General features: G+C 64.3%; 54 protein-coding genes (1 of these 54 cut by a window edge). 26 read left to right on the forward strand and 28 right to left on the reverse strand.

What is annotated here, in order from left to right; all coding sequences use genetic code 11:
• The 10 genes from RN01_RS01415 to RN01_RS01455 all read right to left on the reverse strand — a co-directional run.
• Positions 1–1,442, reverse strand: a 1,442-nt coding sequence (locus tag RN01_RS01415; RefSeq protein ID WP_039016596.1) for a circularly permuted type 2 ATP-grasp protein, incomplete at its 3' end; no start/stop codon positions are given.
• A gap of 104 nt (positions 1,443–1,546) precedes the next feature.
• Complete coding sequence (locus tag RN01_RS01420) at positions 1,547–2,257, reverse strand: tetratricopeptide repeat protein (protein ID WP_017512895.1); 711 nt, start codon at positions 2,255–2,257, stop codon at positions 1,547–1,549.
• A gap of 138 nt (positions 2,258–2,395) precedes the next feature.
• Positions 2,396–3,091 (reverse strand): two-component system response regulator KdpE, encoded by a 696-nt coding sequence (gene kdpE, locus RN01_RS01425; protein ID WP_011514969.1) that lies wholly within the window; start codon positions 3,089–3,091, stop codon positions 2,396–2,398.
• A 1-nt stretch (position 3,092) separates the two neighbouring features.
• Positions 3,093–5,996 (reverse strand): sensor histidine kinase KdpD, encoded by a 2,904-nt coding sequence (locus tag RN01_RS01430; protein WP_024569257.1) that lies wholly within the window; start codon positions 5,994–5,996, stop codon positions 3,093–3,095.
• A gap of 148 nt (positions 5,997–6,144) precedes the next feature.
• Positions 6,145–6,756 (reverse strand): potassium-transporting ATPase subunit KdpC, encoded by a 612-nt coding sequence (gene kdpC, locus RN01_RS01435; RefSeq protein ID WP_024569256.1) that lies wholly within the window; start codon positions 6,754–6,756, stop codon positions 6,145–6,147.
• A gap of 21 nt (positions 6,757–6,777) precedes the next feature.
• Positions 6,778–9,018, reverse strand: a complete 2,241-nt coding sequence (kdpB, locus tag RN01_RS01440) for a potassium-transporting ATPase subunit KdpB (RefSeq protein ID WP_017513652.1) — start codon at positions 9,016–9,018, stop codon at positions 6,778–6,780.
• Positions 9,019–9,036: 18 nt separating this feature from the next.
• Entirely contained in the window at positions 9,037–10,869 is a 1,833-nt protein-coding gene (gene kdpA / locus RN01_RS01445; RefSeq protein ID WP_017513651.1) for a potassium-transporting ATPase subunit KdpA, read from the reverse strand.
• On the reverse strand, positions 10,869–10,958 hold the full coding sequence (gene kdpF / locus RN01_RS01450) for a K(+)-transporting ATPase subunit F (RefSeq protein WP_017513650.1): 90 nt from the start codon (positions 10,956–10,958) through the stop codon (positions 10,869–10,871). The genes kdpA and kdpF overlap by 1 nt, the downstream gene beginning before the upstream one ends.
• Positions 10,958–11,119, reverse strand: a complete 162-nt coding sequence (locus tag RN01_RS34230; RefSeq protein WP_008651794.1) for a hypothetical protein — start codon at positions 11,117–11,119, stop codon at positions 10,958–10,960. The genes kdpF and RN01_RS34230 overlap by 1 nt, the downstream gene beginning before the upstream one ends.
• Positions 11,120–11,342: 223 nt before the next feature.
• Positions 11,343–12,314 (reverse strand): magnesium and cobalt transport protein CorA, encoded by a 972-nt coding sequence (locus tag RN01_RS01455; RefSeq protein WP_017513649.1) that lies wholly within the window; start codon positions 12,312–12,314, stop codon positions 11,343–11,345.
• A gap of 198 nt (positions 12,315–12,512) precedes the next feature.
• Here RN01_RS01455 and minC point away from each other — a divergent pair, with 198 nt between their 5' ends.
• From minC to minE, 3 genes are read left to right on the forward strand one after another with little or no spacing between them, the layout of a single operon-like run.
• Complete coding sequence (minC, locus tag RN01_RS01460) at positions 12,513–13,361, forward strand: septum site-determining protein MinC (protein WP_024569255.1); 849 nt, start codon at positions 12,513–12,515, stop codon at positions 13,359–13,361.
• A gap of 48 nt (positions 13,362–13,409) precedes the next feature.
• Positions 13,410–14,222 carry a septum site-determining protein MinD gene (gene minD / locus RN01_RS01465; RefSeq protein WP_008645118.1) on the forward strand — a complete coding sequence of 271 codons (813 nt, stop codon included), beginning with the start codon at positions 13,410–13,412 and terminating at the stop codon, positions 14,220–14,222.
• A 15-nt stretch (positions 14,223–14,237) separates the two neighbouring features.
• Complete coding sequence (gene minE / locus RN01_RS01470; RefSeq protein WP_008645119.1) at positions 14,238–14,492, forward strand: cell division topological specificity factor MinE; 255 nt, start codon at positions 14,238–14,240, stop codon at positions 14,490–14,492.
• On the opposite strand, the gene RN01_RS33705 is transcribed toward minE, so the two are convergent.
• Positions 14,467–14,859, reverse strand: coding sequence for a hypothetical protein (locus tag RN01_RS33705; protein ID WP_128646699.1), 393 nt, complete (start codon positions 14,857–14,859; stop codon positions 14,467–14,469). The two genes, minE and RN01_RS33705, sit on opposite strands and share 26 nt — an antisense overlap.
• A 53-nt stretch (positions 14,860–14,912) precedes the next feature.
• Between RN01_RS33705 and RN01_RS01475 the strand changes: the two genes are divergently transcribed.
• A complete protein-coding gene (locus RN01_RS01475; protein ID WP_017515436.1) occupies positions 14,913–16,037 on the forward strand; it encodes a porin in 1,125 nt (374 codons plus the stop codon).
• A 12-nt stretch (positions 16,038–16,049) separates the two neighbouring features.
• Here the strand turns inward: RN01_RS01475 and RN01_RS01480 are convergent, their stop codons facing one another.
• Positions 16,050–16,868 carry a response regulator transcription factor gene (locus tag RN01_RS01480; protein WP_024569254.1) on the reverse strand — a complete coding sequence of 273 codons (819 nt, stop codon included), beginning with the start codon at positions 16,866–16,868 and terminating at the stop codon, positions 16,050–16,052.
• 185 nt (positions 16,869–17,053) lie between these two features.
• On the opposite strand from RN01_RS01480, the gene RN01_RS01485 reads away from it, so the two are divergent.
• Positions 17,054–17,821, forward strand: a complete 768-nt coding sequence (locus RN01_RS01485; RefSeq protein WP_017514558.1) for a response regulator transcription factor — start codon at positions 17,054–17,056, stop codon at positions 17,819–17,821.
• A 58-nt stretch (positions 17,822–17,879) separates the two neighbouring features.
• On the opposite strand, the gene RN01_RS01490 is transcribed toward RN01_RS01485, so the two are convergent.
• Both RN01_RS01490 and RN01_RS01495 read right to left on the reverse strand, forming a co-directional pair.
• Positions 17,880–18,872 carry a tripartite tricarboxylate transporter substrate binding protein gene (locus RN01_RS01490; RefSeq protein WP_017514557.1) on the reverse strand — a complete coding sequence of 331 codons (993 nt, stop codon included), beginning with the start codon at positions 18,870–18,872 and terminating at the stop codon, positions 17,880–17,882.
• Positions 18,873–19,000: 128 nt separating this feature from the next.
• Positions 19,001–19,264: a hypothetical protein gene (locus RN01_RS01495; protein ID WP_017514556.1), complete on the reverse strand. Its 264-nt coding sequence runs from the start codon at positions 19,262–19,264 to the stop codon at positions 19,001–19,003.
• Between the two features lie 220 nt (positions 19,265–19,484).
• Between RN01_RS01495 and RN01_RS01500 the strand changes: the two genes are divergently transcribed.
• Positions 19,485–20,801, forward strand: a complete 1,317-nt coding sequence (locus RN01_RS01500) for a M20/M25/M40 family metallo-hydrolase (RefSeq protein WP_024569252.1) — start codon at positions 19,485–19,487, stop codon at positions 20,799–20,801.
• Between the two features lie 62 nt (positions 20,802–20,863).
• Here RN01_RS01500 and RN01_RS01505 read toward each other — a convergent pair whose 3' ends face one another.
• On the reverse strand, positions 20,864–22,078 hold the full coding sequence (locus tag RN01_RS01505) for an MFS transporter (protein WP_024569251.1): 1,215 nt from the start codon (positions 22,076–22,078) through the stop codon (positions 20,864–20,866).
• A gap of 140 nt (positions 22,079–22,218) precedes the next feature.
• Here RN01_RS01505 and RN01_RS01510 point away from each other — a divergent pair, with 140 nt between their 5' ends.
• Positions 22,219–23,037: a helix-turn-helix domain-containing protein gene (locus RN01_RS01510; RefSeq protein WP_008645135.1), complete on the forward strand. Its 819-nt coding sequence runs from the start codon at positions 22,219–22,221 to the stop codon at positions 23,035–23,037.
• A gap of 15 nt (positions 23,038–23,052) precedes the next feature.
• On the opposite strand, the gene RN01_RS01515 is transcribed toward RN01_RS01510, so the two are convergent.
• The 9 genes from RN01_RS01515 to RN01_RS01555 all read right to left on the reverse strand — a co-directional run bounded on the left by RN01_RS01515 (position 23,053) and on the right by RN01_RS01555 (position 31,693).
• Positions 23,053–24,330, reverse strand: coding sequence for a M20 aminoacylase family protein (locus tag RN01_RS01515; protein WP_024569250.1), 1,278 nt, complete (start codon positions 24,328–24,330; stop codon positions 23,053–23,055).
• Positions 24,331–24,562: 232 nt separating this feature from the next.
• Entirely contained in the window at positions 24,563–25,429 is an 867-nt protein-coding gene (locus tag RN01_RS01520; RefSeq protein ID WP_011514954.1) for a fumarylacetoacetate hydrolase family protein, read from the reverse strand.
• Positions 25,430–25,494: 65 nt separating this feature from the next.
• Positions 25,495–26,277, reverse strand: a complete 783-nt coding sequence (locus tag RN01_RS01525) for an MBL fold metallo-hydrolase (RefSeq protein ID WP_017514029.1) — start codon at positions 26,275–26,277, stop codon at positions 25,495–25,497.
• Between the two features lie 152 nt (positions 26,278–26,429).
• The gene (locus RN01_RS01530; RefSeq protein ID WP_008645142.1) at positions 26,430–27,056 is read right to left on the reverse strand and encodes a glutathione peroxidase; all 627 of its coding nucleotides are present in this window, start codon (positions 27,054–27,056) and stop codon (positions 26,430–26,432) included.
• Between the two features lie 110 nt (positions 27,057–27,166).
• Entirely contained in the window at positions 27,167–28,753 is a 1,587-nt protein-coding gene (locus tag RN01_RS01535; RefSeq protein WP_080672723.1) for an MDR family MFS transporter, read from the reverse strand.
• A 206-nt stretch (positions 28,754–28,959) separates the two neighbouring features.
• Positions 28,960–29,400 (reverse strand): CBS domain-containing protein, encoded by a 441-nt coding sequence (locus RN01_RS01540; protein ID WP_008645806.1) that lies wholly within the window; start codon positions 29,398–29,400, stop codon positions 28,960–28,962.
• 190 nt (positions 29,401–29,590) lie between these two features.
• Complete coding sequence (locus tag RN01_RS01545; protein WP_017516039.1) at positions 29,591–30,274, reverse strand: DEAD/DEAH box helicase; 684 nt, start codon at positions 30,272–30,274, stop codon at positions 29,591–29,593.
• A 13-nt stretch (positions 30,275–30,287) separates the two neighbouring features.
• Positions 30,288–31,238, reverse strand: coding sequence for a DUF72 domain-containing protein (locus RN01_RS01550; protein WP_024569249.1), 951 nt, complete (start codon positions 31,236–31,238; stop codon positions 30,288–30,290).
• Positions 31,239–31,369: 131 nt separating this feature from the next.
• The gene (locus tag RN01_RS01555) at positions 31,370–31,693 is read right to left on the reverse strand and encodes a nucleotide pyrophosphohydrolase (protein WP_008645810.1); all 324 of its coding nucleotides are present in this window, start codon (positions 31,691–31,693) and stop codon (positions 31,370–31,372) included.
• Between the two features lie 151 nt (positions 31,694–31,844).
• On the opposite strand from RN01_RS01555, the gene RN01_RS01560 reads away from it, so the two are divergent.
• From RN01_RS01560 to RN01_RS01595, 8 genes are all read left to right on the forward strand, one after another.
• Positions 31,845–32,504 carry an isoprenylcysteine carboxylmethyltransferase family protein gene (locus RN01_RS01560; RefSeq protein ID WP_024569248.1) on the forward strand — a complete coding sequence of 220 codons (660 nt, stop codon included), beginning with the start codon at positions 31,845–31,847 and terminating at the stop codon, positions 32,502–32,504.
• Between the two features lie 199 nt (positions 32,505–32,703).
• A complete protein-coding gene (locus RN01_RS01565) occupies positions 32,704–34,098 on the forward strand; it encodes an ABC transporter substrate-binding protein (RefSeq protein ID WP_017511512.1) in 1,395 nt (464 codons plus the stop codon).
• Positions 34,099–34,117: 19 nt separating this feature from the next.
• Positions 34,118–35,155 (forward strand): ABC transporter ATP-binding protein, encoded by a 1,038-nt coding sequence (locus RN01_RS01570; RefSeq protein ID WP_017511513.1) that lies wholly within the window; start codon positions 34,118–34,120, stop codon positions 35,153–35,155.
• Positions 35,152–36,084 (forward strand): carbohydrate ABC transporter permease, encoded by a 933-nt coding sequence (locus RN01_RS01575; RefSeq protein ID WP_017511514.1) that lies wholly within the window; start codon positions 35,152–35,154, stop codon positions 36,082–36,084. The genes RN01_RS01570 and RN01_RS01575 overlap by 4 nt, the downstream gene beginning before the upstream one ends.
• Before the next feature lies 1 nt (position 36,085).
• Positions 36,086–36,973 carry a carbohydrate ABC transporter permease gene (locus RN01_RS01580; protein WP_017511515.1) on the forward strand — a complete coding sequence of 296 codons (888 nt, stop codon included), beginning with the start codon at positions 36,086–36,088 and terminating at the stop codon, positions 36,971–36,973.
• Positions 36,974–37,010: 37 nt separating this feature from the next.
• Complete coding sequence (locus RN01_RS01585; protein ID WP_017511516.1) at positions 37,011–37,829, forward strand: AraC family transcriptional regulator; 819 nt, start codon at positions 37,011–37,013, stop codon at positions 37,827–37,829.
• A 105-nt stretch (positions 37,830–37,934) separates the two neighbouring features.
• Positions 37,935–38,864, forward strand: coding sequence for a DMT family transporter (locus RN01_RS01590; RefSeq protein ID WP_024569247.1), 930 nt, complete (start codon positions 37,935–37,937; stop codon positions 38,862–38,864).
• Between the two features lie 138 nt (positions 38,865–39,002).
• Positions 39,003–40,757: an amidohydrolase gene (locus RN01_RS01595; protein ID WP_017511518.1), complete on the forward strand. Its 1,755-nt coding sequence runs from the start codon at positions 39,003–39,005 to the stop codon at positions 40,755–40,757.
• 158 nt (positions 40,758–40,915) lie between these two features.
• On the opposite strand, the gene RN01_RS01600 is transcribed toward RN01_RS01595, so the two are convergent.
• The 4 genes from RN01_RS01600 to dnaA form a co-directional block, all read right to left on the reverse strand.
• Positions 40,916–41,821, reverse strand: a complete 906-nt coding sequence (locus tag RN01_RS01600) for a DUF6216 family protein (RefSeq protein ID WP_017511519.1) — start codon at positions 41,819–41,821, stop codon at positions 40,916–40,918.
• 133 nt (positions 41,822–41,954) lie between these two features.
• The gene (gyrB, locus tag RN01_RS01605; RefSeq protein WP_017511520.1) at positions 41,955–44,480 is read right to left on the reverse strand and encodes a DNA topoisomerase (ATP-hydrolyzing) subunit B; all 2,526 of its coding nucleotides are present in this window, start codon (positions 44,478–44,480) and stop codon (positions 41,955–41,957) included.
• 185 nt (positions 44,481–44,665) lie between these two features.
• Positions 44,666–45,781 (reverse strand): DNA polymerase III subunit beta, encoded by a 1,116-nt coding sequence (gene dnaN, locus RN01_RS01610; RefSeq protein WP_008650852.1) that lies wholly within the window; start codon positions 45,779–45,781, stop codon positions 44,666–44,668.
• Positions 45,782–46,156: 375 nt separating this feature from the next.
• On the reverse strand, positions 46,157–47,908 hold the full coding sequence (dnaA, locus tag RN01_RS01615; RefSeq protein ID WP_017511521.1) for a chromosomal replication initiator protein DnaA: 1,752 nt from the start codon (positions 47,906–47,908) through the stop codon (positions 46,157–46,159).
• A gap of 843 nt (positions 47,909–48,751) precedes the next feature.
• Between dnaA and rpmH the strand changes: the two genes are divergently transcribed.
• The 11 genes from rpmH to RN01_RS01665 form a co-directional block, all read left to right on the forward strand.
• Positions 48,752–48,886, forward strand: a complete 135-nt coding sequence (gene rpmH / locus RN01_RS01620; protein ID WP_008650850.1) for a 50S ribosomal protein L34 — start codon at positions 48,752–48,754, stop codon at positions 48,884–48,886.
• Positions 48,887–49,032: 146 nt separating this feature from the next.
• Positions 49,033–49,479, forward strand: a complete 447-nt coding sequence (gene rnpA, locus RN01_RS01625) for a ribonuclease P protein component (RefSeq protein ID WP_104670249.1) — start codon at positions 49,033–49,035, stop codon at positions 49,477–49,479.
• An 8-nt stretch (positions 49,480–49,487) separates the two neighbouring features.
• A complete protein-coding gene (yidD, locus tag RN01_RS32720) occupies positions 49,488–49,778 on the forward strand; it encodes a membrane protein insertion efficiency factor YidD (RefSeq protein WP_008650848.1) in 291 nt (96 codons plus the stop codon).
• A 22-nt stretch (positions 49,779–49,800) separates the two neighbouring features.
• The gene (gene yidC / locus RN01_RS01630) at positions 49,801–51,468 is read left to right on the forward strand and encodes a membrane protein insertase YidC (protein ID WP_024569245.1); all 1,668 of its coding nucleotides are present in this window, start codon (positions 49,801–49,803) and stop codon (positions 51,466–51,468) included.
• Between the two features lie 133 nt (positions 51,469–51,601).
• On the forward strand, positions 51,602–52,372 hold the full coding sequence (gene tam / locus RN01_RS01635; protein ID WP_017511655.1) for a trans-aconitate 2-methyltransferase: 771 nt from the start codon (positions 51,602–51,604) through the stop codon (positions 52,370–52,372).
• Between the two features lie 106 nt (positions 52,373–52,478).
• Positions 52,479–53,240, forward strand: a complete 762-nt coding sequence (locus RN01_RS01640) for a CHAD domain-containing protein (RefSeq protein ID WP_017511654.1) — start codon at positions 52,479–52,481, stop codon at positions 53,238–53,240.
• Positions 53,241–53,292: 52 nt separating this feature from the next.
• The gene (gene mnmE, locus RN01_RS01645) at positions 53,293–54,720 is read left to right on the forward strand and encodes a tRNA uridine-5-carboxymethylaminomethyl(34) synthesis GTPase MnmE (RefSeq protein ID WP_017511653.1); all 1,428 of its coding nucleotides are present in this window, start codon (positions 53,293–53,295) and stop codon (positions 54,718–54,720) included.
• Positions 54,721–54,766: 46 nt separating this feature from the next.
• Positions 54,767–55,357 (forward strand): hypothetical protein, encoded by a 591-nt coding sequence (locus tag RN01_RS01650; RefSeq protein WP_017511652.1) that lies wholly within the window; start codon positions 54,767–54,769, stop codon positions 55,355–55,357.
• A gap of 12 nt (positions 55,358–55,369) precedes the next feature.
• Positions 55,370–55,966 carry a TetR/AcrR family transcriptional regulator gene (locus RN01_RS01655; protein ID WP_017511651.1) on the forward strand — a complete coding sequence of 199 codons (597 nt, stop codon included), beginning with the start codon at positions 55,370–55,372 and terminating at the stop codon, positions 55,964–55,966.
• A gap of 59 nt (positions 55,967–56,025) precedes the next feature.
• Complete coding sequence (locus tag RN01_RS01660) at positions 56,026–56,592, forward strand: OB-fold putative lipoprotein (RefSeq protein ID WP_008650831.1); 567 nt, start codon at positions 56,026–56,028, stop codon at positions 56,590–56,592.
• A gap of 180 nt (positions 56,593–56,772) precedes the next feature.
• Positions 56,773–57,211 carry the 5' portion of an Sbal_3080 family lipoprotein gene (locus RN01_RS01665; RefSeq protein WP_024569244.1) on the forward strand. The gene runs 161 nt beyond the window's last position, so 439 of the gene's 600 nt are visible here — the first part of the coding sequence; it begins with the start codon at positions 56,773–56,775; its stop codon lies off the right edge, out of view.

A 57,211-nucleotide genomic window follows, 5' to 3' on the forward strand; every position in this document is an offset into this window, starting at 1 on the left:
TTGCCATCGGCAATCGCAAAACCCCGCAGCATGGCGGGGCGCGAGCCAATGCGCCCGCCGCCAAGACCGTCGGGTTCCCAGCACGGCATATGCGAGAGCGGCAGCGGCGCCTGCACGGTATAGCGATCGGGCGACGCGTCGATGCGCGCGCGCCAGTCCGCCAGTTTCTGCAACCCCTGCTCCATGCCAAGCGGCGCGTCTGCAGGCGTGCGCGGATAGGTGGGCATCACGAACGCTTCGTCGAGCAGACCCAGTGCCTCCTGCCACGCCGGCGCCTCGCCGCACCACCAGCTCGACACCGCCGGCAGGACCAGCGGTTCGCCGAGCAACGCCTGCGCCACGCCGGGCAGGAAACCGTGGATCGCGGGCGACTCGAGAAAGCCGGAACCCGGCACGTTCGACACCATCACATTGCCCGCACGCATCGCTTCGAGCAGGCCCGGCACGCCGATCATCGAGTCGCCGCGCAGTTCGAGGGGGTCGCAGAAAACATCGTCGAGGCGACGCAGGATCACGTCCACGCGCTCCAGACCGCCGAACGTCTTCAGATAGACCACGTCATTGCGCACGGTCAGGTCCTTGCCTTCGACCAGCGTGATGCCGAGATAGCGCGCCAGGAACGTGTGCTCGAAGAACGTCTCGTTGTATGGCCCCGGCGATAGCAGCACGATCTGCCGCCCCGCCTGCAAGGGTCTGGGGCTGCCGGGCTCGCCCGTCTGCGGCGTCAACGGCGTCTGCGGCATCTGCGGCGCCAGCGCGAGTGTGGAGATCAACTGGGCGAACGCCTGCGGGAGCCGCCGCACACGCATCTCGCGGAACGCCTCGGCGAACTGGCCCGAGACGATCAGGCGATTTTCGAGCGCATAGCCCATGCCGGACGGCGTCTCCGTCCGATGCGCAATCACAGTCCAGCCATTCGCGGTATGGACGAGGTCGACTGCCACGGTCTGCAGGTAGCTGCCACCCGGCGGCCGGTATCCCTTTAGCGGCCGCATGTAGCCGGGATGCCCGTAGACGAGCCCCGGTGGCAGCAGGCCGCGCTTGAGCAGCAGCTGTGGGCCGTAGATGTCGGCCATGATCGCGTTGGCCAACGTCGCGCGCTGCGCCACGCCCGCTTCGATAATGGCCCAGTCCTGCTCCGGCACCAGAAGCGGAAACACTTCGAGTTGCCACGCGCGCGCGCCATCGCCCTGGTCGGCACGGATGTTGTACGTGACGCCGTTCTGGCGAATCTGCCGCGCCACGGCAGACGCGTGGGCATTCAGTGCGTCTGGCGGTGGATCGCCGAGTACCGAGAAGAAGCGGGCCCAGCATTCGCGCAACGCGCCATCGGGCAAGCGCAACTCGTCGAGGTGGCCGTCCGGCACGGGCAGCGCCAGTTGGCCAGCCATCAGGGCAGGCGCATCGGGTCCTTCAAGAGGCAGTGACGACTGCGAGGGCAAGGGTTACGGTCTCCGGGATGCATCGGCGCAATGCGCTACGAGTATGACAGGATCGGCGCTCGCGTCGCTCACGCCGCGCATGTCACGCTTGTCGCGCATAGCGCTCACATCGGGCCCTTCGCGGGCTGCGCGCCCTCGTCCTGCAGCGAACGCAGCTTGGCCAGCGCGCCCGGGTCGCCATGCGCGGCGGCGCGGGCGTACCAGAGCTTGGCCTGTTCGATATCGCGATCCACCACGCCCGGATACCCACGCTCGTAATAGCTGGCGACGATGTACTGCGCGCCTTCGTCGCCGGCTGCGGCGGCCTTGCTGTACCAGTGGAACGCGCGACCGTAGTCGAGGGGCACGCCCCGGCCGGTGAAGTAATTGGTGGCCAGCGCCACCTGCGCCTGCACATGGCCCCCCTGCGCCGCGAGTTCATACCAGCGGTTGGCCTCGGGCAGCGACTTTGGCACCACGTCACCGCGTTCGTACAGATCGCCGAATGTGAACTGCGCGTGGGTCATCTGGTTGTCCGCCGCGCGGCGCAGCCAGACCAGCGCCTCCTGCGGCTTCGCCGGCGTGCCTTCGCCACGCAGCAACATCATCGCGTAGTCGAACTGGGCCAGCCGGTTACCTTTCTGCGCGGCCGCGGCAAAGCCCTGGATCGCCACATCGAAATTGCCAGCCTGGTAGGCGGCCACCGCCGCCTGGGTCTGTTCCTGCGCCGGTTGCGGTCGCTCGGTTGCTGCGTAAGCACTCAATCCGGACAGGGCGCAGGCCAACGCCAGTGCAACGACGGACTGGCGGATCGTTGGGGCGGCAAGTTGCGACATGGCTGGCTCCGATCCGGCTAGGCGCGTCTGGGGGTGTTTGATTCAGTGTAGTGGGCGATCCGATGGAATTGATATGTCGATGACAGATTATCAACTCAACTTACTCTTCGTTATTATTCGTCGTGCTTATAATCTGGCTCAGCCGGCGAACCGATATCCAACGCCCACCTCTGTCAGCAGATGCGCGGGCTGGGCCGGATCGACCTCGAGCTTGTGGCGCAGGTGGCCCATATAGACCCGCAGGTAGTGGCTGCTCTCCGAGTGCGAGGGGCCCCAGACCTCGCGCAGGAGTTCCCGGTGCGTCATGACCTTGCCACGATTGGCGATCAGCACGGCCAGCAGGCGGTATTCGATCGGCGTCAGATGCACCTGATCTTCGCCGCGCGTGACGAGCCGGTTGGCCAGGTCCACGCGCACGTCGCCGAACGTGATCTGGGGCGTGCCTTGTGGATTCGCCTTGGCGTGCCGGCGCAGCAGCACGCGCACGCGCGCCACCAGTTCACCGACGCCGAACGGCTTGGTCAGGTAGTCGTCCGCGCCCGCATCGAGCGCGGCGATCTTGTCGGCTTCGCCGGTGCGTGCCGATAGCACCAGCACAGGCACCTCGGTCCAGGTGCGCATCTCGCGGATCAGTGTCATGCCATCGCCATCAGGCAGGCCGAGGTCCAGGATCACCACATCCGGCTGGCGCGTGCCGGCGTCGATCAGGCCGCGCTTGAGCGTATCAGCCTCGTGCACCGTGCAGCCCTCGGACTGCAGCGATTCACGCACGAAGCGACGGATGTGGGGTTCGTCCTCGACCAGCAACACGGTCGGCGAATAATCGAAAGGCATGTCAGTGATGATCCGGAATGGGTTCGTCCAGCGACTCTGGCTCGATAGCCGGTGGATTGCCGCGCGGCAGCGCCAGCGTGAATCGCGAACCATGTGGGTGGGCGGCCTCCACCCAGATGCGACCGCCATGGGCCTGCATGATCGCCTCGCAGACAGCCAGGCCGAGCCCGACGCCCGAGGTGGCCGATTCGCGCTCGCCACGCGTGAATTTCTCGAAAATGTAGCGCTCCTGGCCCGACTGCACGCCCGGTCCTTCGTCTTCCACGGACAGTTGCACCTCGTCGCCCACCACCGCGCCGCGGATGCGGATGGCAGTGCCTGCCGGCGTGTACTTCGCCGCGTTCTCCAGCAGGTTGCACAGCACACGCTCCATCAGCACATCGTCGCACTCCACCAGCGGCAACTCCGCGAGATTCATCACCTCCACATGGTGCCGACCGAGCACGTCCCGCATCGACGCCAGCGCCGCGCCAATCAGTTCCTCAAGCGATTGCCAGCCGCGCTTGAGCGCCAGGTCGTGATGCTGCAGGCGCGCCATGTCGAGCAGGTTGACGACCATCGTGCGCATCCGTTGCGCCTGAACGCGCATTGCCTCGACCGTCTCCGCAACACTGGCCGGTAGCGGCATCTCAGCGCGCTGCAGCGTTTCGGCCATGCCGATCAGCCCGGTCAGCGGCGTGCGCAGATCATGTGACACCGCCGCCAGCAGCGAACTGCGCAGCCGTTCCGACTCGATCGACACCAGCGCGCGCTGCGCCACGTCGACGTAATGGATACGCTCGATCGCGATCGCGATCAGCGTGGCAAAGACATCGGCCTGACGACGCAATGCCGGGTCCGCCAGCGCCCGCCACGCGCGCGGCTCCACGGCCAGCACGCCGCGCGTCTGCATCGGCGCCTTCAGCGGCAGATACAGCACCGTGCTGCCGGGTAGCGTGTGCGTGCCCGTGCCGGCAGGCTGACCGTGATCGAACACCCACTGCGCCAACACCTTGTCGATGGCATCGCCTTTGCCTGTCCTCGGCTCCGGTGTCTTTTCCCCGCTGGCCATCGGCGTGAGCCGTCCGTTCTCCGCGACGAGGAAGAAAGTGCCATCCGCGTCAAAGGCGGCACGCAGGAAGCGAACGCCGATCTCGACGATCTGCTGCGCCGTCAGCGCAGCGGACAACTCGCGCGCCAGCTCATAGAGCGTGCGCGCATCGGTTTCACGCCGCACGGACACCTGAGCCTGCTCGCGTAGTCCCGCCGTAAGCTGGCCGATCACCAGACCAACCGTCAGCAGTACGAAGAACGTCAACAGGTACTGCACGTCGCTGACGGCGAACGACATTCTCGGCGGCACGAAGAAGAAGTCGAACGCCGCCACCGAAATCACCGATGCCAATGCTGCCGGTCCCCGGCCATGACGCAATGCCACGCCTACCACGGCAACCAGGAACAGCATCGCGATATTGACCAGGTCGAACCAGGGTCTGGTCAACGTCGACAGGAACGTCGCCGCCATGCACCAGACCACGGCCCAGCCATAGTTAAGACGCCGCACGCGGGCCAGCTCGGCTTCAGCCTCCGCATCGTGCGCCGCGGTGGGTAGCCCTTCCTGCGCTCGCGGACGCAGGTCCGCCCGTGTGGAGTCGGCCGCCACCCGGATCACGTCGATCTCCGGGCAACCCGCCGCCAGCGCATCGGCGAACATCTGCCGGCCGAACAGCCGGTTGCCGACACCAAGCATCGGCGACAGCGCACGGGCAAGCAAGGCACGCCCCTTGTCGATCCAGTTCCCTCGCGCATACCAGTCGGCGGGCGCGCGGCCAATCAGCACTTTGGTCAGGTTGTGGCGTCGCACGTAGCCTGCCACCGCCTTGACCATGTCGTTGCCGGCGAGCGTCTCCGTGCGGGCCCCCAGTTCCTCCGCCAGTTGCATGGCGGCGCGCATGCGCGCGCGGACCTCGTTGGACGGTGGCATCAACTGGGGCGTGGCGATCGTCACCACATGCCAGTCGCAATCGAGCTGGCCCGCCAGACGCTGCGCGCTGCGCACCACCTGCTCGGCATCATCGCCGGTGCCGATGCACGCCACCAGGGCTTCCCGCGTGCGCCAGACCAGATTGATCGACTCGGCATGTCGATACGCGCGCACATCGTCGTCGACGCGGTCGGCGGTCCGCCGCAACGCGAGTTCACGCAGCGCGATCAGGTTGCCTTTGCGAAAGAAGTTGCGTGCGGCGTGGCGCGCCTGATCGGGCAGGTAGACCTTGCCCTCGCGCAGCCGGCGCAGCAGTTCATCGGCGGGCAGGTCCACCAGCACCACTTCGTCGGCGCCGTCGAACACCGCATCGGGCACGGTCTCCCAGACGCGCACACCGGTGATGCCACCCACGGCCTGATTGAGGCTGTCCAGGTGCTGCACATTGACCGTGGTCCAGACGTCGATGCCCGTGGCCTGCAGTTCCTGGATGTCCTGCCAGCGTTTCGGATGACGGCTGCCCGCGGCATTCGAATGCGCGAGCTCATCCACCAGAATCAGCGCGGGGCGTCGGGCCAGCGCGCCGTCGAGATCGAACTCCGCCAGCACGCGGTCCCGATACGGAACCTCGCGCAGCGGCAGGCGCTCGAGTCCATCGAGCAGTGTCTCGGTCTCGGCGCGGCCATGTGTCTCGACCACGCCGACCACCACGTCCACGCCCTGCTCACGCAACGCACGCGCGGCGCTCAGCATGGCAAAGGTCTTGCCAACGCCAGCCGACGCGCCAAAGTACACGCGCAGTTTGCCGCGAGCGGCACGCGCGCGCTCCGCCTGCATGCGTTGCAGCAGGGCGTCGGGGTCCGGGCGGGCGTCTGGATCGGTCATCGGCAACGGCGGTTGGTGGCGATGATTGTGCCACGCAGGCGATTGCCATGCGTACATGCGTCTGTCCCCAACTCCACACACGGGAGGGCGGGGCAAACCATCAGCGTTTCACACGCCTTCAGCGTTCCCCCCGCTCCCGCCTGCGCGGGCAGGGCAAGGGCGAGGGGAAGACGGAGGACAAACCAGGTATCAACGGCCACCAGATCTATTTCAGCCCATCCAGCGCCAGGTTCAGCGCAAGCACATTGACCGCCGGCTCGCCAAACACCGCCAGACCAGGGTCTTTGGTATTGGCGGCGATCAGCGCCTCGACCTTCTCCAATGACACGCCGCGCAACCGCGCTACGCGGGCAGCCTGGTACTGCGCCGCTGCCGGGCTGATATGCGGATCGAGACCGCTGCCCGACGCCGTCACCAGATCCACCGGAACCGGCGCCTTGTTGTCCGGGTCCGCTTCCCTGAGCGCGTCTATACGTGCTTTCGCCGCGTCCGTCAGCGCCGGATTGGTCGGCCCCAGGTTTGAGCCGCCCGACGCCGTGGCGTTGTAAGGCATCGGCGCCGTAGCCGACAGGCGGCCCCAGAAGTACTTCGGATCCGAGAACGACTGGCCGATCAGTTCGGAACCGACCGTCTTGCCATCCTTGACGATCAGCGAGCCTGCTGCCTGATGCGGAAACACCGCGCGCGCAATGCCGGTGACAACGCCGGGATAGAGCAGGCCGGTCACCACCGACAGCACGATGAAAACAGTCAGCGCCGGGCGCAACAGCCCAGTCTGACGCGGCACCTGCGCGACGGTATTGCTTTGTGTAGTCATTTGCGATTCTCCTTGCGATGCTCAGACCCAGCCGAACATCGTCAGCAACATGTCGATCAGCTTGATCCCGACGAACGGCACCACGATGCCACCCAGGCCATAGATCAGCAGGTTGCGGCGCAGCAGCACCGCCGCGCCCAGCGGGCGGTACACCACGCCACGCAACGCCAGCGGAATCAGCGCGACGATGATGAGCGCATTGAAGATCACCGCGGACATGATGGCCGAGCCCGGTGTCGACAGGCCCATCACGTTGAGCAGGTTGAGCTGCGGATAGGTGGTGGCGAACGCGGCCGGGATGATGGCGAAATACTTGGCCACGTCGTTGGCCACGCTGAACGTGGTCAACGACCCGCGCGTCATCAGCATCTGCTTGCCGATCTCTACGATCTCGATCAGCTTGGTTGGATTGCTGTCCAGGTCGACCATATTGCCGGCCTCGCGCGCGGCCTGCGTGCCGCTGTTCATCGCCACGGCCACATCGGCCTGCGCCAGCGCCGGGGCATCGTTGGTGCCATCGCCGGTCATCGCCACAAGGCGCCCTTCGCTCTGGTACTCGCGAATCAGCGCCAGCTTTGCCTCCGGCGTGGCCTCGGCGAGAAAGTCGTCGACACCGGCCTCGGCCGCGATCGACGCAGCGGTCAACCGGTTGTCGCCGGTGATCATCACCGTGCGGATGCCCATCTTGCGCAGTTCGACAAAGCGCTCGCGGATGCCGGACTTGACGATGTCCTTGAGCTCGATCACACCGAGCACTCGCACCGATTCCTCGGTGCCCTGCGCGATGGATTCCGCCACCACCAGCGGCGTGCTGCCGGCGCGCGCCACATCGTCGACGGCCTGCATCACCACATCGGGGAACTTGCCCGCGCGCTCGGTCACGTAGCGGCGCACCGCATCGGCCGCGCCCTTGCGCACGCTGCGCACGATCTGGCCATTGGCCACGTCGACACCGCTCATGCGCGTCTGCGCGGTGAACGGCACGAACACCGGCGCCGCCAGCCCCCGCTCGCCCATCTCCGGCGCGCTCACGTCGGACTGCTGGCGTGCCAGCACAACGATGCTGCGGCCTTCCGGCGTTTCATCGGCCAGCGACGACAGCCACGCGGCCTCGGCAAGCTGACGTTCGGTAACGCCGGGCGCGCAGATGAAGCGCGAAGCCTGGCGATTGCCATGTGTGATCGTGCCGGTCTTGTCGAGCAGCAGCACGTCGACATCGCCCGCCGCTTCCACCGCGCGGCCCGACGTGGCAATCACGTTCGCTTCCATCATGCGGCTCATACCGGCTACGCCGATGGCCGACAGCAGGCCACCGATCGTGGTCGGAATCAGGCAGACCAGCAGCGCCACAAGCACCGTCACCGAGACCGGCACGCCGGCCTTGGCCACCAGCACCGCGTAGAGCGAATACGGCTGCAGCGTGGCCGTGGCCAGCAGCAGCACCAGCGTGAGACCCACCAGCAGGATCGTCAGCGCGAGTTCGTTCGGTGTCTTCTGGCGCTTGGCGCCTTCGACCATGCTGATCATGCGGTCGATGAAGCTCTCGCCGGGGTTGGCCGTGATGCGCACGATGATCCAGTCCGACAGCACACGCGTGCCACCCGTGACCGACGAGAAGTCGCCACCCGACTCACGGATCACCGGCGCCGATTCGCCTGTGATGGCGCTTTCATCGACCGACGCCACGCCCTCGATGACTTCGCCATCGCCAGGGATCATGTCGCCGGCCTCGACGAGCACGACATCGCCCTTGCGCAGTTCTGTGGCCGCGCGCTGCTCGGTGGCGCCCTGCGCGCGCGCATCCCGCGCATCCCGATAACCGACGCGCACCACGCGTGCCATGGTGGTGGTCTTGAGTCCGCGCAGCGCGGCGGCCTGCTGCTTGCTGCGACCTTCAGCCAGTGCTTCGGCGAAGTTCGCGAACAGTACCGTGAACCAGAGCCATACCGTCACGGCCAGGATGAAGCCGGCCGATTCGCCACCCGGCGTTGGGTGCAGCCAGGCACGCACGCACAGGATCGACGTCAGGATGCTGCCGGCGTAGACCACGAACATCACCGGGTTGCGCAATTGATCGCGCGGATTCAGCTTGCGGAAGGCATCGACGATGGCCGGCTTCACCAGCTCGGGCGACATCATGCCGCGCGAAGGACGCGGATGGCCCGGCAGGCCGCCGCCTGTCATCACCGTGGAACCCGGTGCCGGATTGCGCGACGCCGTGCCGGCAGCGCTGGAGCGTGTCGCGGTGGATTGTTGTTGCATGTGCGATTCTCCGCAGGATTACTTAGCAGCCGCGGTCACCGCCGCGGGCTGCAGTTGCTCCGCCACGGGCCCGAGGGCCAGCGCCGGCACATAGGTCAGCGCGCCAACCAGCAGCACCGAACCCACGAGCAAAACGATAAACAGCGGGCCATGCGTCGGCATGGTGCCGGCCGTGACCGGCGTACGGCGCTTGGCGGCCAGCGAACCGGCCATCGCCAGCACCGGCACGATGATCCAGAAACGCCCGAACCACATGGCCGCAGCCAGAAGCGTGTTGTAGAAGGGTGTGTTGGCGGAAAGGCCGGCAAACGCGCTGCCGTTGTTGTTCGACGCCGACGACAACGCGTACAGGATCTCGGAGAAACCGTGCGTGCCCGGATTGAACACGCCGGCGCGACCCGGCTCCAGCATCACCGCGATGGCGGTACCCACGAGTACGAGCAGCGGCGTGACCAGGATCGCCACGGCGGTCATCTTCATCTCGTAGGCCTCGATCTTCTTGCCGAGGTACTCGGGCGTGCGCCCGATCATCAGGCCCGCGATAAACACGGCCAGCACGGCGTACACGAGCATCCCGTAGAGGCCCGATCCCACGCCGCCAAACACGACTTCACCCAGTTGCATCAGCAACATCGGCACCAGACCGCCGATGGCCGTGAACGAGTCGTGCATGGCGTTGACCGCGCCGCACGAAGCGGCGGTCGTGATCGTGGCGAACAGCGAAGTGGCCGATATGCCGAAGCGCACTTCCTTGCCTTCCATGTTGCCGCCTGCCTGCAGCGCGGACGCGGCATGGTCGATCGGCAGAGACGACAGCGCCGCCGTGATGTGCTGCTCGGAAGCCATTGCCGCCACGGCCATCACGATAAAGATCACCGTCATCGAGGCCAGCACGGCCACGCCCTGGCGCCGGTCCCGCACCATCTCGCCAAACGTGAAGCACAGGGCGGCCGGGATCAGGAAGATCGCCAGCATCTGGATGAAATTGGACAGCGGCGTCGGGTTCTCATACGGGTGCGCCGAGTTCGCGTTGAAGAAGCCGCCACCATTGGTGCCGAGCATCTTGATCGCTTCCTGCGAAGCCACGGGCCCCATCGCCAGCGTCTGCGTGGTCGTCTTCATCGCCTCTGTCACGGGCTTGCCTTGCGGGTCGAGCACGGGCTGGCCCGCCGCATCGACCTTGGGCTGCGTGTACTCGACCGCCGTGACGAGATTCGCGTCCTTGTAGCCGTCGAAGTTCTGGATCACGCCCTGGCTAACCAGCAGCAGCGCGGTGATCACCGACAGCGGCAGCAGCACGTAGAGCGTGGTGCGCGTGATATCGACCCAGAAGTTGCCAATCGTGGCCGAGGTATGGCGCGCGAAGCCACGGATCAGAGCGAAGACCACGGCAATGCCAGTGGCTGCGGAGACGAAGTTCTGGACCGTCAGCGCCAGCATCTGCGTCAGGTAGCTCATCGTCGACTCGCCACTGTAGCCTTGCCAGTTCGTATTGGTAACGAAGCTGATGGCCGTGTTGAACGACGAATCGGGCGAGACCGCGCCAAACGCCTGCGGATTCAGTGGCAGCAAACCCTGCACGCGCTGGAGCGCGTAGACGGCGATCACGCCGATCACATTGAAGACGAGCACCGCGATGGCGTATTGCTTCCAGCCCATTTCGGCATCGGCACGCACACCGGCCACGCGATACAGCACGCGCTCGATGGGCCGCCCCCAGGCGGTCAGGCTGAAGTTGCCCTCCTCGACGGCACGGCGCATATAGCGGCCCAGGAATGGGCCCACCACGAACAGGATGGCCAGAAACAGAACCAGCAGTCCAAGAAATTGAGTGAAGTGCGGTGTCGACATCAGAATTTCTCCGGCCGGAACAGCGCAATGAGCAGGTAAATGAAGAGCGCGACGGCCAGGCCGGCGCTAAGCAGGTCAGTCCATTCCATTACTGCCCCCTGTTGTCGGCGGCTGGCCTGGAATCGGCAGCGGCGGCTTCGCCGTTACCTCGACTGGCCGGCGGATTGGCGCCAAGCGCGGCGCACAGAGCCAGCAGCGCGCCCGTCAACGCGCCGAAGGCCAGCAATACAAGGAAGTAGATCCCGTCCATGACTTGTGCAGGCGATAACACCTGACTGAGTGATTTACGGATAGCAGGTTAGGGATCGGGGGGTAAAAACGGGGTAGAGAGGCGGGAGAGGGGTGTAAACGAAATATAAAAATGCAGAAGACCAGCAACTGCTGGCGCTGGAAGACGGTTCGGCCGATGTCTTCAGGAGGGGGATCCCCCCGCTCCAGCACGCGGGAGAAGGGAGATCATGGCGACGAAACCGTCAGATCCAGCCCGCGCGGTGCAGCTTGCGCCAGAGAAAGCTGCACGCGGCCGCCGTGAAGCCGATCACCACGGGATACGCGTAGTGGAACTTCAGTTCCGGCATGAAGTTGAAGTTCATGCCATAGAGCGAGAACACGACGGTGGGTACCGCCAGAATCGCGCCCCACCCGGCCAGCCGCTTGACCACCTCGTTCTGCGTCACGGTGACCAGCGCCAGGTTGACCTGGACGGCCGTCGTCAGCATCTCTCGCACCACGTCGAGTGTGCGCACAACGCGGCTGCTGTGGTCCTGGATATCGCGGAAGTACGCGCGCAGGTCCTTTGGCACAAGGTCTTCATGCAGGCGGATCAACTGGCTGCAGATGTCTTCGACCGGATAGACCACGTTGCGCAGGCGCAAGACCTGATGCTTGACCTTGTAGAGGCGCTCGATGGCCGCGCGATCGAACTCGTCGTGGAAGATGTCCTGCTCCAGCGCCTCAAAGGCTTCTTCGAGCCGGGTCACGATTGGCAGGTAGTGATCGACGATGTAGTCCATCAACGCGTAGAGCACGAACCCCGTGCCATGCGCCATGCCGCGCGGGTCTTCCTCGCAGCGTTCGCGCACCGGCGTGTAGGTGGAACTGGCGCCATGCCGCACCGAAACTACGTAGTTCGGGCCGACATACAGATGCGTCTCACCCACCACCACTTCGTCGTCGACCAGGCGCGCGGTACCCAGCACCACGAACACCGAGTCACCGTAGGCCTCGATCTTGGGGCGCTGATGTGGCTCCAGCGCGTCCTCCACGGCCAGGTCGTGCAGACCGAACGCCTGCTGCACCTTGCGTAGCAGCGGCAGGTCTGGCTCGTGCAGCCCCAGCCAGACGAAGGTGCCGGGCTCGGCCAGCGCTTTGGCAATGCCGTCGAACTCCACATCTCCGACCTTTCTGCCTTCGCGATAGGCCGCGCAGTTAACGATGGCTCCCATGGATGCTCCGTACTTGAGGACGTGCAATCGTAACAAGCCGAGGCATTCGGTGTGAACCATCCCCGCCATCACCACTTTTTGACATGCGGCTGGCGCGCCCGTGGTCCGCATCGGCCACCTGGGGCTGGCCGTCCGACATTTGTTACAGTTCCCCGGAGATACGACGTTAGAATGTGGCATTTCCACGGTCACCCGGCTATGTCTCAGAAGAAATCGCCACGCTTCGAGCTGCGCAGTGGCAACGTCGACGCCCTCCTTCTCGCTCTCAATACCGCCGATCTGGACGCGGTGCGGGACGACCTCCTCTCCCGCTTCGAGTCAACCCCCGATTTCTTTTCCGATGACGTCGTCGCGCTGGACCTGCGCCGCCTGGAAGGCGACGGGGCACTGGCGCTGGACCGTGTGATCGACACCCTGGCCACCCTCAAGGCCCGTGCCATCGGCGTGGTGGCCCGTGCCGACCAGCGCGACTGGGCCGGCGGCTTCGGCCTGCCGCTGCTGGACAGCCAGAGCCGGCGTGGCGGCAAGGACGAGGCCCCGAAAGAGAAGGCGGGCAACCCCGAATCCGCGAGGGCAGGCGGACAGGCGGACGCCGAGGCGACCCGGAACACCGGCAAGGGCAAGGACAGCGAGGGCGCCGCCGTCAACGGCAAGGCCTCGGAAATCGCCGAGATCATGGCGGCCGCGAACGCGGCTTCCGCCCCCCGCGCAATCCCCACGCTGCTGATCGACAAGCCGCTGCGCTCGGGCCAGCAGATCTACGCCCAGGGCGACGTGGTGATCCTGGACCTGGTCAGCTACGGCGCCGAAGTCATCGCCGAAGGCAATATCCATATCTATGCCCCGCTGCGCGGCCGCGCGCTGGCGGGTGTCAAGGGTAATCCCGATGCGCGCATCTTCTGCACGTGCCTGGAGCCCGAACTGATTTCCATCGCCGGCATCTACCGGACCGCGGAGCAGACACTCCCGGCCGACGTGCTCGGCAAGTCGGCACAGGTTCGCCTGTCCGACGAAAAGCTGATCCTTGAACCGCTGCGCATGAAGTAACGGCAGCACGCAAACGAACGAATTCCACTCATACCGGACCATAGAGCCATGGCAAAAATCATCGTAGTGACCTCCGGCAAGGGGGGCGTTGGCAAGACCACCACCAGCGCGAGTTTCGCCGCCGGTCTGGCCCTGCGTGGCCACAAGACTGCCGTGATCGATTTCGACGTCGGCCTGCGCAACCTCGACCTGATCATGGGCTGCGAGCGTCGCGTGGTGTATGACCTGATCAACGTGGTGCAGGGCGAAGCGAACCTGCACCAGGCGCTGATCAAGGACAAGAAGTGCGAAAACCTGTTCATCCTGCCGGCGTCGCAGACGCGCGACAAGGAAGCGCTGACGCGTGAGGGCGTGGAGAAGGTCATCAACGACCTGAAGGAAATGGGCTTCGAGTACATCATCTGCGACTCGCCGGCCGGCATCGAGACGGGCGCGCTGATGGCGATGTATTTCGCTGACGAGGCGCTGATCGTGACCAACCCCGAGGTATCGTCGGTACGCGATTCGGACCGCATTCTCGGCATCCTGTCGTCGAAGACCAAGCGCGCCAGCGAAGGCGAGCCGATCAAGGAACACCTGCTGATCACGCGCTACAACCCCAAGCGCGTGCACGGTGGCGAGATGCTGTCGCTCACCGATATTCAGGAAATCCTGCGCATCAAGCTGATCGGCGTGGTTCCGGAATCGGAGGCGGTGCTCCATGCCTCCAACCAGGGCACGCCGGCGATCCACCTGGAAGGCACCGATGTCGCCGATGCCTACGGCGACATCGTGGACCGCTTCCTGGGCAAGGACAAGCCGCTGCGTTTTACCGATTATCAGAAGCCGGGGCTGTTCTCGCGCATCTTCGGCAACAAATAAGGAGGGCTCATCCACATGTCGATCCTGTCCTTCCTGCTGGGAGAAAAGAAGAAATCCGCATCGGTCGCCAAGGAGCGCCTGCAGATCATTCTCGCCCATGAACGTTCGGGCCATTCGGCGCCGGCCGATTACCTGCCGGCCCTTCAGCGCGAGCTGGTGGCCGTGATTTCGAAGTACGTCAAGATCAGCGATCAGGACCTGCGCGTCAGCCTGGAGCGCCAGGACAACCTCGAGGTTCTCGAGGTCAAGATAGAAATTCCACAAGCCTGAGATCGAGGCTGTGGGTAATTCCAAAGTAAATCCGCGATAAATCCGCGGTATTTTCTTCTAAGGGAAAACCCGCATTTTCGATTAGGTTATTGCAGCGCAGCAGTCGTATTTCACGACCGCTGCGCTGTGCTCCGCACTTCCGCTTATCCCCCTGTTTTTCGTTGCCCTGTCGTTGCCCGTTCGTGCCCTTGCACCAGAACGGCGCGTGCTGCTGCGCACCATTTTCAGGGTGCGGAGGCATTGTGTAGCGGCAAACCAACGGAATTGCACCAAATCTCCTCCTGAAGCACTGCTCTTGCTTGGTTTTATGTCCGAACGATCCGCCTTTTGTTAAATTTTCGCGGCGTTTACAGCAAACGTTATTCAAATGGACGCGCCGTGATCCGGCAGCGGACAACCACAAGACAGAAAAGGAGCACCATGAAGAAATCGCTACTGACCCTCGCACTCGGTTCGCTGTTTGCCGGCGGCGCCTACGCGCAAACGTCGGTCACGCTGTACGGCATTGCCGACGCCAGCATCCATTACACGACCAACGCCGATGCCAACAACCACGGCCAACTCGCGATGGACAATGGTGCCATCACGCAAAGCCGCTGGGGCCTGAAGGGCGCCGAAGCCCTGGGCAACAACCTGAAGGCCATCTTCCAACTGGAAAACGGCTTCAACGTGCCCAACGGCACGATGAGCTCGTCGGGCCAGATCTTCAACCGTCAAGCCTACGTTGGCCTGGCTGGTGACTTCGGCGCCGTGAAGCTGGGCCGCCAGTACACCGAAGGGTTTAATTTCTTCGGCGACTACGATCCGCTGACCATCGGTAACTACACCGGTAACTCGTGGATGTACTACAGCCTGACGCAGCTCCGTCGCAACAACGTTGTCAGCTACGGCGGTTCGTTCAGCGGTTTTGATTTCGGCGCAAGCTACGGCTTCGGCGAAACCCCGGGCAGCTTCACGAAGGCAAGCGGTTCGGGCGCCGGCATCAACACGCCGTACTTTGGCGTGCGCGCAGCCTACAACTACGGCCCGTTCGGCGTGGGTGGCGTGTACCAGGAAATTCGCGACGCCAATGGCAACAAGCAGCAAATGTGGGGCGCTGCTGGTAAGTACGCGATCGGCCCGGCAAAGATCTTCCTGGGCTACATCGGTGGTCGCGACCACACCGGCCTGATGGACAACATCCTGAACAACGCCGCCGTCGTCACGACGAACGCCAACCCGGCTCCGAACACCGTCGGTACGGCTGCTGCCAACGCCAATCCGCGCAAGGACACGCTGGGCTACATCGGCGCGACCTACCAGGCCACTCCGGCCCTGGCGCTGACCGGTGCGTTCTACGCCGACTACGTCGAAAACAAGAACGGTATCGCCGACAACAATGGCCGCCGCTACACGGCCGCGCTGATCGCCGAGTACTCGCTGTCGAAGCGCACGCAAGTCTATGGTGCTGCGGACTTCAACAAGGTTTCGGGCGCTACCACGACCGAACTGCCGGGCCGCAACAACCAGACCAGCTTCGGCGCTGGCATCCGCCACATCTTCTGATTGTTGGTTTGATCAGTTGGCAGAAAGGCACCTTCGGGTGCCTTTCTTTTTTTGCGGTGGCGGTGGCGGAGTCGAAGGTGGAGGTGGAGGTGGCGGTGGTGTCGACGGTGGCGCCGTCCCCGACGTCGTCAGCAGTTCCAGACGATAGCCATGCGTGTAGAGCGGCTGGAGCCGCACGCCGTTGTGCTCCCACAGGCCGAGCTTGGTACGCACGCGCGAGACATGGGTGTCGATGGTGCGCGACAGCGGCGGCAGTTCCTTGCCCCAGATCGCCGCAAGCATGTATTCGCGTGGCACGGCGCGGCCCTCATTGCGGAACAGGAGCAGCGCGACTTCGAACTCCTTCGGCGTCAGCCGTACCTCCTGCCCGTGGCACGTGGCCTCGTGCGTCACGGCATCAAAGCGGAAACAGCCCCAGGTCAACCGTCCATCGTCTGGCTGGCGAGAGTCCGGGTACGCTCGCCGCAGCAGCGCTGCGATGCGCGCGCCGAGTTCGCGCGGCCGGATCGGCTTGACCATATAGTCGTCGGCGCCGGCACTCAACGTTGCGACAATGTCCGCCTCGGTGTCACGCCCAGTCAGGAACATCACCGGTATGCGCGGGTCCAGGTGCGCGCGCACCCAGTCCAGTACTTCCCGGCCCGAGACATGCGGCACGTGCCAGTCAAGCAGCAACAGGTCGAACGTGACCTTGCGCAACGTGACCAGCATGCGCCTGCCATCGGCGAACGTTACGCACTCGTGCCCTTCCGCCGTCACGATCTCGCGAATCCTCGCGGCCTCGGCAGCGTCATCCTCCAGCGAGGCAACCCTCAGTCCCATCCTTGTCATGCGTCGTCGCTCCCACGTGGAGCGTCCAGTGAAATCGCTGACGACCATTAGAGGCGTGTGAGCGAGAAAACCCTATAAGACGATGCTCATTTTCTGCATCGGCCACAAATGTTTACTTTCGTTTGGCGCGCGCATCGGCCTACCATGACCCGGAACATCTGACCTGAACAGGAAGGAAACGCATCTTGAGAATCGCCGCGCTCGAAGACGACCCCGCCCGCGCCATCGTGCTGGAGCGAGCGTTGCATCCCGGCGGACACACGCTTGCGCGATTTCGCAGCAGCCAGCCGATGATCGAGGCAATGCGTCGCGAGCCGTTCGATCTGCTGCTGCTGGACCGGGACGTGGCCGGTACCAACGCCGACGATCTGCTCGATTGGGTGCGGCGCACGCTGGGACACGGGATGCCGGTGATGATGCTGGGCCAGAGCGATGCGGAGGAAGTGGTCGTGGGCTGCCTCGCGGCTGGCGCGGATGCGTACGTGCCACAGCCCGCGCGATGCGATGAGCTGCGGGCCCGCATCGAGGCATTGACCCGGCGGGCAGCGGTGCCCGGCATGACGGTTGCCACCGTGCCGCCCGGCGCGCTAGGGGACACCTCCGATCAACTCGTCTGCGGCGTGTTCCGCTTTGCGGTAGCGGAGCACCGCGTGTGGGTCAACAGCACGACCGTGGCCCTGTCGCCCAAGGAATACGCGCTGGCGCTGCTGCTGTTCCGCAACCTTGGCGCGCTGGTGACGCGCCGCGCGATGATCGAGCACGTTTGGCCTGCCACGGGTATCAAGGAGCAGGCGCGCACCATCGACAGCCACCTGTCACGGGTACGCACCAAACTCGCGCTCTGGCCGTTCAACGGCATCATGCTGCGTTCGGTCTATCGGCTCGGGAGCCGCCTGGACCCGATAGAAACAGCCGTCGCGACACGCGGCCGGCCGTCATTGGCTGCCCTATGAGGCGGATGAGGCGGATGAGGTGGATGAGGCAGCCGCCTTCGGCTGAACCGAATCCATCTCAATCGATCTTGATGCCGGCTTCCTTGACGATGCGCGCGTTCTCCGCCGACTCGGCGCGAATGGCCGCGCCGAACTGTGCCGCCGATCCACCCGTGGGCACCTCGCCGCCGCGCAGCAGGCGGTCGCGCACGTCGGGCTCGGCCAGCGCCTTGTTCAGTTCCGCATTGAGCTTGTTGATGATGGCCGGCGGCGTCTTGCCCGGCGCGAAGATACCGAACGTCGAGGTCAGGTTGGCCTTGGGATAGCCCAGCTCGTCCATGGTCGGCACATTGGGCAGCGAGTCGATGCGCTTCGGCGCGCCCACGGCGATGGCGCGCAGGCGCCCGGCCTGCATGTGCTGCGTCAGCATGGGGCTGGCGTTGGTGCTCATCACCTCGAACTGTCCGCCGAGCGCGTCATTCATCTGCTGGCCGGCACCCTTGTACGGGATCATCGTCAGTTCGGTCTTCGACTTGGCCTTGATCTGCTCAAGCATCACGTGGCCCACCGTGCCAAGGCCAGACGTGGCCCAGCGCACCGAGCCGGGCTTTGCCTTGGCCTGCGCGATCAGGTCCTGGAACGATTTGCCGGAGAAGCTCGGCGTGGCTACCACGAGCACCGGCGAGTACATCACGCTCATCACCGGCGCCACGTCGTGCTGCGGGTCGTAGTTGACGTGGCCCACGTGCGGATTGAGCGTCAGCGGGCTGGTCGACGAGAAACCGACCGTGTAGCCGTCCGGCGCGGCCTTGGCCACAGCGTCGATGCCGATGCTGCCACCCGCTCCGGCCTTGTTCTCGACCACCACCGAGGTGCCCATCTGCACCGAGAGCTTTTCGCCCAGCGCACGCGCCACGGCGTCGCTGATGCCGCCGGTCGGATAGGCGACGATCATGCGGATCGGGCGGCTCGGATAGTTGTCCGCGGCGAAGGCCGGGACGGAGATGGAGGCGGTCAGGGCAGCGGCCGCGATGAACGCGGCGTGCAGCGGCAGGGATCGGAAGGCGACCATGATCGGGCTTGAGCGGGAAATTGGCGGGAATCTGCGGATTTGGCGGGACGTGGCGGGAAATGCATGGCCGCGTCCGAATTGCCGCCATCTTAGCCGATCCGGCCCGCGCCCCTGAAACGGGCGAGCGGTTATCGCACCAGCGGATGCTCCGGCACCCACGACACGAACAGCTCGTTGGCCCGGTCATAGAGCCGCCATGCAGTACCGCATTCCCGGCACCGGAACGACAACATGCTGAATGGCACGCCGGCCGCGCTCTGGCTGACCAGCGGCGCCGTGTTGTGCAGGGCCAGGCAGGGATGGGGTTCGCGCCGGCGCGGGTCGTCAGCCAGTGCCAGGCAATGGGCACAGGCAGGGTGCGCAGGCGCACGGGAAGGCACGGCGGCAGACATGGCGGGGGTCCCAGGGGGCTGGAGTACGGCGGACTTCATGACCACCATGATGCCGCAAATTCGATGCCAGGATGACCAATGTCTGCAGCGCCCGCGCGACAGGATACGCGGACGGCGCGTGAATCGTGACGAGACTCACGCCGGGGCCTTTACCGCGACGCCCCGATTCCGCAACATTCCAACTTTCCGCACAGAAGACACCACAAGGAGTGTTCCCGTCATGCACGCTGCCCCTCACCCTGCCCTGCGTACCCGCCTGGCCCGCCTGGCCGTCTTGCCCGCCGCGTTGGCGCTGGCCGGCGCGATCTGCGCCCTGCCGGCCCAGGCCGAGCCCGTGCAGCCGGCCTTTCAGCTTGCGCAGCAGGAAAAGCCGGCGCTGATCGACACGCTCAAGGACCTGGTCTCGATCGAGTCCGGCAGCAAGGATATCGAAGGCCTGGACCGCATCGCCAACCTGATTCGCGACCGCCTGGCCGCGCTCGGCGGCGACGCGAAGCTGGTCGAGCCAACCGACATCTATCGCATGGAGGACACCCCGGCCAAGGTGGGCAAGATGGTCATGGCCCAGTTCAAGGGCACCGGCCAACGCAAGATCATGCTGATCGCGCACATGGACACGGTGTACCTGCGCGGAATGCTCGCGCAGCAGCCCTTCCGCGTCGACGGGGATCGCGCCTACGGCCTGGGCATTGCCGACGACAAGAACGGCGTGGCGGTGATCCTGCATACCGTGGCCATCCTGCAGAAGATGAAGTTCAAGGACTATGGCACGCTGACCGTGCTGATCAACGGCGACGAGGAAATCAGCTCGCCGGGCGCTCGCGCCACGTTGACGAAGCTGGGGGCGGAGCAGGATGCCGTGTTCTCCTGCGAAGCCTCGCGCGTCACCGGCGACCGGCTTTCGCTGGCCACGAGCGGCATCGGCGCCATCTCGCTCAAGGTCGACGGCAAGTCCTCCCACGCGGGAAGCTCGCCGGAACTGGGGCGTAATGCGCTCTACGAGCTATCGCACCAGATCCTGCAGATGCGCGACCTGTCCAACCCGGACACCGGCCTCAAGGTCAACTGGACCCTGTCCCACGCCGGCACCAACCGCAACGTGATTCCGGCCGTGGCCACCGCTCAGGCCGATGTGCGCGTGCTGCGCACCGCCGACTACGACGGCCTGGAGCGCACGCTGCAGGAGCGGATCCAGAAGAAGCTGATTCCCGACACAAAGGTCGAAGTGAAGTTCGAGCGCCGTCGCCCGCCGCTGGAAGCCACACCGGCATCCCGTGCGCTGGCAACGCACGCGCAGGGCATCTATGCCGAAATCGGCGAGAAGCTGGCTGTCTATGACACCGCCGAAGGCGGCGGCACCGATGCGGCATTTGCGGCGGCCGCCACCAAGGCACCGGTGATCGAACGCTTCGGCCTGCGCGGCTTCGGCGCGCATTCGAACGACGCGGAGTATGTGGACTTGAACTCGGTCACGCCGCGTCTGTATCTGCTGACGCGGATGATCATGGATGTCTCGCAGGACAAGACGGGGAAGTGATCGAGGAAGGGAAGTGACTCCCCCTCCTGCTCTGGCGGGAGGGGGTTAGAACCATCAGCCGTTCAAGCCGCTTTCGCCCTTTCGCGCAGGTCCGGCAGGAATACCGCGAGCAGGCCCAGCAGCGGCAGGAACGCGCAAAGCTGGTACACGGTCTCGATGCCGTGCACATCGGCCAGCCGGCCGAGCACTGCGGCGCCGATACCGCCCATGCCGAAGGCAAACCCGAAGAACAGCCCGGACACCATGCCCACCTTGCCCGGGATCAGTTCCTGGGCGAACACCAGGATGGCCGAGAAGGCCGAGGCCAGGATGAAGCCGATCACCACGGACAGCACGGCAGTCCAGAACAGGTTGGCATGGGGCAGCATCAGCGTGAACGGCGCCACGCCCAGGATCGACGCCCAGATCACGCGCTTGCGGCCGATGCGGTCACCGATCGGCCCGCCCATGATCGTGCCCGCCGCTACGGCGAACAGGAACAGGAACAGGTAGATTTGCGAGGTCTGACGCGCCAGGCCGAACTTCTCCATCAGGTAGAACGTGTAGTACGTGTTCAGGCTGGCCATGTAGAAGTACTTGGAGAAGATCAGCAGCAGCAGCACCACGATGGCGCGCACCACTGTCGACTTCGGCAGCTTGTTGACCACGACGCCGGCGCCCTTCTTCTTCGCGGCGCGCTCGGCCAGGTGCCGGCCGTACCAGCCGCCGATCTGCCACAGCACGGCGATGGCCAGCAGCGCGGCCAGCGAGAACCACGCCACGCTGCCCTGCGAGTGAACGATCCACGCCGCCAGCAGCGGACCCATCGCACTGCCGCCGTTACCGCCCACCTGGAAGATCGACTGGGCCAGCCCGTGCTGGCCGCCCGACGCCAGCCGCGCCACGCGCGACGATTCCGGGTGGAAGATCGACGAACCGGTTCCCACCAGCGCTGCGGCAACCAGCAGCACGCCATAGGTCGGGGCCACTGACAGCAGCAACAGGCCGCACAGCGTGAATCCCATGCCGATGGCGAGCGAATGCGGCTTCGGATGCTTGTCCGTGTACAGGCCGACCACCGGCTGCAGTAGCGACGCAGTGACCTGATACGTCAGCGTCAGCAGGCCGATCTGCGTGAAGCTCAGGTTGAAGCCGCCCTTGAGCATCGGATAGATGGCAAGGATCAGCGACTGGATCATGTCGTTGAGGAAGTGCGCGAAACTGATCGCGTACAGCACGCGGAAGCGTGTGCCTTCCTCACGGTCGGCCGGATGGGCCGGATTGATGGTTGTGCTCATGGTGCGGGGGCGCATTGGCCAGTCATGCTTGGCAAAAGCCCGGGCGCCCGAACAGCGCGCGGCCGGGAAGTGTGACGATGCTAATTGGCAAACTGCCGCCTGTCCTGCGAGAATGAGGCCGTAACTTTGGAGAAAAGGACATGCCAGCCGAAGCGCCGAACGCTGCCCATGCCGACGGGCGGCCCGATACTTACTCGGAACAGCCCGCCTACCTCCAGTACGACCGCGGCCCGATGCCCGTGGCGGCCATGGCGGCGGACTACCTGCCGACCCACGTCACCAAGCCCCACCAGCACCCGCACGCGCAACTCATCCATGCCGTGCACGGGGTGATGGTGGTCTCGACGTCCGAAGGACAGTGGATCGTGCCGCCGACCCGCGGCATGTGGATGCCCGGGGGCACCGTGCACTGGATCCGCATGGTCGGGCACGTGCAGATGCGCACGGCCTACATCCGCCCCGACGCCGCGCCGAACCTGCCCACGCGCTGTACCGTACTCGGTATTTCTCCGCTGCTGCGCGAGTTGATCCTGGCCGCGATCGACATTCCCCTGCCCTATTCGCCCGACTCGCGCGAATCCCGGCTGATGCAATTGCTGCTCGATGAAGTCACGCTGGTACCCACGCTGCCGCTCCACCTGCCCCGCCCGACGGACAGGGACCTGCGCGTGATCTGCGAGCAGATCACCGACAGCCCCGACTCTGGCCTGACGCTGGCTGACTGGGGCGACAGGCTTGGCGTGGATCCCAAGACCATTCAGCGCCGATTCGCGCGCGAAACCGGGATGACGTTCGGCCAGTGGCGCCAGCAGGCACGGCTGCTGGCCGCGTTAGAGCGGCTGGCGGCAGGCGACAAGGTGGTGGATGTGGCGCTCGACATGGGCTATGGCAGCCCGAGCGCCTTCGCGACGATGTTCCGGCGGCAGTTCGGCGTGCCGCCGAGCGCCTTCTTCAAATAGTCTTGTCGCCCTGTCCTACCCGGCAAGGTAGCGCTCGACCAGCCGCGTCCAGTAGGCCGCCCCGACGGTCAGGTTGTCGTCGTTGAAGTCGTAGCCGGCGTTGTGAAGCAGCGGCTGGTTGACCCCATTGCCCATCCGGACGAAACACCCGGGCCGCTGCTGCAGGAAGTAAGCGAAGTCCTCGCTGCCGGCGATACGGTGGAAATTCGCGATCGCACGTTCGGGGCCCACCAGTTCCTCGGCCACCTGGCGTGCGAACTCGGTCTCCGCTTCGCTGTTGACCAGCACCGGATAGCCACGCACGTACTCGATATCGGCCGTTGCGCCATAGCCCTCGGCGTGTGACGTGGCAAGCTGCCTGATGCGCGTTTCCATGGAGGCCCGCACATCCGCACTGAATGAGCGCACGCTGAGTTCCATGCGCGCGCTATCGGGAATCACATTGGGCGCGTGGCCCGCGTGCAGTGTGCCGATGGTCACCACGGCAGTCTCGTTCGGATCGACGTTACGCGCCACGATGGACTGCAACGCCATGACCAGGCTGCCCGCGACCAGGATCGGATCGATCGACTGATGCGGCCGCGCGGCATGGCCACCCTTCCCTCGGATGGTGATCGCTACGGTGTCACACGCGGCCATGAACGGGCCCGAACGGAACATGAAGGTACCGGCCTCGGCACCCGGATGGTTGTGCAGGCCAAAGATTGCATCGCACGGAAAGCGTTCGAACAGGCCGTCGGCCAGCATCCGTTCCGCGCCACCGCCCGCCCCGATCTCCTCGGCCGGCTGGAAGATCAGGTGCACGGTGCCATCGAATTGCCGGGTACGTGCCAGTTGCCGCGCGGCACCCAGCAGCACGGCGGTGTGGCCGTCATGGCCACACGCGTGCATCTTGCCGTCGTGCACGCTGGCATAGGGCAAGCCCGACCGCTCGTGGATCGGCAATGCATCCATGTCGGCGCGAATGCCGACGCTGCGTTGTCCTGCGCCCACTCGCAGCGAGGCCACCACGCCGGTACCGCCCACGCCACGTGTAACCGTGTAGCCCCAGTTCTCCAGCTTGCTGGCGACGAGTTCGGCCGTGTGGACCTCGTTGAAGGCAAGCTCGGGATGCTGGTGGATATGGCGTCGGATGTCCTGCAGTTCGTCACGCGAGTCGAGCGTGTCGTGCAGGGTGCAGAAGGACCGGGTGGGGGAATCCTTGGCGAGGCGGACGGAGACGGACTTGAGGATCGATGCGACTTCAGGGGCGTCGATGTCGGGGTCTTCGATTTCGGGGGCGTGTTCAGACATGACAGTGCTCTAAACGGCAGACATGTATGAACAGTATTTCACGCACCCCAAGGAAGAAAACCTGGAATGCTGATTTCGTGCGAAAACGCCCGGAATCACGGCAAAACTGTTGCCCTGATCGGACGCTTTGTGTGGAACTGCGACGATTTGTGTGAAGACGTTTCCGTTGGGAACCCGCGCCGATGTCGCCGCGGGCACCCAACCGCCCTGCCCTGGATCCGTCTGAATCCGCCTAGATTCGTATTGCGCCACCGCGCCCGACGTAGGCCACGACGTTCTGGGACTGCTCGCCAAGCCCCTCGACGCCCAGGCGCATCACGTCGCCGGCACGCAGGTAGCGTGGCGGCTTGAAGCCCATGCCGACACCCGGCGGCGTGCCGGTGGCGATCAGGTCGCCGGGCTCCAGCGTCATGAAGCGGCTAACGTAGCTGACGATCGTCGCCACATCGAAAACCATGGTGGCCGTGCTGCCCTTCTGCATGCGCTCGCCATTGACGTCGAGCCACATCCCCAGCTTTTGCGCGTCGGGCACCTCGTCACGCGTGACCAGCCACGGGCCCGCCGGACAGAAAGTGTCGCAGCCCTTGCCCTTGTCCCAGGTGCCGCCGCGTTCGAGCTGGAATTCGCGCTCAGAGACATCATTGACCACGCAGTAGCCGGCCACGTAGTCGAGCGCCTGCTCCTTCCACACATTCCGAGCCCGGGTGCCAATCACCACGCCCAGTTCCACTTCCCAGTCCGATTTCTGCGAATCGAGCGGCAACATCACGTTGTCGTTCGGGCCGTTCAGCGACGTGTTGGCCTTCAGGAACACGATCGGCTCGGTCGGCAGCGGCATGCCGGCTTCGGCGGCGTGGTCGGCATAGTTCAGGCCGATGGCAACGATCTTGCCAACGCCGCTCCAGGGCACGCCGAAGCGTCCGCCCTCCACCACCGGCAGCGTGGCGGGGTCGATGTTCGCCAGACGGGCCAGCACGCCGGGCGCCAGTTCCTGCGGGCCAATGTTGTCGATCACGCCGGACAGGTCGCGCACGCGGCCGTCGCTGTCCAACATGCCGGGGCGCTCGGCGCCGGGTTCTCCAATGCGGACTAGTTTCATGGGTCTCGTCTCCTTGCGGTAGCACCAGCCCGCGAGCATAGCGCAAGCGCGAGACCCCTGCCCGTTCAGCCCAGCATCGACGGCACACGGTAGTGGGCGGGCTCGAGCAGATCCAGCCCGCACTGCAACTGGTCGATCCAGTCGATGAAGCGATTGACCATCTCGCGGCCCCGGAACGAGGGCCCGTGCTGAGGCACGATCCACTCGATATCCATGGTCCGCGCCATCGCGGCCCAGAGCCGGCACGCCCGGTTGCCGCTCATATAGCGGCGATGGAACGCCAGCATCCGGCGGGCGTGGGCATCGAAATCGGTCACCACGGTGCCGGCTTCCGTCCCCGATGTCATCGTGGCCCCAAGGTCGCCCGAGAACAGGATCTTGCTGACCGGATCGTAGAACTGGAAATTGCCTTCGGAATGGAGGAAGTGCGCGGGCACCGCGATCAGCTGGCAATTGCCGAGCGGTATCACCATGCCACCATCCGGGATGGTCACGATGCGCCCCGCCGTTTTGCCTGCCTGGCAGAAATGCGGCAGAAAGCGTGCCCAAACCTGCGAGATCAGCACGCGGCTGTCCGACGATGTCAGCCAGCGCCCCACCGAAGCGACGATGTCCGGGTCCGCATGGGACGCCAGCACGTAGTCAAGCTGCTTGGGTGGGAAATAGCGGCTGATCGTCAGATACAGCTCGCTGTAGGTCATGTTTCCGCCCGGATCGATCAACGCCGCATGGCCGTTGTCGACCACCAGAAACTGGTTGCTCTGGACGACCTCGCCTTGACCCTCGTCGACCAGATCCGTGAATGCCAGACAGACATGCCCGCCCGCTTCGTACAACACGTTACTCATGATCCCTCTCTCGCCGCTCTAGTTTTGTTGTAAATGGCTAGGGGCGAAAGTAATGAGACGTAGGCGTTTCTTTATTGATGATGATCAAACTATGGCAGAAACAAGCCACGAAAACGACAGCCGCATGGACACGCTGCGGGGCAAGCCGCGCATCAGCGCGCGTTCAGCAGTTCTTCGATCTTCGAGACAAACTGCTTGTCGTCCGGCTTGACCATGCTGTTGTAGCTGCCGATGACCTGCCCCTTGCGGTCGATCAGGTACTTGTAGAAGTTCCACTTCGGCGCGGTGCCCGTCTCCTGGGCCAGCAGTGCGTACATCGGATTGGCGTCGCTGCCGCGCACATGGCTCTTGCCAAGCATCGGGAACTTGACCCCGTAGGTGTTGTAGCAAAAGTCGGCAATGTCCTTGGACGAGCCGGGTTCCTGGGAAAAGTCGTTGGACGGGAAACCGAGCACCACCAGCCCGCGTTCGCGGTACTTGGCGTACAGCGCCTCAAGGCCCTCGTACTGCGGCGTGAAGCCGCAATAGCTGGCCGTGTTCACGACCAGCACCACCTTGCCAGCGTACTGGCACAGGTTCTGCGGCGATTCGTCCTGGAGTCGCGGGAAGCGGAAGTTCAACGACGCCGGGCAATTGCCCGCCGGCTGCGCGGCCGCCGGCACGGCCTTTTCGGCGGCGCGAGCAGGTGGCGGCAGCATGACTGCCACGGCGGCGGCCAGCGTCAGCGCGCCAGCCAGAGCGGTTCGTTGCACGGATTCCAGGGTACGTTGGCGGGACATGAATCGGGGCTCCGGTGGCTTGAGGAGTGACTTTGGATGCAAGGAAGTCTACGCTCTCGGCCGATTCGCGTCATTCGGGCACACCCGGCCTCTCCCCTGGTTTGACGTCCTTATTCCATGTGGATCTTGGCCGCGTGCTCGGTCACGCTGCTGCGCAGTTCCAGATCCGGCATCCGACGCACGATCAGCAGCGCGATGATCGTGGCCACCGCGCCGGCCGCAAAAATCAGATGAAAGCCCGACTCCACGCCGCCAGCCAGCACATGGCGCACGGCTGGCGACAGGTGCGCCAGCGCCTCGCTGCCATGCCGTAGCGCGCCAAGGTCCAGCGCCTGCGTGACGCCGGCCCGGGCCAGCGCGTCGCGAAACTCCATGGCCAGCAGCGTGCCGGCCAGCGCGCCGCCGATCGAGCTGCCGAGCGAGCGCAGCACGAGCAGGGCGCCGGTGCCCGCGCCCATGTCACGGCGCTCCAGCGCGTTCTGCACGCTGATCAGCGTGCCAACCATCGCCATGCCCAGGCCGATACCGCCGATCGTCATCGCCAGCAGAACGAAGAAGGTCGGCACGGCGACGGTCACGGCGGCCAGCGAGACCAGCCCGACCGCCGCGGCAACGAAGCCGATGGTCAGGATGACGCGCATACGGCCCAGCCGCGGCGCGAGCCATGCCACCACGAAGTTGCCGGCGACGGTCGCCAGCAGGAACGGCACCACCAGCAGGCCCGACATCGACGCATCGGCGTCACGTACAAGCTGGAAATGCAGGGGCAGGGCGAAGATGCACAGGAAAATATTGAGCGCGGCCAGCGCCGATGCGCCCACGCCCATCACATAGGCGCGATTGCGGAACAGGCGCGGCGGCAGCATCGGGTCGGCGGCGCGGCGCTCCTGCCAGGCCAGCAACAGCACGGCCACCAGCGAGAGCGCCAGCAGGGCGGCCATCTCGGGCGAGATCCAGGCGAACGCCTCGCCGCCCCAGCTCATGGCAAGCAGGAACGCGACAATGGCCACGGCCAGGAGCAGGGCGCCTAGCCAATCGACCTGGGGCCGGCCGCCGCGCGGCTTCAGATGCGCGAGCCCCCGATAGCACATGGTCATCGCCAGCAGGCCGAGCGGCACGTTGATCCAGAACAGCCAGCGCCACGACATGTGATCGGACACCCAGCCGCCTACCAGCGGCCCCGCGATCGACGAGATCGCCCAGACCGTGGCCAGATAGCCCTGATAGCGGCCACGCTCGCGCGGCGCCACCACGTCGGCAATGGCCGCCTGCGCCAGCGACATCAGGCCGCCACCGCCGAGGCCCTGCAGCGCGCGGAACAGGATCAGCTGTGGCAGTGTCTGCGCCAGCGCGCAGGCCACCGAGGCCAGGATGAACAGCGAGATCGCCACCATCAGCAGACGGCGACGCCCGAAACTGTCGGACAGCTTGCCGTACAGCGGCGTAGTCACCGTGGACACGATCAGGTACGCGGTCACGATCCACGACAGGTGCCCGAATCCGTTGAGATCGTTCGCGATCGCCGGCACGGCCGGGATCACCACGGTCTGGTCGAGCGCCGCGAGCAGAATGCACAGCACGATGCCACCGATCACACGCATGATCGACGCGTGATCGTGAACGGCGGCTTGGGGGAGGGAAGCTGTGGCCTCTAGGGCCTCTGCGGTGGACTGGCTGGCGGGGGCGGTCGACGACATGCGGGGAGGGAGGGTGCGGCCGCAAGTCGGTGTATGCGGCCTAATTCAGTAACCGCATAATTATATGCATGCTTAGCATTTGGCGCTGACGGAATTGTCCGAATACCGGACACGCAAACGCCGGCCTGCGGCCGCCGTCGCATCACATTTGACATTACCTGGAGATCGCGGCCGATCGCACCGCGATCGGCGCGAAAACAGACCGCTTAGCGCGACCCGCCGTGGATGTAGTGCTCCAGTTGCTCGATGGTGAAGCGCTGCTCGCTGATGATGTCGTTCACGAGGTCACCGATCGAGATCATGCCGAGCAGTTGATCGCTATTCATCACCGGCAAGTGACGCAAGCGATGCCTGGTCATCAACGCCATGCACTCGTCGGTGGTCTGGTCAGCCCGGACATAGATCACCGCTGAGGTCATGATTTCGCGCACGAGGGTCTCGCGCGATGTGCGTTGCATCAGGATCACTTTGCGCGCGTAATCCCGTTCGCTGATGATGCCGACGATCTTCTGCTGCTCCATCACCAGCAGGGCACCGATGCCCTTCTCGGCCATGAGTTGCAGCGCAGCATAGACCGTCGCCGTGGGAGGAATGCTGAAGATCGCCTGATTTGCCTTGCTTTCCAGAACCTGCCGCGCGGTTTTCATGACACCGACTCCTTATTGCCGTTTTGGAAATATTCACTGCCCTGTGCGGGCCGCGCCAGCGGCACTGCGCAACGTGCATCCGGCTGCGTCCATTCAGATTAGCAAAGGAATCGCGGCACTCACAGGGTGACTTTCACGAATCTTTGTTTCACGCAAAACGCGCATCGGAATGGGGCACGCACCCCCGGCATCAATCCGGCAAGTGAGCAATGCGTCGCGGCCTCCTGAGCCAGAGCCTGGAGAACCGCTCCACCTCGGGATTCAGGTCACTATTGAACGATGTGGAAAACAACAGCGTCTGCCGGCTCTTCGGACATCGGCTCGCCGCAAAGCCGACATCGTCGACAAGTCCGAGGTCGAGCATCGATTCGGCGTCGTCGATCACCAGGATGCCGATCGCGCGCAGATCGAGGCTGCCGGCATCCAGGTGGTCGACAACCCTGCCCGGTGTGCCGACCACGACGTGCGCGCCGTGGATCAGGCTGTCGATCTGCGGACGCATCGCCGCGCCATGCATCAGCGCCACCACCTTCACGTGCCGGGCGGCGCGCACGCAGTCCCTGATGCGCTGGGCCACATGCTGCACGCGCTCGCGCGTCGGGCAGAGCACCAGCGCCTGCACATCGAACCGGCGCGGATCGAGATGATGGAGCAGGGCAACGGTGAAGGCCACAGTGCGCCCGCTGCCGGGAGACGCCTGCACGATGAGGTCGCGGCCGGCCAGCGCCTCTGGCAGCATGGCTGCCTGAAGCGGATTGATGGCATGCCATCCGAGTTCCGTCAGCGTCACCTGCAAAGCCGGTGCCAGCGGAAGCGCGGAAAACGGCGTGCCGGTCGAAATCGGCATCGATGCGGAGAACTTGGTGACGCGCATGGCAGAGACACCGTCATGCAATCTTTCGCGCCACGGTTTTCGTGGCCGCCGGTTTCCTGGTCACCGTCTTGACCGCCGCGGTCTTCGTCGCGGCAGGCGGCTTCGGCGTTGAAGCCTTCATCGGCACTGTCTCGGTCGGCACCCAGCCAAGCCTTTCAAGCAATGCGCCAGCCGCAGCCGGCGCGCGCTCCTTCGCACCGTTGATGAAAAACAGGAACACTTCCTTCGGCTTGAGCTTGCCAGCGGGTTCGTCTTCCACACGCGGCAGGTCCTCCGGTGCCCTGCCGCCAGCCCACGCCGATGCCCGCTGCGCCCATTGGTCCAGTGCCTTCGGCCCATAGCCCGTCGCGACCTTCTCGTCGGCGCTCATCAGCCGCGCGTACACGAAGTCCGAAGTGAGATCAGCGAACGACGGAAACTTCGGTGAATCGGTGAAGACGGTGGCCGCCTTGAACTTGCGCGCCAGCTTCAGGTACGCGTCGCACATGAAGCTCTCGTGACGCACCTCCATCACGTGCCGCAGCTTCACGCCCTCCACCGAGGTCGGCAACAGGTTCAGGAAGGCCTCGAAATCGTCGGCCACGAACTGCTTGGTCGGTGCGAACTGCCAGACGACCGGGCCCAGTTTTTCGCGCAATTCGGCAATGCCGCTGTCGATGAACCGGCTGATCGAATCGCCCCCTTCGGCCAGCACGCGGCGATTGGTCGCAAAGCGCGAAGCCTTGACCGAGAAGACGAAGCCATCGGGCGTGGCATCGCGCCAGTTCGCAAACGACGTGCGCTTCTGCGTGCCGTGGTACGTGCTGTTGATCTCGATCGCGGTCAGATGCCGGCTTGCATATTCCAGCTCGCGCGCCTGCGCGAGCCCCGCCGGATAGAAGTTGTCGCGCCACGGCGCATAGTTCCAGCCGCCGATGCCAATATGGATGTTGCTCGCCGACTTGCCCTGTCTGGTAACCGCCATGACCCGATCTCCGCGAGGATTGGTGGAGGAAGTCTAGCCGGATTTGAGCGGCGTGGCGGAAGCCCGCGGACATGTGAATCGAAACACGCCGGTGGGCGAGGGCGGCGCAGCCCTCCTGCTCGTCTCCGGCCTTACTTTGGCGCGGGATACTTGCGTGCGTTCATCTCCATCTTCGCCTGCACCGCCGCGTCGAGATCGACGCCAAGCGCGGTCACTAGCTGCGTCAGGTAGATGGTGATATCGGCCAGTTCCTGCTCAACGTGCGCGCGCTCGTCGGTTGACATGATCCCGCGCGATTCCTCTTCGGTTTGCCACTGGAAGATCTCCACCAGTTCGGCCACTTCGACGCTGAGCGCCATCGCGAGGTTCTTCGGGCTGTGATACTTGCCCCAGCCCCGGGCCTCGCCGAAGGCGGCCGCCGCTTGCTGGAGATTGCTGATATCGATGAGAGCCATTGTGGATGCAATGTGGATGTCGCTGACAGGCACGTATTGTCACACCGAACGGCAGCCGGATGCCCCCACACGCTGCCACATACCGCCACTCGACAGCGCCGCGCGCGAGGCATAGGCTCACATGTGAAGCCCACTGCAAACGGAGGCACTCATGCGTCCCACTCCCAAAATGGCGATCATCACCATCGCGGGCGCCCTCGCGTACCTGGCGTTGCCCGTGCTCGGATGGGGTGGTATCGCGGCGTACTTCGCCGATACCGCGCGCACGCTGGCAGTCGTCGCGACGTTGGTGATGGCGGTCATCGCCATCTTCTCCGGCGGCAATATCAGCGCTGGCGAACGCGAGGACCGCGATAACCGATGGGTACTGGTGGCATTCAGCGTGCTCAGCCTGCTCGCGGGATTCCTGCCTGCCTATACGGACCGCCTCGACGTTTGGTCGATCGACGGCAATACGATTCGCTGGATCGGCCTGTTCCTGTTTGTCGCCGGCGGCGCGCTGCGGCTCTGGCCCGTCTTCGTGCTGGGCCGGCGTTTCAGCGGGCTCGTGGCGATCCAGCCTGGGCATACGCTGGTCACGACGGGCATCTACAGCGTGATTCGCAATCCAAGCTATGTGGGCTTCGTGATCAGTTCGCTGGGATGGGGACTGGTGTTCCGCTCATGGGTGGGCGTGCTGCTGGCGCTGCTGATGCTCCCGCCGCTTGTCGCCCGCATCCGGGCCGAGGAAGCGCTGTTGCGGAGCCAGTTCGGGGGCGAGTACGAACAGTACTGCGCACGTACGTGGCGCATGTTGCCGGGCTTGTATTAGGCCCGCGCGCTAGGCCCGCGCGCGGATCACGTGGCGGGAATCCAATCGAATCAAGCCCTTGGCATCACACCGTGATTGAATTTCCCGCACACGGGCCTATGCTTGGAAAATAGGCACATGCGCCCCGGCGCGTAGCCACCCTGCCCAGTAGCCACGCAAACAGAGCACATGAGGCTCTCATCATGTTTGCGAGGCTCTCATGAAGAACACCACGCCCGTTGCCGGGCTCCGTACCCGGCCCAGCGGTGGCAATGCTTCCATCACCAGTCCGCAGCGTCGCCACGTCATGCAAGCCGCGGCCGCCGCCGCACTGGCCACAGGGCTGGCACCGCTGGCGCGCCCCGGTGCCGCGCACGCAGCTGCCAGGCATACGCTCAGGATTCTTCAGTGGAACCATTTCGTGCCGGGCTACGACAAGTGGTTCGACAACACGTATGTGAAGGAATGGGGCCAGCGTCACGATACGGAAGTCATTGTCGATCACGTCGGCATTCCGGCGCTGGCCACGCGTGCCGCTGCCGAGGTATCGGCCCAGAAGGGGCACGATCTCTTCATGTTTCTGTCGCCGCCGCCGGTGTACGAGGACCAGGTCATCGACCATCGCGACATCTACGAGGAATGCCAGCGCAAGCATGGCAAGCCCGTGGAACTGGCGGTTCGCAGTACCTACAACCCGAAGACCCGCAAGTACTTCGCCTTCTCCGACAGCTTCGTGCCGGACCCGGTGAATTACCGCAAGGACCTGTGGGATGCCATCGGCGCGAAGCCTCCCGATAGCTGGGACGACGTGCTGACCGCCGGGCGCAAGATCAAGCAGGCGAAGGGCGTGCCGGTGGGTATCGGCCTCTCCGCGGAACTCGATACCGCCATGGCCATGCGCACGATCCTCTATGCGTTCGGTGGCGCGGTGCAGGACATGCGCGGCAATGTCGTGCTGAACTCGCCCGGCACGCTCGAGGCCGTCAAGTACGTGCGGGCGCTGTACCGCGACACCATGACGCCCGAAGTGCTGGCCTGGGACCCATCGTCGAACAACCGGGCCATGCTGGCCGGCAAGATCTCGCTCTGCCTGAACGCCATCTCGATCACCCGCGAAGGCGAAAACAAGCAGATCCCGGTCACGCCCGACATCTGGCTGACGCAGGCACTGCGCGGCCCCGCGCAACGCATCTGCCTGGAGCACGTGATGGACTGCTACGTGATCTGGAAATTCGCCGAGAACATTGCCGGCGCGAAGCAGTTCCTCGTCGACTACATCGACAACTTTCGCGATGGCTTCGTTGGCAGCGAGTTCTACAACTTCCCCTGCTTCCCGAGCACCGTGCCCGACCTCAAGACGATGATCGCGGTGGACGCCAAAGCCACGCCGCATGACAAGTACAAGGTGCTGGGCGTGCTGATGGAACAGGCCACCAACGTGGGCTACCCCGGATACGCCAACGCCGCTATCGACGAAATCTTCAACACGTGGGTCCTCAACACGATGTTCGCCCGCGCCGCAACCGGCGACGCGTCTCCGGAGGACGCCATCCGCGATGCCGAGAACGCCTGCAAACGGATCTTCGCAAAATGGAAGGCCAGGGGGCTGGTATAGCCTCGCGTGCGCAATCATCATGGCCACAGTGGAAACACGCTCGCTGACCAAGCGTTACGACAGCACCACCGCCGTCGACGCGATCGACCTCGCCGTGCGCGAGCACGAGTTCCTGGTGCTGCTGGGCCCATCCGGTTCGGGCAAGACGACGCTGCTGCGCATGATCGCGGGACTCGAGACGCCGACCTCCGGCGATGTGCTGGTGAGCGGGCGCATCGTCACGGGGCTCCCACCGCGCGCGCACAACATGGCGATGGTTTTCCAGAGTTACGCGCTGTATCCGCACCTGACCGTGGCGGGCAATATCGCCTTTCCACTGCAGGCCCAGCATATGGCGCGCGACAAGATCGACGGCAAGGTCGAGTGGGCCGCCTCGCTGTTCGGTATCGGGCATCTTCTCGCGCGGAAACCACGTCAGCTCTCGGGCGGCGAACGTCAACGCGTGGCGCTTGCGCGTGCGGTCGTGCGCGACCCCGTTGCATTCCTGCTCGATGAGCCGCTATCGAATCTCGATGCCAAGCTCCGTGCTTCGGCGCGAGAGGAACTGCAGCAACTCCAACGCCGCCTCGGCACCACCACGATCTACGTGACCCACGATCAGGTGGAGGCACTGGCGCTGGGGGATCGTGTGGCCGTGCTCGATCACGGCGGCATACGTCAGCTCGACACGCCGCAGCGCGTGTATGCGCATCCTATCGATCGGTTCGTCGCCACGTTCATCGGGTCACCTCCCATGAATCTCGTTGCCAGCGACGGCATGGAGATCGGCTTCCGGCCCGAGCATTTTTTACCGGATGACGTCTTCACCGCCGATGCATCATTGGAACGGTTTCCGTTGGACATCACCCGCATCGAAAACCTGGGCGCGGACCGCCTCGTGTACGGCGTGCTCGCGCCGCCGCAGCCGCCCGTGAAAGTCATATCCCGGATACCGTGCACGGTGAACGTGTCACCGCAACCCGGCACACGTCACATGTTCGCCGTGCGCCGTGCTGATCTGCACCGCTTCGACACGAGCAGTGGCACAAGCCTGAGCGTGGCGGAAGGCGTGACATGAGCGCGCTATCGGCCACCCTTGGCAGACCGGACCACGAGACGTCGGATACGCCGGATGATGACCGCAGGCTAGGCGCAATGATGCTGGCGCCTGCGCTCATCTATATCGCGCTGCTGCTTGGCTTTCCTTTCCTGCTGTCGATCTGGTACAGCCTGACCGATGTCACCGTCGGAAGTCCGATGCCGCATTTCGTCGGGCTGGAGAATTTCCGGAGCGTCGTGGCGAACCCGACGTTCTGGCAGTCGCTGCGCAATGCGCTGGTGTTCACGCTGGTCTCGCAAGCGCTGGTGGTCGTGCTCGCCAAGGTGCTGGCGCAGGCATTGGTGCGCGATTTCCCCGGCAAGTGGCTCGTGCGACTGCTGATCCTGTTGCCATGGGTGGCGCCGATCTCGCTGGGATCGATTGGCTGGCTGTGGATCTTCGACCCGGTCTACAACATCATCAACTGGACGTTACGCGCGATCGGCCTTTTCGGCCCCAACATGTGGCCGATCTGGCTCGGCCAACCTGATCTGGCGATGGCGTCCGTGATTCTGGTGGATGTCTGGCGACTGCTGCCACTGGCCACCGTCATTATCCTGGCCGGGATGCAAGGCATCCCGCAGGATCTGCACGATGCCGCTGCCATGGACGGCGCAGGCTTCTGGCGGCGGCTGTTCAGGATCGACGTGCCGTTGCTGATGCCGGTCATGCTGGTGGCCCTGTTGTTCGGCATTGTCTTCACGCTGACCGACATGGTCATCATCTATGTGCTCACGCGCGGCGGCCCCTACGATACGACCCAGGTGCTGGCCAGCCTGGCCTTCTTTACAGGCATACAAGGCGGTGACCTGGCTGAAGGCGCGGCGATCTCGCTTTTCCTGTTTCCACTGCTGGTGGCAGTCGTCACATTGCTGCTGACGGTGGCGCATCGTTCCGAGGTGACGTGACATGGAAGCGATATCGGCATCCGAAGGCTGGAAGCTGGCGTGGCTCGGGTCGCGCTGGCCCGCACGCTGCGCGTGGGTAGCGGTGTTCGCCACGTTGGCGACTTTTGCCGTGTTCTGCGCCTTTCCGTTCTACTGGATGCTGATCACCACGTTCAAGGATGTCCACGACCTGATCAACACGGCCAACAATCCGTTCGTGTTCAATCTGCCACCCACGACGGAGAACCTGCGCGTGCTGTTCCAGGAAACCGCATTCCTGCGATGGCTGCTCAACACGCTGCTGGTGGGCGTTTTCGTGGTCATCATCACGCTCGTGCTCGCGGTACCGGCGGGCTACAGCCTGGCGCGACTATCGGGACCCCGAGGGCGGCAACTCGCCATCGCCATCTTCCTGACTTATCTGATTCCGCCCACGATCCTGTTCATTCCGTTCTCCCGCATCGTCGGCGCGCTGGGCCTGCAGGACTCGCTCTGGTCGCTCGTGCTCGTGTACCCGAGCTTTACCGTGCCGTTCTGCACCTGGCTGATGATGGGCTTCTTCAAGGCGGTGCCCCGGGACATCGAGGAAGCCGCGATGATGGATGGCATGAGCCGCTTTGGCGCGTTCCTGAAAGTCATCGTGCCGCTATCGTCGGCGGGCATTCTCACCGTCATCATCTTCACGCTGACGCTGGTGATGCAGGAGTTCGTCTACGCGCTGACGTTTATCACGAGTTCCTCGCAATACACGGTCAGCGTGGGCGTGCCCACTTTCCTGGTGCGCGGCGACGTCTATTTCTGGGGCTCGCTGATGGGTGCATGCCTGATCGTCAGCGTGCCGGTAGCGCTGCTGTACAACGTGTTCCTCGATCGCTTTGTCGCCGCTTTCACCGTAGGCGCGATAAAGTAGCGGTGTCGCACGAATGGCCAGACGAATGGGAGCGCAAATGGCCGGAGGCCAGTTCCAGATATTCCGCTGTCATGTTGCCGGCGCACAGGCTGTGCAGGCCGACTCGCGCCACGCGTTCGGTCGGCATACGCATGATCAGTTCGGCATCGGTGTGATCGGCAAGGGCGCGCAGAAATCGGCCAGCGGGCAGGGAATCGTGGAGGCCGGCCCCGGCGACACGATCACGGTCAACCCTGGCGAAGTGCACGACGGCATGCCGATCGGTGATGCCGGCCGTGCCTGGCAGATGCTCTATTTCGATCCACCCGTGGTCGCCGACGCGATACTGGACGTGACGGAAGGGCGGACGCGGAGCTTCGAGTTCGCCCACCCAGTCATGCGCGATGCGCGGCTCGCGCAACGCTTCCTGACACTGTTCGCCGCCATGACGGCCGCGCACGCGGAACATGCCTCGGTGCTGCGCGAGGAATTGCTGCTCACCCTGCTGGCCGACACGATGCATGGGCAAACCCGCTCGGACACGCGCGGCCCGGGCTTCGCGGAGATCGCACTGGCGCGACGCCGCATCGACGACGATTCAGCCGCGCCGCTCACGCTCGGCGAACTGGCCGATGAGTGCCGCCTGAGCCGCTTCCAGTTCATCCGCGCGTTCTCGCGGGCGACTGGCATGACGCCACACGCCTACATGATCCAGCGCCGCATCATCGCCGCGCGGCACCTGATCGCGCGCGGCATGTCGCTCGCGGACGCTGCCGCAGCGAGCGGCTTCGCCGACCAGAGCCATATGACGCGCATCTTTGTGCGCACGTACGGCATCTCGCCCAGCATGTACGCGCGTGCCTGCGGCGCATCGTAGCCGGCCTTCCCCGCCACGCTCGCAATTTCATTCAAGACAACACCGCGTCCGGTTCGCGATCCTGCACCTTTCCGCTATCCCCTATCGGGCAAGAAAGGAAGGACCATGTCCAGACGAATGCACGGCTATCTCTATCTGACGCTGGCGATGATTACGGTCGGCAGTACCGTGGTGGCCAGCAAGATCGTGGCCGCCGGCCTGCCACCGTTCACTGCAACGGCGCTTCGCTTCGCCATCGCGCTTCCGCTGTTCCTTGTACTGATGCGCGTGACCCGAACAACCTGGCCAATCCTGGCGCCGAGGGAATGGGGCCTGCTGCTGGTGCAGGCCGGCGCTGGAAGCGTCGGCTATACGACGCTGCTGATCTTGGGGCTCCGACATGCCTCTGCCACCGACGCGGGCGTGATCATCGGCACGCTGCCAGTGGTCTCCGCGGCAATCGCCATCATGGTGCTTGGCGAGCGGCCGCGACGCGCCGTGTTGGTGGCCATCGCATTGGCGGCCGCCGGTGTTCTGACCATCGTGTTCCGCAACGACGCCGGCAGTGCGCACTCGTTGCTCGGCAGCTTGCTGATCTTCGGCGCCGTGGGCTGCGAGGGTGTCTTCATCCTGCTCAACAAACGGATCCAGACACCGATCGCGCCGCTTGCGCTCTCGACCATCATGGCGGCGTTCGGACTCGCGGTGGCGGTGATACCGGCCGGCTTTGAGATGCCGTGGATGCACGCGCTCTCCGGCAACGCGGTCGCCGCCGTCGCGTACTACGCGCTGATTCCAACCGTGGGGGGCTTTCTGCTCTGGTACGCCGGCGCGGCACGAGTGAGCGGTGCAGAGGCGGCGCTGTTCACTGCGGTGGCACCGGTATCAGCGGTGGTGCTCGCTGCCGCGCTGCTCGGCGAACAGATCGGCCAGAGCCAGATCATCGGCATCGGTTGCGTGCTGGTCGCGGTGTTCAGCCTTGGGATGTCTCAATCTGCTGACATGACCGATAGTGCGATGGCAGATGCCGAAGGCGATGCCACTTCGCACCGATAAACGGCGTTCGCTTTTGCGAACCACGCCGACAATTGACGAAAACGCGGATGGACGGTCACCGCTATCGTCCGGCAGGCTACAGTCGACGCCACATACGCGCCATTCCCAACACAGCAACGATAACGATGGGGTAACCACATGTGCTTCTACTGCAGTCCTGGTGGTGCAGCAGTCCTGCTCGCGCGCGCGTCGCGCCGAGACTTCCTGACCGGCGCGCTGGCGCTCGGTGCAATGTCCACCTTCGGATTCCCATCGGCATACGCCGAGAGTCCTCCGGCTACGTCTCCTTCGACATCTCCCTACGCGCAATTCATCTTCACGAACGGGCCGATCTACACCATGGCCAGCGGCTCGCCGACGGCCAAGGCCCTGGCCGTGCGCGACGGCCGCATCGTGGCCGTTGGCTCGATGGATGCAGTCGCGCAGTTCCGTGGCCCGGACACGCAAACCATCGACCTCGGTGGACGCACGCTGCTGCCGGGATTCGTCGAGCCACACATGCACTCCGCGCTGGCCGTGCTCGACGCATGGCTCGACGTGGGCCCGTTCACCACCACGTCGATTGACCAGGCACTCGAGAAGATCCGAGCCGAGGCGGCAAAGTCCAAGCCGGGCGAGTGGGTCCGCGCGCAGGCGCTCGATCCCTCGCTGATGCCCGGCGCACCCGTCACGCGACAACGGCTCGATGCCGTGGCGCCCAACAATCCGGTCTTCATCCTGGAATCGAACGGACACATTGCCTACGTCAACAGCGCGGCCCTGAAGCTCGCTAGCGTCACGCGCGATACGCCGAACCCGGCCCAGGGCCGCTTTGTCCGCGACGACAAGGGCGAACTAACCGGCCGACTCGAGGAAGGCCCCGCATACGGCCCCTTTCTGAAAGTCGCCCCGATGCCCAACGCCGCGCAAATGGTGGCCAGCATTCGCAAGCTATTCGACCGCGCCAGTGCCGTGGGCTGTACCAGCCTGCACGATGCCGGCATTGGCACGAGCGGCGTGCATGACCTCGATATCGTCAACGCCGCCATGCGCGACGATCCTCCTGTCCGCTATTCGGGCTTCCTCACGTCCGACCGGATGGATGGCTGGGTAGAGCGAGGCATCAAGCCGGGCGCCGGCACGGATCGCTTCCGGCTCCACGGCATCAAGTTCTGGTCCGACGGCTCCAACCAGGCCCGCACCGGATACCAGCGCGAGCCGTACCTCAACTCCACCAGCCGCGGCGCGCTGAATTACACCGCCGAGCAACTGATCGAGGGCGTGCAACGCGCGCACGACCTCGGCTGGCAAGTCGCCATCCACGCCAACGGCGACGCCGCCATCGACACCACGCTGGACGTCTACGAACACGTGCTGAAACGCTCACCACGTGCCGATCATCGACACCGCATCGAACACTGCAGCGTCCTGCACCCCGAGCAGATTCAGCGAATGGCAAAGCTCGGCGTGTCACCGTCATTCCTGATCGGGCACGTGCACTACTGGGGCAAGGCATTCCGTGACAGCATCCTCGGCCCCCAGCGCGCCCAGTTCTACGACCCCTGCGCATCGGCACTGCGCGGCGGCCTGCGCATCTCGCTCCACTCCGACTACAACGTGACGCCGATCGAACCGATCCGCTACATGGACAACGCCGTCAACCGCACCATGCGCGACGGCGGTGGCGTGCTCAACCCAGCGGAGCGCATTACCGTGGCGCAGGCACTGCGGGCGGTGACGATCGACGCGGCGTGGCAATGCCAAATGGACCAGATCGTCGGCAGCCTGGAGACCGGGAAGTATGCGGATCTGGTGATTGTGGATAAGGACCCGCTCCAGATGGCGCCGGAGGAGATTGGAAAGTTGAAGGTGATGGAGACTTGGTCGGAGGGGCGGAGGCGGTTTGCGGCTTGAGGGGTGGCTGTTGGTGCGGAAATGGCGCTTGGCGTCATTTCCGCTTCAGGTTTGCACTGCGGCATATCTTCGCGGCCATTTGCCGCCGCGCTCCGCGATGCTGTGACGTCGATTCAAGTGCTCCTAGGGAGCGCCCCGTTGCGAGCTTGTCCGCTCCGTCAGTTGCGTGTGGGGGTGCCAACTGCACCATCGTGACGGCTATCGTGAATCGGAGGATTGCCTCCAGGCTCCACAAGAGCCATCGGGCCCTCTAAGCGCTTGCGGCCACGCAGGCGCCGGAACATTTCTTGAGAGTGCACACCCTGAAGAAACCATACGGTGAGTTCACGGCAGAAGAACGCAAGCACCAGTAGAAGAAATGCGAGTGCAAGTCGCTGCGATTTCACGGTTTCATTGATGTATGAGGCCAGTTCATCGCTCTTGAGGAGCTTGCACACGATCTCCCTGTCTTCTGGGCTAAACGTTGAGAGGGCTGCCGCTTCGTTTGAGCATTGATCAAGTGAGAGCTTCTCCGCGACACCGAATCGCTTGGCACTTGTCGCGTTGATAGAGAAGAAGACTTTGCTCTTCTTCATTTGAAGAACTGCATCATCCCAAAATGCAATTCCCCACGCGGCTGTCAAGCTAAGGGTGAAGAACACTATGGCGGCGAAGAATCGCGCGAGAAGGAGCCAGACGTTGGGCAGTTGATCTTCCGCTTTGAGTTCGATTTTCTCGAGATCAAAATATGGCCCACATGCAGCGACATGCCCCATGTCCTCGTTGTTCTCACGCGTCCATCGGATCAAAGCCTGAGCTTGCTGCCGCGTTCGCGCACGCACACCCGTCGTGAAGCGAAATTGAAGAAGAGCCCCTTGCTCGTCAAGAAACTCACCGATCACGGGATCCTTGCATTCTTGCTTGCCGTGAAATAGCTGCCAGAGCCTTGTCATAAGGCTGTGGGATGACCCGGCTCGTCGCCAGACATAGACCCCCAGGAATCCAAGTCCAACGACTGCGAAGACTGGGAGTACAACTCCCAGGCTTGTCAGAATTCCAATGCCGCTGCGGATCCCTTCCAACATTCCTCGCTCCACTGGCAAGCCTCGACCTTTCACAGCGCCAAAGCCACAGCAAAACGCCCGGACTGGCCGGGCGTTCATGCATTCAACATCTCTCAGTCGGCAAAGCGTGGTCCTGCAATGCCAACCACCTCAATCAAACATCAATATTCCGAGCCACCAGCGCATTTGACTCGATAAAGTTCCGGCGCGGTTCCACCTCGTCGCCCATCAGTGTCGTGAAGATCTGGTCGGCGGCGATGGCGTCTTCGATCTGGACCCTCAGCAGGCGGCGCTGCGTGACGTCGAGCGTGGTTTCGAAGAGCTGCTCGGGGTTCATTTCGCCCAGGCCCTTGTAGCGCTGGCGCGAGACGCCGCGTTCGGCTTCGGAGAGTAGCCACTGCATGGCCTGGTGGAAATCTGCGACGGTCTGTTCGCGCATCTTCTCGCCTTCGCCGCGGCGAACCTTGGTGCCGTCCGGGATCAGGCCCTGGAACGTCGTGGCCGCGCGGGCGAGTGCCGCGTAGTCGGCGCCGTGGACGAAGTCCGCATCCACGTGTGACAGACGCACGTTGCCATGATGGCGACGCGCGATCATCAGGCGATGCTTGTCGGTCTTCTCGTCGAACTGGGCATAGACGTCGGCGGTGCCGTCGTCGTTGACTGCAGCGCCGAGCAGCGTCTTGGCGTGCATCTCGGCGAGCTTGGCCTTCAGCGCCACGGCCGACGCTTCGGCTGCGGCGGCGTTGTCGAGGTCGAGCGCCACGCCGTCGGCGATCGCGCGTAGCGCGTCCACATCGACGATGCGCGACAGGCGGCCGATCACGCCCTCGGCGAGCTGGTACTGGCGTGCCAGTTCGGTCAGGGCTTCACCGTTGATCTCGCTGCCATCCGGGCGGCTGAGCGAAGCCTTTTCCATTGCCAGCTTCAGCATGTAGGCGTTCAGCTCGTTGTCGTCCTTGATGTAGCGCTCTTCCTTGCCGTGCTTGATCTTGTAGAGCGGCGGCTGGGCGATGTACACGTAGCCGCGCTCGATGATGTCTGGCATCTGGCGATAGAAGAACGTCAGCAGCAGCGTGCGGATGTGCGAGCCGTCCACGTCCGCGTCGGTCATGATGATGATGCGGTGGTAGCGCAGCTTCTCGAGGTTGTAGTCCTCCTTGCCGATGCCGGTGCCCAGTGCCGTGATCAGTGTCAGCACTTCCTGGCTCGACAGCATCTTGTCAAAGCGCGCGCGTTCCACGTTCAGGATCTTGCCCTTGAGCGGCAGGATCGCCTGGAACTTGCGGTCGCGGCCCTGCTTGGCGGAGCCGCCTGCGGAGTCACCCTCGACGAGGAACAGCTCGGACATCGCCGGATCCTTCTCCTGGCAGTCCGCGAGCTTGCCGGGCAGGCCCATGCCGTCCATGACGCCCTTGCGGCGCGTCATTTCGCGGGCCTTGCGCGCGGCTTCGCGGGCGCGGGCCGCATCCACGATCTTGCCGCAGATGATCTTGGCGTCGTTCGGCGTTTCCAGCAGGAAGTCGGTCAGCGCCTTGCCGACGAGCTCTTCCACGGGCAGGCGCACTTCGGAGGAAACGAGCTTGTCCTTGGTCTGCGAGCTGAACTTCGGCTCGGGTACCTTCACGGACAGCACGCAGGCCAGGCCTTCGCGCATGTCGTCGCCGGAGGTCTCGACCTTCGCCCGCTTCGCGACCTCGTTTTCTTCGATGTACTTGTTGATGACGCGGGTCATCGCTGCGCGCAGGCCGGTCAGGTGGGTACCGCCGTCGCGCTGCGGAATGTTGTTCGTGAAGCAGAGCACCTGCTCGTTGTAGCCATCGTTCCACTGCATGGCCACTTCCACGCTGATGCCATCTTTCTCGGCGTTCGCGTAGAAAATGTTCGGGTGCAACGTGGTCTTCGAGCGGTTGATGTACTCGACGAAACCCTTCACGCCACCGGAAAACGCGAAGTCCTCTTCCTTGCCCGTGCGCTGGTCCACCAGCTTGATGTGCACGCCGTTGTTCAGGAACGAGAGTTCGCGGATGCGCTTGGACAGCACTTCGTAGTGGAACTCGACGTTCGTGAAGATCTCCTCGTCGGCCAGGAAGTGCACTTCGGTGCCGCGCTTGTCGGTCGCGCCGATGACCTTCATCGGCGACACTTCAACGGGCTGGCCGTCCGGGCCGGTCACGGTCTCGATGATGCGGTTCTGCACCTCACCCTTCGCGAACTCGATCAGGTTGACCTGACCATCGCGACGCACGGTCAGGCGCAGCCACTTCGACAGCGCGTTCACGCAGGACACGCCCACGCCATGCAGGCCGCCCGAAACCTTGTAGCTGTTCTGGTTGAACTTGCCGCCGGCGTGCAGCTCGGTCATGGCGATTTCCGCCGCGCTGCGCTTCGGCTCATGCTTGTCGTCGAACTTCACGGCCGGCGGAATGCCGCGGCCGTTGTCGACGATCGAGATCGAGTTGTCGCTGTGGATCGTGACCTGGATCTCGGTGCAATAACCGGCCAGGGCTTCGTCGATCGAGTTGTCGAGCACCTCGAACACGAGGTGATGCAAGCCGGTGCCGTCGGACGTATCGCCGATGTACATGCCGGGACGCTTGCGTACCGCCTCCAGGCCTTCCAGGATCTGGATCGAAGAGGCGCCGTAAGAGTTTTCCTGCTGCGGTTTCTGCTGATCGGTCATGTCTTTCTACTCACGATACTGACGGCAAAAAGCGGAAAACCGAACCTGCGCCAAAAATGTGGCGGGTGCGGTAGGTCCGCGTTTCGCGGGTTACTTAAAAACGGCAAAAGGGGCGGATCGGTTCGATCCGGCCCCTGCTGCGGTGTGTGCCCGATTGTGGTCTGGATGGCGTCTGATGGTGGCCATCAAATGCGCATCGGCATGACGACGTACTTGAAGTTGTCGTCTTCCGGCACCGTAATCAGCGCGCTCGAATTGGAGTCGCCGAGGCTGACCTGCACCTGCTCGCTCTTCAGGTTGGCGAGCACGTCGAGCAGATAGGTCACGTTAAAGCCGATATCGAGCGCATCGCCCGAATAATCAAGTTCCAGCTCTTCCTGCGCCTCTTCCTGATCGGCGTTGGTGGAGCTGATCTTCAGCACGTGCGTATCGAGAATGCAACGCACGCCCTTGAACTTGTCGGTAGTCAGAATCGCCGTGCGTTGCAGCGCCTGTTGCAGTTGCACGCGGTCGATCGCAAACGCGTTCTTGTAGCCCTTCGGGATCACGCGCTGGAAGTCCGGGAACTTGCCTTCCACCAGCTTGCTGATCAGTTCGATATTGGCGAAGGTGAACTTGACCTGATTGGCGGCCAGTTGCACCTGCACGGGATCATCGGTGTCTTCCAGCAGGCGTTGCAGTTCCAGGATGGTCTTGCGCGGAATGATCACTTCCTGGCGCGAACCGACGCCGGTCGCTTCATTCTCGAGCTCCACGCCGCAGTACGCCAGGCGGTGACCGTCGGTAGCCACGGCCATGACCTTCTTGCCATCGACCACCAGCAGCATCCCGTTCAGGTAGTAACGGATGTCCTGCTGCGCCATCGCAAAGTGGACCATCGCCAGCAGATGCTTGAACGTCTTCTGCGGCAGGCTCACGCTGGCGTTGAATTCGGCGGCTTCGGCGACGGTCGGGAATTCTTCCGCGGCCAGCGTCTGCAGCGCAAACCGGCTCTTGCCCGACTGCACGGTCATGCGCTTGTCGTTCAGCGACAGCGCCACGTCGCCGTCAGGCATCGCGCGCAGGATGTCCAGCAGCTTGCGCGCGGCCACGGTGGTCGCCACGCTGTCGCTACCGACGCCGCATTCGGCATGGGTCGTGATCTGGATCTCGATGTCGGTCGAGAGGAAGGATACGTTCGAGCCGGACTTGCGAATCAGCAGGTTGGCCAGGATCGGGAGGGTGTGGCGGCGCTCCACGATGCCGCTCACGATTTGCAGCGGACGCAGCAGATTGTCTCGCGAGGTTTTGACCAATTGCATTGAATTTATCCTTCGTCGTTTGTCGATAGCGACCGCAGGTTTTGCACAACTCCAAATTCACTTAGGAATCAAGGAGTTAATGTCGCATTGTACCAAGGATAAGCCGCTGCGGTGAAGCGGGGCGAACCCGGCACGGCGTCCGGTTGTGCACAAAATGCCACATTCCGCCGCCAACCTCTGCCAATCCGTCCCGACTCACCGCAAAGCCTTATCTGAGGCCAGATTCCCGCGATCCAACAGTTTACCGGCGCCCGCTTGCCGCCGGACGCGCACCCAGTAGTATGCCAGCCCGGCAAGGCTGGCCCTCGAAATCGTCGATGAGCCGCTTTCGGCAGGCTGCGGCGCCGCATTCGGCGCACGCGACCTGCACGCGTGTCAGCCCTTGAGCGTCTGTTCCAGCACGTGCAACTCGTGATTGAGTTGCGCGTCCTTGCTACGCTCTTCGGCAATCTTGCGCACGGCGTGAAGCACCGTGGTGTGATCGCGTCCGCCGAACAACTCGCCGATCTCCGGCAGGCTCTTCTGCGTCAGTTCCTTCGCCAGATACATCGCGATCTGGCGCGGCCGCGCGATATTGGCTGGCCGCTTCTTGGAATACATGTCCGCGACCTTGATGTTGTAGAAATCTGCACAGGTCTTCTGGATGTTCTCCACGGAGATCTGGCGATTCTGCACGGTCAGCAGGTCCTTCAGCGCTTCACGCGTGACATCGATCGTGATGTCCTTGCCATGGAAGTTCGAGAACGCCAGGATCTTGCGCAGCGCGCCTTCCAGTTCGCGCACGTTCGACCGCAGGTGCTTGGCCACGAAGAAGGCCACTTCCTCGGGCACGCTCACGTTCTCGGCGGCGGCCTTCTTCATCAGAATGGCAACGCGCATCTCCAGCTCGGGCGGCTCGATCGCCACAGTCAGGCCGGAGTCGAAACGCGAAATCAGCCGGTCGTCGATGCCGGTGATCTCCTTCGGATAAGTATCGCTGGTGATGATCACCTGGGCGCGATTGGCGATCAGCGCCTCGAATGCGTAGAAGAATTCTTCCTGCGTGCGGTTCTTGCCGGAGAAGAACTGAATATCATCGATCAGCAGCAGGTCCAGCGAGTGGTAGTAGCGCTTGAACTCGTCAAACGCCTTGCGCTGGTAGGCCTTCACCACGTCGGAAACGTACTGCTCCGCATGGATGTACCGGATGCGCGCGCGCGGGTTCTCCATCAGCATGAAGTTGCCAATCGCGTGAATCAGGTGAGTCTTGCCCAGGCCGACGCCGCCGTACAGGTAGAGCGGGTTGTACGACTTGCCCGGGTTGTTGGCCACCTGGATCGCCGCGGCGCGCGCGAGCTGGTTGGCCTTGCCGGTGACGAAGTTGTCGAACGTCAGGATCGGGTTCAGGCGCGAGCGCTCGTGCACCGTGTCGCTCTGCTGCTGCGCCCCGGCCGGCGCTGCCGGCTGCTGCGACGGCACGCGATAGGAGCGGGCGCTGGCTTCGGCCGGGTCCATCTGGGCCACGTCGATCTCGCCCATGTCCGGCAAATGCGCGGCCGAATTGCCCTGAAGCGGATGCCCGGTGGGTGCCGCGCCGCGTCCCTGCGCGGACTGCTGCGACTGGGAATAGGGCGTTTGTCCGCCCGCCGCGCCGCCATAGCCAGCGGGCGCGCCATTGGACTGGCCGGGATAGTCGGGATATCCAGCCATCTGGCTCGGATGCGCGCCGGGAACCTGCGCGCCAGCCTGCCCGTAGGATTGGCCTCCGGCCATGCCAGCCATGCCCGGATAAGGCGCATGGCCCGCACCCATTGCTGCGCTCATGGCCGGACCCATTGCAGCGGGCGCATCCTGGCCCTGTTGCATTGCTTGCTGGGTATATGCGGCCGCGCGCCCCGATGCAGCGGGGTCGAGAACGAAGTGAACGCTAACCTGCGTTTCCCAGTACTCGCACGCAAGGGCCGTGATCCGACCCGAAAATTGGCTCTTGACCCAGTCAAGCTTGAAGCGATTGGGCGCGGCAATCCGCAGCGCATGCGCTTCCTCGTCGAAGGCCACGGGCGCCAACGGCTTGATCCAGGTCTTGAACTGTTGCGGCGTCAGTTCGCGCTCGAGTTGCGCGGCTGCTGCCTGCCAGAAATCTTGCATGTGTTCTTTTAAGTGATCACATCCTTGCGGACGTGTCACGAGTATCGCAACGTACGCGCGCCACGGACTCTGCCCTGCCATGCCGCCTCCGCGTCATTCCCAAACGCGTCAACGACAACAGGCCGTCCACGTGCCCGAGGCATCGTAACGGCATCGATCAAACGGTATACATGGCGGTATACCAAAGGCAGGAAGTCCGGGTTGTGCGTGCGCCACGCAAGCCCGTGTGGTGTTTGGACCGGGATTGTACCCCCCTGCCCAAGTTATCCACAAAGGATAACCCTGTGGACAAGTTGTGAAAATTCAGTGGATTGCTGTGCACAACCATGTCAGAAGCCGTTCTCGGTACAAGGCAAAAACGACCAATTGGCTATCGAAAACAATGACTTGATTGCTGCCGGTAATGCGTATGGATGACCGGGAATACCCACAGAGTTACCCACTGCGACTTGTGGACAATGGCGCGCCACGGCGGCGTGACGGATTCGCCGCCGCCACCGGCCTCAACCATCGGACGCCTTGACAGGCTCAACGAATATCGGTTAAATGGCGGGTTCTGCGATGCGGCAGGGGATCACGTATGCGCATCGCCGGGTCTGGCCCGTACCGTGCGTGTGAACCATGTGCGGCATCAGGCAAGCGGCCTGATCCCCGCCGGCGCTTCGTCCAATGTGGCGATGCCAGCGGCGGCCGGCAGCAAGACAGAACCAGAATCGTCGGCAAGGCCGCAGCTTTCCCAGAGTCTGCATCGCGGCACAGCCCCATGCGAACCATACGCGGCGGCCAAGGCGCCCCGGCAAATCGCCGGCGCCCGGAAAGCCCGGATCAACCAGAGAGTGCAACATGAAACGTACCTATCAACCTTCCGTTACCCGCCGCAAGCGTACCCATGGTTTCCGCGTGCGCATGAAGACCCGTGGCGGCCGTGCCGTGATCAACGCACGCCGCGCCAAGGGCCGCAAGCGCCTGGCGATCTGAGTGCCGGGCGACCGGCCCGGGCGGTGAACGTCGGGTTGCGCGATTCGCGCTGCCTCGATGAAAGCCTGCCCGGCCAAGCGCCTCGCACTCAGGATGGCCGGGAGCACTGCCCGTCGAAGCCCAGCTTGCCGCTAGCTTTGCCAAGCGTGTCGAACCATGCCTTTCCCAAAGCCGCGAGGCTCACAAAGACGGATGAGTTTTCATCCGTTTTTGCTTTGCGGCCCCGGCGTCGCACTACGCACTTCGTGCTGTACGTGCGCGCCAACGGCCAGGCACAGGCCCGGCTGGGCATCGTCGTCGGCAAGAAATTCGCACCACGCGCGGCCGAGCGTAATCTCGTGAAGCGCATGGTGCGGGAACTGTTTCGGAGCCGGCAGGCCCAATTCGCGGGCCGCGATATTCTGCTGCGCCTTCAAGCGAAGTTTCCGCGCGCGGAGTTCTCCAGCCGGGTTGCGATCCGCAAGGCCTGCCATGCGGAGATCAGCGGATTGCTGGACGTGGCGGCCAAGCCGCTACCCGTTGCGCCCGCCGTACCCACGGCACCGCCATCGGCTTCCGCGGATGTGCCCACCACGCCCGAGGCGCCTGCCTGACCACCACCATGAAGCGAATCCTGCTTGCCCTGCTGCGCATCTACAAGATCGCCCTGAGTCCTTACCTGGGCTCGCAGTGCCGCTTCCTGCCCACATGTTCCGACTATGCCCGCGACGCCATCGTGCAGCACGGCGCGGCGCGCGGCACCTGGATGGCGGCGTGCAGACTCTGTCGCTGCCACCCATTCACAAAGGGCGGGTATGATCCCGTGCCTGCAACACACGGGACCGCCGCGGCGCCCCCGGCATCCGCCGCGCCAGGCCGCCCGCCTGTCACGGTCCGGCTTCCCAGACCCTGATTTCCTCCGACCATAGCGAGACATGGATATCAAACGCACCATCCTGTGGGTCATCTTCTCGATGTCCCTCGTGCTGCTCTACGACAACTGGCAGCGCGCCAACGGCCACGCGTCGATGTTCTTCCCGAGCGCCAACACGCAGCAGGCCGCCCCGGCCGGCGCTGGTGGCGCCACGCCTCAGGCCGACGTGCCCAAGGCGAACGCGACGAACGCAGCCCCTGGAACGGTTCCGGCAGCGCCACAAGCGGCTGCGCCGCCGGTCGGCGAGAAGGTCACCGTGACCACCGACGAGGTGCGCGCCGAGATCGACACGGCCGGCGGCATCCTGTCGCGCCTGGAACTGCTCAACGAGCATGAGAAGGATGGCGCGCCGGTCGTCCTGCTTGAACGCGACGTCAATCGCACCTACCTGGCCCGCTCGGGCCTGATCGGTGGCGACCTGCCGAACCACACCACCGTGTTCACGGTGGCGCCGGGCGCGCGCACGCTGGCACCGGGCCAGGACAAGCTCGACGTAGTGCTGACCGCCGAGAAGAACGGCGTGAAGTTCGTCAAGACCTACACGTTCCACAAGGGCAGCTACGTGGTCGACACGCGCTTCGACGTGACCAACACGGGCACCGCGGCGGTTTCGCCGACGCTGTACCTGGAACTGGCGCGTGACGGCAGCAAGGTCGAGAAATCGCAGTTCTACAGCACGTTCACGGGCCCGGCGATCTACACCAACGCCGACAAGTACCACAAGCTCACCTTCGAAGACATCGCCAAGGGCAAGGCCACCGTGCCGGCCGCCACCGACAACGGCTGGGTGGCGATGGTGCAGCACTACTTCGCATCGGCCTGGATTCCGCAGACCGGCAAGCAGCACAGCTTCTACGCCGAGCAGATCGACCCGAACCTGTACCGCGTGGGTATCCAGCAACCGCTGGGTCAACTGGCCCCGGGCGCAACGGTCAGCACCGATGCCCGCCTGTTCGCCGGCCCGCAGGAAGAGCGCATGCTCGAGCAGATCACCCCGGGCCTGGAACTGGTGAAGGACTACGGCTGGCTGACGATCCTGGCCAAGCCGCTGTTCTGGCTGCTGGAAAAGCTGCACGGCTTCCTGGGTAACTGGGGCTGGTCGATCATCGGGCTGACCGTGCTGATCAAGCTCGTGTTCTTCCCGCTGTCGGCTGCCAGCTACAAGTCGATGGGCAAGATGAAGGACCTGCAGCCCCGCATGACGGCCATCCGCGAGCGCCACAAGGGCGATCCGCAGAAGATGAACCAGGAAATGATGGCGCTGTACCGCACCGAGAAGGTCAATCCGCTCGGCGGCTGCCTGCCCATCGTGATTCAGATTCCGGTGTTCATCGCGCTGTACTGGGTGCTGCTGTCGTCGGTGGAAATGCGCGGCGCGCCGTGGCTGGGCTGGATTCACGATCTGTCGGTGCCGGATCCGTTCTACATCCTGCCGATCGTGATGGCCGTGTCGATGTTCGTGCAGACCCGACTGAACCCGACCCCGCCGGACCCCGTGCAGGCCAAGGTCATGATGATCATGCCGCTGGTGTTCTCGTTCATGTTCTTCTTCTTCCCGGCCGGCCTGGTGCTGTACTGGGTGGTGAACAACATCCTGTCGATCGCCCAGCAATGGCAGATCAACCGGATGCTCGGCAAGGGCAAGACGGCTGCGGTAGCCAAGAGCTGATCACCGCCGATCCGACCCCGAACCATGAAAAACCCGGCCTCGCGCCGGGTTTTTTCTTTTTCGGCGCACGCCCCTAGTCTTATATCTTATATAAGACTAGAATCCCCTTCACCAAGACGAAAGGGGATACGCCATGACCTGGTCCGCCAGCCAATACGTGCAATTCGAGGATGAACGGACCCGCCCGGTGCGGGATCTGGTCGGGGCAATCCCCACCGCCAGCGCGCGGCGGGCCGCCGATGTTGGCTGTGGCCCGGGCAACTCCACCGAGGTACTGGCCGCGCGCTACGCCGGCGCCGAGGTAACCGGGTTCGACAGCGACGCGGACATGATCGCGGCAGCACGCAAACGCCTGCCGGACCTGCGCTTCGACATCGCCGACGTCACCGCCTGGAAGGACCCCGGCCCCTACGACGTGATCCTGGCCAATGCCGTGTTCCAGTGGGTGCCAGATCACGCCACGCTGTTTCCCTCGCTGATCGACAAGCTGGCGCCGGGCGGCAGCCTGGCCGTGCAGATGCCGGACAACCTCAACGAGCCGCCGCACCAGCTAATGCGCGAGACAGCGCTGAACGGCCCGTGGGCGGACAAGCTCGCCAAGGCCGCCGAAGCCCGCACGCCGCTGGCCAACGAGCGCTGGTACTACGAACTGCTCAAGCCGCACTGCACACGCGTGGACATCTGGCGCACGATTTACCAACATCCGCTCAAGGGCGGCCCGGCGGCCATCGTCGAGTGGTTCAAGGGCAGCGGCCTGCGGCCATTCCTGGCGCCTCTGACCGAAGATGAGAAGGCCGAATACCTGAAGCGATATGAAGCGGCAGTGGCCAAGGTCTTCCCGGCCATGTCCGATGGCACGGTCCTGCTGCCGTTCCCGCGCGTGTTCATCGTCGCAACGCGCTAGGAAGCCTCCACGGAACATGGCGTTGGTATCACGTGCGTCGTCGCCTACACTGCAGTGACGCCTTGCAGTCTCCTCGTGTCCAAGCTGTGCGCAGAGAGATACCGCCATGAGCCGTCCGCCCGAGCTGCATCGGAAGATGCGCCCTGCCGCCGCCTTTGTCATGCTGGGCGGCTCGGGCCTGCGCATCGTCGAGGCTCAGCTCGACGCCCTGCTGCAACGCGACATAGCGGAAGATGTGCACGCACTGCGCGTGGCCGTGCGACACCTGCGTGCGGTGACCTGGGCGTTCGGCCCGATCCTGCCGCGCGCCGTCATGGAGCGCTGGAAGCTGGCGCTCCATGACGTGGCCGATGCCGCCAGCGCCGTGCGCGACTGGGACGTCTTTCTTTCCGAAACGCTGCTGCCTGCCCTTGCCCTGCAACCCGGGGACCCGGTGCTGGTCGCGTTGATCGACGTCGCCCATGCCAGGCGCGCCAAGGCACGCACGCTCATGGTCACGCAGTTGACGCGCTACCGGCAGGCGCCATTGCCCACTCTTTACCGGGATCTGCTGCACCTGTCTGATCCCAAGACCCGTCACGGGCAGCATGGCCGCATGGCCGCGTTCGCGCGCGGGCGCATCCGCAAAGCTCGCGGGCGCGTACGCGATCTGGCGCGCGTGGCGCGCGACGGCCAGATCGCACACGTCCATGCGCTGCGGATCGGCAACAAGCGATTGAGGTATGCAATCGAAGCGCTGTCCGATGTGCTGCCCAAGCGGTACCGCAAGCGGCTGCACGGCAAGCTCATCGCACGCCAAACCGAACTCGGCGGCATCATCGACGACGCCGTGGCGCACAGGCTGATATGCGAATGCCTGGCAAGCTGAGCCTTGCCACCCCGATCGTCCCCCATTCGGACGATCTGCGACAATACTGCCCATGACCGTATCCCTGATTCCCATCGCCGCGATTGCCACCGCACCAGGCCGTGGCGGCATCGGCGTCGTGCGCGTTTCCGGCCCCGATGTCGGCGCCGTGATGCGCGCCGTATGCGGCCGCACGCTGCAGCCACGTCACGCCACCTATCTGCCGTTTGTCGATGCGCGTGGCAATGTCATCGATCATGGCCTCGCGCTCTACTTCCCGGCACCGAATTCGTACACCGGCGAGGAAGTGCTTGAGTTGCAAGGCCACGGCGGACCGGTGGTGATGCAGATGCTGCTGTCGCGCTGCCTCGAGGCCGGCAAGGACATCGGCCTGCGTGTGGCCGAGCCGGGCGAGTTCACACGGCGCGCGTTCCTCAACGACAAGCTCGACCTCGCGCAGGCCGAGGCCGTGGCGGATCTGATCGAAGCAAGCACGGAGGCCGCGGCGCGGTCTGCGGCGCGGTCCATGGAGGGAGAGTTCTCCAAGGCGATCCACGCGCTTGTGGAAAAAGTCATCCACCTGCGAATGCTGGTGGAAGCCACGCTGGACTTTCCCGAAGAGGAGATCGATTTCCTCGAGGCCTCCAATGCACGCGGCCAGCTGACGCGCATTCGCGAAGATCTCGCGGGCGTCCTCAAGCAGGCGCGGCAGGGCTCATTGCTGCGTGAAGGATTGTCGGTGGTTCTGGCCGGACAGCCCAATGTGGGCAAGTCCTCGCTGCTCAATGCGCTCGCCGGTTCGGATCTCGCCATCGTCACGCCGATTGCCGGCACCACGCGTGATCGCGTGCGCGAGACGATCCAGATAGACGGCATCCCGCTGCACATAATCGACACCGCAGGTCTGCGCGACGATGCCGCCGACGAAGTGGAACGCATCGGCATCGAGCGCACATGGGAAGCCATCCGCCACGCCGATATCGTGCTGCATCTGATCGACGCGGCGGACTACATCGAGCATGGCATTTCGGAGACCGATGACCATATCGACGATCGCCTGAGCGGCCAGTTGCCCCCCGGGTCTCCAATCGTTCGCGTCATCAACAAGATCGACCTCGCGCCATCCGTCGGCGCGATGGGCTTTGGCGGCAACCGCCCGCACGTGGTGGCGGCCAATGGGCCAAACCCGACCGAAATCTGGATCTCCGCGCGCACCGGCGCGGGCATCGACCTGATGCGCGGCGAACTGCTGCGCCTGATCGGCTGGCAGTCCGGCAATGAAGGCGCATTCCTGGCGCGGGAGCGCCATCTCATCGCACTGCGCAACGCGGAATCGCACCTCGAACTCGCCGAGGCCAGCGCCTCGCAGCACGCCCAGGCGCTGGATCTGTTCGCGGAAGAACTGCGGCTGGCGCAGGATCACCTGAACAGCATCACTGGAGAGTTCACCAGCGACGACCTGCTGGGGACGATCTTCACGCGGTTCTGCATCGGGAAGTGACGGCTTGGCGAGACAAGACCGGTAGCACAAGGCGAACCGTCTCCTGATGTCTTCCGCGAAAACCTCTCGCCCCCTCACCCCCGGTGAGATCGCGCTCGCCCGCCGTGTCTTTGCCGATGACATCGACTACAGGCAGGTCCGCATCCACGCGCGGAACTACGTGTTCTGGCAGGGCGCCGGATACATCATCACGCCAAACGGGCAGATGTATCTCGGCCGAAGGCTGCGTCACTACACAGACTTCAGCGCTGCCGGCATCCAGATCCAGGCGTTCTTCATTCACGAGATGGCGCACGTCTGGCAGCACCAGCACGGCGTCAACGTATTGTGCAGAGGACTTGGCGAGCAGATCCGGCACTTCCTCGGCTTCAACCAGTACCGGTACCGGCTGGAGCCCGGCAAGCCACTCACGGCCTACAAGCTCGAACAGCAGGGCGACATCATGCGCGACTTGTTCCTCGCGCAACTTGGACAGCCGACGCCGTATGACGCCGCAGCATACGTCGCGATGACGGGCGCACCTGCAAGAGGCCGCTCGATCGGTATCACTCAACTGGACGCCGTTGACTTGGCAAACAATGTGGCAGACCATCCCGGCACGGATGGTGAGTCAGTCCACAAGGATGGAAGTCAGTGATGGGAGTCAGTCATGCCGCGGGTATCGAAAGCGGAAACGGAAAAGAACCGTATAGCCATTGAACAGGCTTCGTCCCAGTTGTTTCGCGAACAAGGATTTCACGGGATCAGCGTAGCCGATCTGATGGGTGCGGCCGGACTGACGCACGGCGGCTTCTACGGCCATTTCGAATCGAAGGATGCGTTGGCGGCCATCGCCTGCGCGCGCGCATTCGAGGAGTCGAACGCGCGCTGGCGCAAACGTGTGGAAGAAGCGCCTGACAAGGCGACGGCGCTGTCGGCGCTGATCGATGGCTATCTGTCCACGCGCAACCGCAATGCGCCTGGGAGCGGCTGCCCGGCGGCGGCGCTGGCCAACGATGTCGCGCGCGAGGGCGATGACAAACCGGTTCGCGCGACCTACCACGAAGGGCTCGAAAAACTGCTGGATGTTCTGGCCAGCATCCAGCCGGGCGGCAACGCCGCCGCCAATCGCACTAATGCCATCGCGGAGATGGCCACATTGGTCGGCGCCCTGGTGCTCTCGCGCGCCACGCAGGGCACGCCGTTGTCCAACGAAGTGCTCGCAGCAGCCAGGGGATATTTGCTGGCCCGGGTCAGCAAGGAGTAGGCGCGTTAAACTGGCGGCCTTTCTCCACTTACCTGGCTCCAGAGGAGCCCGTCCCCGAGATGTTGAGCCGCCTGCAGCAATCCCTCATCGCCGTCGTTGCCGTGGTCGTCCTCGGCCTGTTGTGGTTCGTTGGCAATGACAAGGGGGACGTCGTACCGGTTGAAACCGGCGCCGCGCCATCATCCCAGCCAGCCAGCATCCCGCGCGGCATCCCACGTAACGGCACGCTCGACCCGATCAGCATCGACCCCGAGCGTCCCGCCGACGTCCTGCCCCAATACCAGGCCGATGGCCTGTTTGCCGACTATCGCGACAATGCAGGCGAGGCCGACGACCGCTATCGCGGCAAGTACTTCATCGTCGAAGGCGTGGCCAGCGGCATCCGGCGCGACGACGGCAACAACGTGTTCCTGGAAATCCGCACCAGCAACCCGGGTGAACTGGTCCGGGCAAACCTGCTGCGCCGGCAAATCTGTGGCCCGGCAGGCAGGGTCTGCGAGGTCGAGGCGCGCGCCACCATGGTCCGGCGCGGCCAGAAGGTGGCCGTCGAATGCACGGGCGCCGGGCAAGGCGAGGGCGGCGTGCCGCTGCTGAATGACTGCCTGATTCGCGGCGGCGCCAATTAAATCGCCGTCCCGCGCGGTGCCGTGCGCGGCACGCGGGAGATTTGCGGCATCAGTGCCCCGTTGTTCAGTGATTTGACCCTGTGCCCGCGCGTCTACAGTACGCAGGCATGGTGCCGCCAATGCGCCCCTCATCCGGATCCGGGCGGCCGGCGCCCGCGCTGACGCGACTCAGGACACACGATGAAAAGAGCAACGATTGCCGCCATGCTGGCCCTGCTGGCCAGCGGCTGTTCCACCTATCAAGCCGTCACACCGGTCGACCAGGGCCAGGCTGACCCGATCGCCAGCTTCCAGCCCGGCCCCTATGGCGGACCGGCGCAGTTCCGCGTCAACGGCAATCACGTGGTGGGTGCCGATGGCGCGCTGTTCTGCATCATCCCCAATCAAGTGAACGGCAATGCCTATGTGGAGAACTTCGCGGACGCACTGCGCGCGCGCAATTTCGAAGTGAAGGTCCTGCAGCCGTATTCGTCGGTGGCGGCGTGCCCGATGACCGCCACGTACACGGCCCAGCGCCAGACATTCGTAACGCCGTTCCTGGTCTCGGTCGACATCACGGTATTCCGCAATGGCGAGCGTGCCGGCAAGGCCATCTACAACGCCAATCGCAGCGCGGGCG

The organism is Cupriavidus sp. SHE (assembly GCF_000812445.1).
GTDB classification, from domain to species: domain Bacteria; phylum Pseudomonadota; class Gammaproteobacteria; order Burkholderiales; family Burkholderiaceae; genus Cupriavidus; species Cupriavidus metallidurans.

Bases quoted from the DNA above. Each gene is read 5' to 3' on its own strand.
- RN01_RS01545 (WP_017516039.1), bottom strand. From the start codon at position 30,274: ATGCGCGTCACCAAGTTCTCCGCATCGATGCCGATTTCGACCGGCACG.
- RN01_RS01570 (WP_017511513.1), top strand. From the start codon at position 34,118: ATGGCCACAGTGGAAACACGCTCGCTGACCAAGCGTTACGACAGCACC.
- RN01_RS01515 (WP_024569250.1), bottom strand. From the start codon at position 24,330: ATGTCTGAACACGCCCCCGAAATCGAAGACCCCGACATCGACGCCCCT.
- RN01_RS01600 (WP_017511519.1), bottom strand. From the start codon at position 41,821: ATGTTGGAAGGGATCCGCAGCGGCATTGGAATTCTGACAAGCCTGGGA.
- RN01_RS01595 (WP_017511518.1), top strand. From the start codon at position 39,003: ATGTGCTTCTACTGCAGTCCTGGTGGTGCAGCAGTCCTGCTCGCGCGC.
- RN01_RS01585 (WP_017511516.1), top strand. From the start codon at position 37,011: ATGGCCGGAGGCCAGTTCCAGATATTCCGCTGTCATGTTGCCGGCGCA.
- dnaA (WP_017511521.1), bottom strand. From the start codon at position 47,908: ATGCAAGATTTCTGGCAGGCAGCAGCCGCGCAACTCGAGCGCGAACTG.
- tam (WP_017511655.1), top strand. From the start codon at position 51,602: ATGACCTGGTCCGCCAGCCAATACGTGCAATTCGAGGATGAACGGACC.
- RN01_RS01565 (WP_017511512.1), top strand. From the start codon at position 32,704: ATGAAGAACACCACGCCCGTTGCCGGGCTCCGTACCCGGCCCAGCGGT.
- kdpE (WP_011514969.1), bottom strand. From the start codon at position 3,091: ATGCCTTTCGATTATTCGCCGACCGTGTTGCTGGTCGAGGACGAACCC.
- rpmH (WP_008650850.1), top strand. From the start codon at position 48,752: ATGAAACGTACCTATCAACCTTCCGTTACCCGCCGCAAGCGTACCCAT.
- RN01_RS01650 (WP_017511652.1), top strand. From the start codon at position 54,767: ATGTCTTCCGCGAAAACCTCTCGCCCCCTCACCCCCGGTGAGATCGCG.
- yidC (WP_024569245.1), top strand. From the start codon at position 49,801: ATGGATATCAAACGCACCATCCTGTGGGTCATCTTCTCGATGTCCCTC.
- mnmE (WP_017511653.1), top strand. From the start codon at position 53,293: ATGACCGTATCCCTGATTCCCATCGCCGCGATTGCCACCGCACCAGGC.
- kdpF (WP_017513650.1), bottom strand. From the start codon at position 10,958: ATGGAATGGACTGACCTGCTTAGCGCCGGCCTGGCCGTCGCGCTCTTC.
- RN01_RS34230 (WP_008651794.1), bottom strand. From the start codon at position 11,119: ATGGACGGGATCTACTTCCTTGTATTGCTGGCCTTCGGCGCGTTGACG.
- dnaN (WP_008650852.1), bottom strand. From the start codon at position 45,781: ATGCAATTGGTCAAAACCTCGCGAGACAATCTGCTGCGTCCGCTGCAA.
- RN01_RS01580 (WP_017511515.1), top strand. From the start codon at position 36,086: ATGGAAGCGATATCGGCATCCGAAGGCTGGAAGCTGGCGTGGCTCGGG.
- kdpA (WP_017513651.1), bottom strand. From the start codon at position 10,869: ATGTCGACACCGCACTTCACTCAATTTCTTGGACTGCTGGTTCTGTTT.
- kdpC (WP_024569256.1), bottom strand. From the start codon at position 6,756: ATGACTACACAAAGCAATACCGTCGCGCAGGTGCCGCGTCAGACTGGG.
- RN01_RS01535 (WP_080672723.1), bottom strand. From the start codon at position 28,753: ATGTCGTCGACCGCCCCCGCCAGCCAGTCCACCGCAGAGGCCCTAGAG.
- RN01_RS01455 (WP_017513649.1), bottom strand. From the start codon at position 12,314: ATGGGAGCCATCGTTAACTGCGCGGCCTATCGCGAAGGCAGAAAGGTC.
- RN01_RS01550 (WP_024569249.1), bottom strand. From the start codon at position 31,238: ATGGCGGTTACCAGACAGGGCAAGTCGGCGAGCAACATCCATATTGGC.
- kdpB (WP_017513652.1), bottom strand. From the start codon at position 9,018: ATGCAACAACAATCCACCGCGACACGCTCCAGCGCTGCCGGCACGGCG.
- RN01_RS01490 (WP_017514557.1), bottom strand. From the start codon at position 18,872: ATGGTCGCCTTCCGATCCCTGCCGCTGCACGCCGCGTTCATCGCGGCC.
- gyrB (WP_017511520.1), bottom strand. From the start codon at position 44,480: ATGACCGATCAGCAGAAACCGCAGCAGGAAAACTCTTACGGCGCCTCT.
- RN01_RS01510 (WP_008645135.1), top strand. From the start codon at position 22,219: ATGCCAGCCGAAGCGCCGAACGCTGCCCATGCCGACGGGCGGCCCGAT.
- RN01_RS01520 (WP_011514954.1), bottom strand. From the start codon at position 25,429: ATGAAACTAGTCCGCATTGGAGAACCCGGCGCCGAGCGCCCCGGCATG.
- RN01_RS01525 (WP_017514029.1), bottom strand. From the start codon at position 26,277: ATGAGTAACGTGTTGTACGAAGCGGGCGGGCATGTCTGTCTGGCATTC.
- RN01_RS01480 (WP_024569254.1), bottom strand. From the start codon at position 16,868: ATGACAAGGATGGGACTGAGGGTTGCCTCGCTGGAGGATGACGCTGCC.
- RN01_RS01475 (WP_017515436.1), top strand. From the start codon at position 14,913: ATGAAGAAATCGCTACTGACCCTCGCACTCGGTTCGCTGTTTGCCGGC.
- minC (WP_024569255.1), top strand. From the start codon at position 12,513: ATGTCTCAGAAGAAATCGCCACGCTTCGAGCTGCGCAGTGGCAACGTC.
- RN01_RS01560 (WP_024569248.1), top strand. From the start codon at position 31,845: ATGCGTCCCACTCCCAAAATGGCGATCATCACCATCGCGGGCGCCCTC.
- minE (WP_008645119.1), top strand. From the start codon at position 14,238: ATGTCGATCCTGTCCTTCCTGCTGGGAGAAAAGAAGAAATCCGCATCG.
- RN01_RS01640 (WP_017511654.1), top strand. From the start codon at position 52,479: ATGAGCCGTCCGCCCGAGCTGCATCGGAAGATGCGCCCTGCCGCCGCC.
- RN01_RS01420 (WP_017512895.1), bottom strand. From the start codon at position 2,257: ATGTCGCAACTTGCCGCCCCAACGATCCGCCAGTCCGTCGTTGCACTG.
- RN01_RS01430 (WP_024569257.1), bottom strand. From the start codon at position 5,996: ATGTACGCATGGCAATCGCCTGCGTGGCACAATCATCGCCACCAACCG.
- RN01_RS01655 (WP_017511651.1), top strand. From the start codon at position 55,370: ATGCCGCGGGTATCGAAAGCGGAAACGGAAAAGAACCGTATAGCCATT.
- RN01_RS01530 (WP_008645142.1), bottom strand. From the start codon at position 27,056: ATGTCCCGCCAACGTACCCTGGAATCCGTGCAACGAACCGCTCTGGCT.
- RN01_RS01555 (WP_008645810.1), bottom strand. From the start codon at position 31,693: ATGGCTCTCATCGATATCAGCAATCTCCAGCAAGCGGCGGCCGCCTTC.
- RN01_RS01660 (WP_008650831.1), top strand. From the start codon at position 56,026: ATGTTGAGCCGCCTGCAGCAATCCCTCATCGCCGTCGTTGCCGTGGTC.
- RN01_RS01505 (WP_024569251.1), bottom strand. From the start codon at position 22,078: ATGAGCACAACCATCAATCCGGCCCATCCGGCCGACCGTGAGGAAGGC.
- RN01_RS01575 (WP_017511514.1), top strand. From the start codon at position 35,152: ATGAGCGCGCTATCGGCCACCCTTGGCAGACCGGACCACGAGACGTCG.
- RN01_RS01540 (WP_008645806.1), bottom strand. From the start codon at position 29,400: ATGAAAACCGCGCGGCAGGTTCTGGAAAGCAAGGCAAATCAGGCGATC.
- minD (WP_008645118.1), top strand. From the start codon at position 13,410: ATGGCAAAAATCATCGTAGTGACCTCCGGCAAGGGGGGCGTTGGCAAG.
- yidD (WP_008650848.1), top strand. From the start codon at position 49,488: ATGAAGCGAATCCTGCTTGCCCTGCTGCGCATCTACAAGATCGCCCTG.
- RN01_RS01500 (WP_024569252.1), top strand. From the start codon at position 19,485: ATGCACGCTGCCCCTCACCCTGCCCTGCGTACCCGCCTGGCCCGCCTG.
- RN01_RS01495 (WP_017514556.1), bottom strand. From the start codon at position 19,264: ATGTCTGCCGCCGTGCCTTCCCGTGCGCCTGCGCACCCTGCCTGTGCC.
- RN01_RS01590 (WP_024569247.1), top strand. From the start codon at position 37,935: ATGTCCAGACGAATGCACGGCTATCTCTATCTGACGCTGGCGATGATT.